This window comes from Lactiplantibacillus daowaiensis (assembly GCF_005405085.1).
Classification (GTDB): domain Bacteria; phylum Bacillota; class Bacilli; order Lactobacillales; family Lactobacillaceae; genus Lactiplantibacillus; species Lactiplantibacillus daowaiensis.
Genome location: NZ_BJDJ01000005.1, coordinates 57,672 through 115,342 on the forward strand (window position 1 = coordinate 57,672; position 57,671 = coordinate 115,342).

At 44.4% G+C, this 57,671-nt stretch carries 55 protein-coding genes (2 of these 55 cut by a window edge); 35 read left to right on the forward strand and 20 right to left on the reverse strand.

From position 1 onward, the window contains the following. Positions 1–623: the 3' portion of a C40 family peptidase gene (locus FFM75_RS04625; RefSeq protein WP_137628026.1), read on the forward strand. It extends 535 nt beyond the left edge of the window; only the last 623 of its 1,158 coding nucleotides appear in the window; its start codon lies off the left edge, out of view; the stop codon is at positions 621–623. Between the two features lie 44 nt (positions 624–667). On the opposite strand, the gene FFM75_RS04630 is transcribed toward FFM75_RS04625, so the two are convergent. Together FFM75_RS04630 and FFM75_RS04635 are read right to left on the reverse strand one after the other, a co-directional pair. After that, positions 668–859, reverse strand: coding sequence for an LBP_cg2779 family protein (locus tag FFM75_RS04630; RefSeq protein ID WP_137628027.1), 192 nt, complete (start codon positions 857–859; stop codon positions 668–670). A 103-nt stretch (positions 860–962) separates the two neighbouring features. Beyond that, positions 963–2,615 carry a phosphoenolpyruvate carboxykinase (ATP) gene (locus FFM75_RS04635; RefSeq protein WP_137628028.1) on the reverse strand — a complete coding sequence of 551 codons (1,653 nt, stop codon included), beginning with the start codon at positions 2,613–2,615 and terminating at the stop codon, positions 963–965. Between the two features lie 415 nt (positions 2,616–3,030). Between FFM75_RS04635 and FFM75_RS04640 the strand changes: the two genes are divergently transcribed. Together FFM75_RS04640 and FFM75_RS04645 are read left to right on the forward strand one after the other, a co-directional pair. Then, positions 3,031–3,669 carry a TetR/AcrR family transcriptional regulator gene (locus FFM75_RS04640; RefSeq protein WP_171001424.1) on the forward strand — a complete coding sequence of 213 codons (639 nt, stop codon included), beginning with the start codon at positions 3,031–3,033 and terminating at the stop codon, positions 3,667–3,669. Positions 3,670–3,831: 162 nt separating this feature from the next. Continuing rightward, positions 3,832–4,329, forward strand: a complete 498-nt coding sequence (locus FFM75_RS04645; protein ID WP_137628030.1) for a MarR family winged helix-turn-helix transcriptional regulator — start codon at positions 3,832–3,834, stop codon at positions 4,327–4,329. A gap of 70 nt (positions 4,330–4,399) precedes the next feature. On the opposite strand, the gene FFM75_RS04650 is transcribed toward FFM75_RS04645, so the two are convergent. Further along, the gene (locus FFM75_RS04650) at positions 4,400–5,374 is read right to left on the reverse strand and encodes a DUF1002 domain-containing protein (protein WP_137628031.1); all 975 of its coding nucleotides are present in this window, start codon (positions 5,372–5,374) and stop codon (positions 4,400–4,402) included. Between the two features lie 179 nt (positions 5,375–5,553). Here FFM75_RS04650 and FFM75_RS04655 point away from each other — a divergent pair, with 179 nt between their 5' ends. The 4 genes from FFM75_RS04655 (at position 5,554) to FFM75_RS04670 (ending at position 7,944) form a co-directional block, all read left to right on the forward strand. Then, positions 5,554–5,877 (forward strand): hypothetical protein, encoded by a 324-nt coding sequence (locus tag FFM75_RS04655; protein WP_137628032.1) that lies wholly within the window; start codon positions 5,554–5,556, stop codon positions 5,875–5,877. An 11-nt stretch (positions 5,878–5,888) separates the two neighbouring features. After that, on the forward strand, positions 5,889–6,470 hold the full coding sequence (locus FFM75_RS04660; protein ID WP_223876608.1) for a TetR/AcrR family transcriptional regulator: 582 nt from the start codon (positions 5,889–5,891) through the stop codon (positions 6,468–6,470). A gap of 3 nt (positions 6,471–6,473) precedes the next feature. After that, positions 6,474–6,992 (forward strand): O-acetyl-ADP-ribose deacetylase, encoded by a 519-nt coding sequence (locus tag FFM75_RS04665; protein ID WP_137628033.1) that lies wholly within the window; start codon positions 6,474–6,476, stop codon positions 6,990–6,992. Positions 6,993–7,116: 124 nt separating this feature from the next. Continuing rightward, positions 7,117–7,944, forward strand: coding sequence for an undecaprenyl-diphosphate phosphatase (locus FFM75_RS04670; protein ID WP_137628034.1), 828 nt, complete (start codon positions 7,117–7,119; stop codon positions 7,942–7,944). 32 nt (positions 7,945–7,976) lie between these two features. On the opposite strand, the gene FFM75_RS04675 is transcribed toward FFM75_RS04670, so the two are convergent. Continuing rightward, positions 7,977–8,441, reverse strand: coding sequence for a threonine/serine exporter family protein (locus FFM75_RS04675; protein WP_137628035.1), 465 nt, complete (start codon positions 8,439–8,441; stop codon positions 7,977–7,979). Positions 8,442–8,454: 13 nt separating this feature from the next. After that, positions 8,455–9,186 carry a threonine/serine exporter family protein gene (locus FFM75_RS04680; RefSeq protein ID WP_137628036.1) on the reverse strand — a complete coding sequence of 244 codons (732 nt, stop codon included), beginning with the start codon at positions 9,184–9,186 and terminating at the stop codon, positions 8,455–8,457. Between the two features lie 166 nt (positions 9,187–9,352). On the opposite strand from FFM75_RS04680, the gene FFM75_RS04685 reads away from it, so the two are divergent. Further along, entirely contained in the window at positions 9,353–10,213 is an 861-nt protein-coding gene (locus FFM75_RS04685; protein ID WP_137628037.1) for an aldo/keto reductase, read from the forward strand. Positions 10,214–10,406: 193 nt separating this feature from the next. On the opposite strand, the gene FFM75_RS04690 is transcribed toward FFM75_RS04685, so the two are convergent. Beyond that, on the reverse strand, positions 10,407–11,957 hold the full coding sequence (locus FFM75_RS04690) for a bifunctional metallophosphatase/5'-nucleotidase (RefSeq protein WP_137628038.1): 1,551 nt from the start codon (positions 11,955–11,957) through the stop codon (positions 10,407–10,409). A gap of 286 nt (positions 11,958–12,243) precedes the next feature. Between FFM75_RS04690 and FFM75_RS04695 the strand changes: the two genes are divergently transcribed. Together FFM75_RS04695 and FFM75_RS04700 are read left to right on the forward strand one after the other, a co-directional pair. Continuing rightward, complete coding sequence (locus FFM75_RS04695) at positions 12,244–14,424, forward strand: GW dipeptide domain-containing protein (protein ID WP_171001419.1); 2,181 nt, start codon at positions 12,244–12,246, stop codon at positions 14,422–14,424. A gap of 124 nt (positions 14,425–14,548) precedes the next feature. Then, positions 14,549–15,424: a hypothetical protein gene (locus FFM75_RS04700; RefSeq protein ID WP_137628040.1), complete on the forward strand. Its 876-nt coding sequence runs from the start codon at positions 14,549–14,551 to the stop codon at positions 15,422–15,424. Between the two features lie 72 nt (positions 15,425–15,496). On the opposite strand, the gene FFM75_RS04705 is transcribed toward FFM75_RS04700, so the two are convergent. Further along, positions 15,497–15,970, reverse strand: a complete 474-nt coding sequence (locus FFM75_RS04705) for a nucleoside 2-deoxyribosyltransferase (RefSeq protein WP_137628041.1) — start codon at positions 15,968–15,970, stop codon at positions 15,497–15,499. Between the two features lie 202 nt (positions 15,971–16,172). Between FFM75_RS04705 and FFM75_RS04710 the strand changes: the two genes are divergently transcribed. After that, on the forward strand, positions 16,173–16,625 hold the full coding sequence (locus tag FFM75_RS04710; protein WP_137628042.1) for a DUF1836 domain-containing protein: 453 nt from the start codon (positions 16,173–16,175) through the stop codon (positions 16,623–16,625). Positions 16,626–16,652: 27 nt separating this feature from the next. After that, positions 16,653–17,591, forward strand: a complete 939-nt coding sequence (locus tag FFM75_RS04715) for an alpha/beta hydrolase (protein ID WP_137628043.1) — start codon at positions 16,653–16,655, stop codon at positions 17,589–17,591. 24 nt (positions 17,592–17,615) lie between these two features. On the opposite strand, the gene FFM75_RS04720 is transcribed toward FFM75_RS04715, so the two are convergent. Further along, positions 17,616–18,311 (reverse strand): ATP-binding cassette domain-containing protein, encoded by a 696-nt coding sequence (locus FFM75_RS04720; protein ID WP_171001420.1) that lies wholly within the window; start codon positions 18,309–18,311, stop codon positions 17,616–17,618. 129 nt (positions 18,312–18,440) lie between these two features. Then, entirely contained in the window at positions 18,441–19,658 is a 1,218-nt protein-coding gene (locus tag FFM75_RS04725; RefSeq protein ID WP_137628045.1) for an MFS transporter, read from the reverse strand. A gap of 191 nt (positions 19,659–19,849) precedes the next feature. Here FFM75_RS04725 and FFM75_RS04730 point away from each other — a divergent pair, with 191 nt between their 5' ends. Beyond that, positions 19,850–21,223 (forward strand): cytosine permease, encoded by a 1,374-nt coding sequence (locus FFM75_RS04730; protein ID WP_137628046.1) that lies wholly within the window; start codon positions 19,850–19,852, stop codon positions 21,221–21,223. Positions 21,224–21,268: 45 nt separating this feature from the next. Next, positions 21,269–21,655, forward strand: a complete 387-nt coding sequence (locus FFM75_RS04735; RefSeq protein ID WP_223876609.1) for a DUF1398 family protein — start codon at positions 21,269–21,271, stop codon at positions 21,653–21,655. A gap of 39 nt (positions 21,656–21,694) precedes the next feature. Here FFM75_RS04735 and FFM75_RS04740 read toward each other — a convergent pair whose 3' ends face one another. The 4 genes from FFM75_RS04740 to FFM75_RS04755 all read right to left on the reverse strand — a co-directional run bounded on the left by FFM75_RS04740 (position 21,695) and on the right by FFM75_RS04755 (position 24,274). After that, positions 21,695–21,988, reverse strand: coding sequence for a hypothetical protein (locus FFM75_RS04740; protein WP_137628047.1), 294 nt, complete (start codon positions 21,986–21,988; stop codon positions 21,695–21,697). A gap of 12 nt (positions 21,989–22,000) precedes the next feature. Next, a complete protein-coding gene (locus FFM75_RS04745) occupies positions 22,001–22,195 on the reverse strand; it encodes a hypothetical protein (protein WP_137628048.1) in 195 nt (64 codons plus the stop codon). 120 nt (positions 22,196–22,315) lie between these two features. Further along, positions 22,316–23,743, reverse strand: coding sequence for a DHA2 family efflux MFS transporter permease subunit (locus tag FFM75_RS04750; protein ID WP_137628049.1), 1,428 nt, complete (start codon positions 23,741–23,743; stop codon positions 22,316–22,318). Between the two features lie 114 nt (positions 23,744–23,857). After that, on the reverse strand, positions 23,858–24,274 hold the full coding sequence (locus FFM75_RS04755; protein WP_137628050.1) for a Zn-Finger Containing protein: 417 nt from the start codon (positions 24,272–24,274) through the stop codon (positions 23,858–23,860). 152 nt (positions 24,275–24,426) lie between these two features. On the opposite strand from FFM75_RS04755, the gene FFM75_RS04760 reads away from it, so the two are divergent. The 4 genes from FFM75_RS04760 to FFM75_RS04775 all read left to right on the forward strand — a co-directional run bounded on the left by FFM75_RS04760 (position 24,427) and on the right by FFM75_RS04775 (position 34,573). Further along, positions 24,427–24,708, forward strand: a complete 282-nt coding sequence (locus tag FFM75_RS04760; protein WP_137628051.1) for a hypothetical protein — start codon at positions 24,427–24,429, stop codon at positions 24,706–24,708. Between the two features lie 463 nt (positions 24,709–25,171). Next, complete coding sequence (locus tag FFM75_RS04765) at positions 25,172–26,008, forward strand: hypothetical protein (protein ID WP_137628052.1); 837 nt, start codon at positions 25,172–25,174, stop codon at positions 26,006–26,008. A gap of 599 nt (positions 26,009–26,607) precedes the next feature. Then, positions 26,608–31,287: a BspA family leucine-rich repeat surface protein gene (locus FFM75_RS04770; RefSeq protein WP_137628053.1), complete on the forward strand. Its 4,680-nt coding sequence runs from the start codon at positions 26,608–26,610 to the stop codon at positions 31,285–31,287. Positions 31,288–31,534: 247 nt separating this feature from the next. Then, positions 31,535–34,573 (forward strand): mucin-binding protein, encoded by a 3,039-nt coding sequence (locus tag FFM75_RS04775; RefSeq protein WP_137628054.1) that lies wholly within the window; start codon positions 31,535–31,537, stop codon positions 34,571–34,573. 79 nt (positions 34,574–34,652) lie between these two features. Here FFM75_RS04775 and FFM75_RS04780 read toward each other — a convergent pair whose 3' ends face one another. After that, the gene (locus FFM75_RS04780) at positions 34,653–35,783 is read right to left on the reverse strand and encodes a GGDEF domain-containing protein (protein ID WP_137628055.1); all 1,131 of its coding nucleotides are present in this window, start codon (positions 35,781–35,783) and stop codon (positions 34,653–34,655) included. A 36-nt stretch (positions 35,784–35,819) separates the two neighbouring features. Continuing rightward, a complete protein-coding gene (locus FFM75_RS04785; protein WP_137628056.1) occupies positions 35,820–36,473 on the reverse strand; it encodes an EAL domain-containing protein in 654 nt (217 codons plus the stop codon). A 276-nt stretch (positions 36,474–36,749) separates the two neighbouring features. Here FFM75_RS04785 and FFM75_RS04790 point away from each other — a divergent pair, with 276 nt between their 5' ends. The 6 genes from FFM75_RS04790 (at position 36,750) to FFM75_RS04815 (ending at position 43,187) form a co-directional block, all read left to right on the forward strand. Continuing rightward, the gene (locus tag FFM75_RS04790) at positions 36,750–37,181 is read left to right on the forward strand and encodes a CopY/TcrY family copper transport repressor (RefSeq protein WP_137628057.1); all 432 of its coding nucleotides are present in this window, start codon (positions 36,750–36,752) and stop codon (positions 37,179–37,181) included. Between the two features lie 207 nt (positions 37,182–37,388). Continuing rightward, a complete protein-coding gene (locus tag FFM75_RS04795; protein WP_137628097.1) occupies positions 37,389–39,422 on the forward strand; it encodes a heavy metal translocating P-type ATPase in 2,034 nt (677 codons plus the stop codon). Between the two features lie 101 nt (positions 39,423–39,523). Continuing rightward, positions 39,524–40,510 carry a choloylglycine hydrolase family protein gene (locus FFM75_RS04800; protein ID WP_137628058.1) on the forward strand — a complete coding sequence of 329 codons (987 nt, stop codon included), beginning with the start codon at positions 39,524–39,526 and terminating at the stop codon, positions 40,508–40,510. A 220-nt stretch (positions 40,511–40,730) separates the two neighbouring features. Continuing rightward, positions 40,731–41,408: a VIT1/CCC1 transporter family protein gene (locus FFM75_RS04805; RefSeq protein WP_137628059.1), complete on the forward strand. Its 678-nt coding sequence runs from the start codon at positions 40,731–40,733 to the stop codon at positions 41,406–41,408. A 24-nt stretch (positions 41,409–41,432) separates the two neighbouring features. Next, complete coding sequence (locus FFM75_RS04810; RefSeq protein WP_379832292.1) at positions 41,433–42,125, forward strand: VIT1/CCC1 transporter family protein; 693 nt, start codon at positions 41,433–41,435, stop codon at positions 42,123–42,125. 171 nt (positions 42,126–42,296) lie between these two features. Further along, positions 42,297–43,187, forward strand: a complete 891-nt coding sequence (locus FFM75_RS04815) for a DMT family transporter (protein WP_137628098.1) — start codon at positions 42,297–42,299, stop codon at positions 43,185–43,187. Positions 43,188–43,231: 44 nt separating this feature from the next. On the opposite strand, the gene FFM75_RS04820 is transcribed toward FFM75_RS04815, so the two are convergent. Next, on the reverse strand, positions 43,232–44,353 hold the full coding sequence (locus tag FFM75_RS04820) for an NAD(P)-dependent alcohol dehydrogenase (RefSeq protein WP_137628061.1): 1,122 nt from the start codon (positions 44,351–44,353) through the stop codon (positions 43,232–43,234). A gap of 246 nt (positions 44,354–44,599) precedes the next feature. Here FFM75_RS04820 and FFM75_RS04825 point away from each other — a divergent pair, with 246 nt between their 5' ends. Then, positions 44,600–45,226, forward strand: coding sequence for a uracil-DNA glycosylase (locus FFM75_RS04825; protein ID WP_137628062.1), 627 nt, complete (start codon positions 44,600–44,602; stop codon positions 45,224–45,226). 17 nt (positions 45,227–45,243) lie between these two features. Here the strand turns inward: FFM75_RS04825 and FFM75_RS04830 are convergent, their stop codons facing one another. Together FFM75_RS04830 and FFM75_RS04835 are read right to left on the reverse strand one after the other, a co-directional pair. Further along, positions 45,244–45,696, reverse strand: a complete 453-nt coding sequence (locus tag FFM75_RS04830; RefSeq protein WP_137628063.1) for a GNAT family N-acetyltransferase — start codon at positions 45,694–45,696, stop codon at positions 45,244–45,246. Between the two features lie 215 nt (positions 45,697–45,911). After that, complete coding sequence (locus FFM75_RS04835) at positions 45,912–46,550, reverse strand: SDR family oxidoreductase (RefSeq protein ID WP_137628064.1); 639 nt, start codon at positions 46,548–46,550, stop codon at positions 45,912–45,914. A gap of 165 nt (positions 46,551–46,715) precedes the next feature. On the opposite strand from FFM75_RS04835, the gene FFM75_RS13920 reads away from it, so the two are divergent. The 7 genes from FFM75_RS13920 (at position 46,716) to mutY (ending at position 51,446) form a co-directional block, all read left to right on the forward strand. After that, positions 46,716–46,859 carry a hypothetical protein gene (locus FFM75_RS13920; protein WP_003639947.1) on the forward strand — a complete coding sequence of 48 codons (144 nt, stop codon included), beginning with the start codon at positions 46,716–46,718 and terminating at the stop codon, positions 46,857–46,859. Between the two features lie 125 nt (positions 46,860–46,984). After that, positions 46,985–47,323, forward strand: coding sequence for a hypothetical protein (locus tag FFM75_RS04840; protein WP_223876610.1), 339 nt, complete (start codon positions 46,985–46,987; stop codon positions 47,321–47,323). 72 nt (positions 47,324–47,395) lie between these two features. Further along, positions 47,396–47,848, forward strand: coding sequence for an Hsp20/alpha crystallin family protein (locus FFM75_RS04845; RefSeq protein WP_137628065.1), 453 nt, complete (start codon positions 47,396–47,398; stop codon positions 47,846–47,848). 123 nt (positions 47,849–47,971) lie between these two features. Continuing rightward, entirely contained in the window at positions 47,972–49,378 is a 1,407-nt protein-coding gene (locus FFM75_RS04850; protein WP_223876611.1) for an MFS transporter, read from the forward strand. Next, positions 49,378–49,884 (forward strand): putative immunity protein, encoded by a 507-nt coding sequence (locus tag FFM75_RS04855; protein WP_137628067.1) that lies wholly within the window; start codon positions 49,378–49,380, stop codon positions 49,882–49,884. Before FFM75_RS04850 ends, FFM75_RS04855 begins: the two co-directional genes overlap by 1 nt. A 31-nt stretch (positions 49,885–49,915) precedes the next feature. After that, positions 49,916–50,284 carry a hypothetical protein gene (locus FFM75_RS04860; protein WP_137628068.1) on the forward strand — a complete coding sequence of 123 codons (369 nt, stop codon included), beginning with the start codon at positions 49,916–49,918 and terminating at the stop codon, positions 50,282–50,284. A 64-nt stretch (positions 50,285–50,348) separates the two neighbouring features. After that, on the forward strand, positions 50,349–51,446 hold the full coding sequence (gene mutY / locus FFM75_RS04865; RefSeq protein ID WP_137628069.1) for an A/G-specific adenine glycosylase: 1,098 nt from the start codon (positions 50,349–50,351) through the stop codon (positions 51,444–51,446). A gap of 289 nt (positions 51,447–51,735) precedes the next feature. On the opposite strand, the gene FFM75_RS04870 is transcribed toward mutY, so the two are convergent. After that, on the reverse strand, positions 51,736–53,052 hold the full coding sequence (locus tag FFM75_RS04870; RefSeq protein ID WP_137628070.1) for a serine hydrolase domain-containing protein: 1,317 nt from the start codon (positions 53,050–53,052) through the stop codon (positions 51,736–51,738). 303 nt (positions 53,053–53,355) lie between these two features. Between FFM75_RS04870 and FFM75_RS04875 the strand changes: the two genes are divergently transcribed. After that, entirely contained in the window at positions 53,356–53,676 is a 321-nt protein-coding gene (locus tag FFM75_RS04875; RefSeq protein ID WP_137628071.1) for a hypothetical protein, read from the forward strand. An 86-nt stretch (positions 53,677–53,762) separates the two neighbouring features. On the opposite strand, the gene FFM75_RS04880 is transcribed toward FFM75_RS04875, so the two are convergent. Beyond that, positions 53,763–54,719, reverse strand: a complete 957-nt coding sequence (locus FFM75_RS04880) for a LysR family transcriptional regulator (protein WP_137628072.1) — start codon at positions 54,717–54,719, stop codon at positions 53,763–53,765. Positions 54,720–54,911: 192 nt separating this feature from the next. Between FFM75_RS04880 and FFM75_RS04885 the strand changes: the two genes are divergently transcribed. Together FFM75_RS04885 and FFM75_RS04890 are read left to right on the forward strand one after the other, a co-directional pair. After that, positions 54,912–55,529 carry an NADPH-dependent FMN reductase gene (locus FFM75_RS04885; protein ID WP_137628073.1) on the forward strand — a complete coding sequence of 206 codons (618 nt, stop codon included), beginning with the start codon at positions 54,912–54,914 and terminating at the stop codon, positions 55,527–55,529. 2 nt (positions 55,530–55,531) lie between these two features. After that, positions 55,532–57,671, forward strand: partial view of a flavocytochrome c gene (locus FFM75_RS04890; protein ID WP_137628074.1) — the 5' portion only. Its footprint extends 299 nt past the window's final position; 2,140 of the gene's 2,439 nt are visible here — the first part of the coding sequence; it begins with the start codon at positions 55,532–55,534; its stop codon lies beyond the right edge, outside the window.

The following is a 57,671-nucleotide window of genomic DNA, read 5'->3' on the forward strand; positions in this document are numbered from 1 at the left end:
CAACCAGCGCTGCAAGTACGAGTGCCGCTAGTTCAACGGCCAGTCAAGCGAGTCAAAGTAGCAATAGCGCTGCAATTCGCTCACATGTAACGACGCAATCCGCTAGTCAGCCAACATCAACAGCGGCAGCGAGCCAAAGCACTAGCAGTGCGGCGACGAGTGCAACAACTAGTACTGCACAAAGCAGCAGTAGTGCCGCTAGCTCAACGGCGACGACGAGTTCGTCAACGACCAGCACCGCTAGTTCATCAACTAGCAGTTCATCAACAACGACGACGTCAACTGGGAGTGTTAGTTCTAGTGCGATCGTCGCCGCAGCTTATTCATATTTAGGCACCCCATATGAAGAAATGGACTGTTCAGCCTTTACCCAAGCAGCCTATGCAAAAGCCGGCATTACGATCGGTCGGACCACGTATGCGCAAGCGACCGCTGGCACGCATATCCAGTTTAGTAAGGCCCAAGTTGGGGACTTGATTTTCTGGGGTTCTGACACGGCGCCTTATCACGTTGGGATTTACTTAGGTAATGGGAAGTATATTGCTTCACCAGATTATGGTGAAACGGTCTCTGTTAAAAGTACCGCTTACTTTACCCCTAGTTTTGCTATCCACATCCGTTAATCAAAAAGTAAAAAAAGACGCCTTTACGGCGTCTTTTTTTGTGGTTAAGCTTTACTATTCATAAACTTCTTTAACAGTTGTAGTTCTTCTTGGGTTGGCGTTGCTTCACCAGACTTGATGTTGTGAATGCGCTCAACTGATAGTTGACTGCCAAAGGCTAAATCATTGTCGGTTAAATGGTGATCCCGTTCAAAAGCAATGATTTTTTCAGATAACTGACTTAATGGTAGTTCCATGCTCCTCACCCCGATTATAAGATTCGTAAAAGCTCAGTGCTTGTAACTGATACTTTTATTATAACCTTAATTCGAAAAAAACGGGGCTGGAATGAATGCTAACTTATTTCGTGGTCAATTGTTTCTGTAATTTAACGAGTGCTTCGGTCGTTTCTTCTGGTAAGCGATCATTGTGGGTGTGTTGATAATGATCAATAAAGTTCGACCGAATATTCAACCGTGTCGCGACTAGATCCCGATATTTTTGATTATCATAATCAACTGGGAAGTCAGCTAACTTCAAATTTTGCATATGGTCTAAGCCCGCAAATGATTCCCATTCAGTGGTGTTATTCACTATGGCTTCTAAGGCGCCTAACGTAATTTCTTTAGGGATCTTCTTGTCACCAAAGTAGCCCGTATTAAGCAGGTAACAATCCAAATGGCGTTCTTCAAACAGCGCTTTAAAGTCATGGTAATCTTCGGACAATGGATAAACTCTAAATGGGTTGGCAAATGGTTCGATGACTAAGGCATTACGGTCAACGTTACCAATGATATTTTCAGCGGAACTCCGTTTAGTTGCTAAGGTCGCGCCAAAAGTGGCCGCTAAAATCGGGTCATCAACCTTAATAACGGGTGGTAGGCTATCATCTTTCATGATCCAGAAGATTGCGTTGATTGGGGCATTTTCCTTATCAACCCGGTTCGTTGAGGCATACCGTGACTTGATCGTCCGGCCGTTCCCATTGCGTAAGTCTTCCGTAACTAGCACTTTGCGTCCCTGATCATCAAGCGTGACCCCAACGTTTTGAATCGTCATGAAATATTTCGGTTCCGTTGAGCTCATTGGATAGTCGTTAGTCTTATCAAAGTACGATGGCTCCAATGCGACGGAGCTGCCGTTATCCCGGTTAATCACAAACGCATCATCATGTAACACCGTAATGTCATATTTATAGCCGTGCTTAGCATGCGTTAAGGTTGATTTACCAGAGCCAGACAAGCCAAACATTGCAAAGACTTGATCACTCTTGTCCTTAAAATGAAAGGCTTTTAGGCCACCATGACAAGCGACGTAGCCATGCCGATGTGCAATTGACCAAGCTAGTGTTAAGGTTGATTTTTTCAGTTCGCCAAAGTAAGGCATCCCCAGAATGGCCGCCGCGTTATGTTTAGGATCAAAGATCGCTAACCCATCGGGATAGTCAGGGTCGTGATAGGTCGGGTCAGCATAGATGTAAATGTCGCCTTCGGGATATGCCACGGAGTTATCAAACATGTCTTGATAGTGTTCGGTAATAGGCTGGAAGTTTAACATATACGAGAGTAGGTTGTTGGCATAATTATCTTGAATGGCTAAATGGGCGCGGACAATAAAGTCTTCATCTAAGCCAACGACAACGTCAGTTTTAATGAAATGTTCGTTTTGTGCTTTATAGATGGCGTCACGTAGACGGCCAGCCATATCAGCTTCGTCGACACCCGCGTCGCCGAGGATCCGCCGCGCTTGCGCCGTCCGACCAACGACTTTACCGGTGTTTTCGACTAACATCTTGGCATCGGCTGGTAAGCCTAAGTCAGTGGGCCGATAAATTGGTAAATCAGTCTTTACGGTACCAGGGCCTTGAACGGCTAGTTCATAAGCGGTGGCGACGTTAGGCACTTGCGTCATGTTATTGGCATAAAAGGCCGTTTCAACGGTCGACCGAATTTGTGAAAAGATTGGGTTGTTGCGACCGATGTCGGCTAATTGATATGCATTCTTAGTACTCATGTTGAAAGCCTCCCTATCACATTTGTTAGTCTAAGTTTACCACAAAAAGCGCTAATGAAAGCACTTACTTTGCTGTGACGACAACTATTACCGCTACTTAGGGGCTGGCGAATTGATTCGATTTGAAGAATATAAAACGGCTGGCTATATTGGCGAGTGACAACTAAAATTTATTGATAATAAATGAGCATGATTGTTAAGTAACTGTTAAAATCAGCTTTTTTTAGTAGAAGCTGGAATTAGAGGGTTGCATTGAAAACTATATTAGTATAGCTTAGGAAGTAACAATTAATGATTTTGACCGGCTAAAACTGATTAATGTGCTAGAATAGTTTAGCCGGTTAATTTTAGTTAATCGACCAAAAGTTGTAGAGGGGTGAAAGTAGTGCCACGTAAACGTAATACGCAGCGACGAATGGAGATCGTCAATACCGCGTTTCGTTTGTTTGCCGAGAATGGTTATGACCAAGTGCAGATGAAAGACATCGCGGAAGCTTGCGATATCAGCAAGTCGCTGCTGCAACACTATTTTCCAAAGAAAATCGTTTTATTGAGTACGATGTTAAATGAGCTGATGTTAAGTGCGTTTATTTATAGTAATGAACAATTAACGCTACTGTCGGCGGAACAACGAACTATGATTCAAATGAGCTTTTTATTACGGACGTTAGATGAGAATCCGAAGATGGAAAACTTCATTAAAGACATCTTTGAAAATCCAGAACTAACGACCGAATTAGTGTTAGTATCATTGGATTGGTTGGAATCAATCGGAGTGGCTGGTGAAACTTCAGTGATTCGATATGCCATCAACTTCGCGGTTTCTGGGGGGATGGCCGTCTTTTTCAAGCGTAAGTTACTGCGAGTGAGTGTCGAACATATTGCTGAAAATATTGACCAAGCCTTTTATTTGTTACTTGGGGCTGACCGTCAAAAAATCGATCAAGTTTACTTAAGTACTGCTAAATACAATACCGATCGTTACTTCCAACAATTTATTACTTATTTACATGCGCACGCGACGATTGATTTGAGCGCTGAAATAAAAATTTAATATAAAAGATAACCTAAAATCCTTGTATTTCGTAAAATATACTAGTACACTTTAAATCGGGGAAATGATAAAAGACGCTTACTAATTTTAAAATAACTTTGGAGCGAATTATGAAGACTGACTGACTAATTCGACTTTTAGATTGAAAGGGAGATTTTTAATATGAATGAAGATATGGAGTTTTTTAACCGGTTCAGCCATATGTATTTACACGGCTTCAAGAACCTTGCTGACATGTTTGCGGAACCAGCCACGGAGCACGGGATTACGCTAGACGAATTTTACATTCTTTATGACATTGCTGAAGCTAAAGGTAAGATTCGTTTAATGGATATCGCGGAAACTCATGGTGTAACCCGTTCAGCTATTTCACGATTAATCGGTCGTTTATTACGTAAAGATTACTTATATCAAGAAGCAGAAGACCATGATCGTCGGAACAAAGTTTTGAAATTAACGCCAGAAGGTGCGCGCGTTGAACACGTGGTCTTCACGGAATTATTACAACGGAACCGCGCTTGGGCCCAATCCTTTAACTTAGCTAAGCAATATCAAACTTTAGATTTAGTTGAAGAATTTATGGACAAATTTGTTAACGAAAATGCCGGTAAGCAAGCAGAAAAGGCCAGTTATGCCGATCTCAAGCGTGCCGAAGCCTAACCATAATAAAGTTAAGCCATTAAAAAGAGACCGTTCACCAGTTTTTTACCGGTGGACGGTCTCTTTTGGTTTAGCCGAAGATTGATTTGAAGATTGAACTAAAGAAATTCGTGATGCTTGACCAAACTTGTTGGAGTGCATTTTGATTTTCTGTCGTATTCAATTTACTAAAAATCCCTTTGGCATTGGACTGGATATTTTTCATTAAAGAACTGGCTTGCGTTTTAAAACTTGAAGAATTAAGCGCCCCAGAATCGCGAATCTTAACGAGTAAATTAATGATTTGCGTCTTTTGATTATTGGTGATGACATTAGTTAAGTTATTGTTAGTAATTTGGTTATTCACGATAGTTGTGATTTCGTTTTTAGTGACGCTGCTACCTTTTTGAGCCATTTCTTTCTTGGCCCCGGCAACCGCATTGTTTAATTGTGCATCGGTATAGCCATCTTTACCTTTATTGGCTTTGGTAATACCGCTTAAGGTGCTCAATTCATTTTGGGCCGCACTAACTTGCTTACTATTTAAGCTATTGCCGGACTTGGCGTAAGCCGCGTAGATTCCAGCTAGGGCACCGGAACCATCGATAGGGGTTGCTGAAGTAATATAAATATTGGCATCGGCAATCCCAGCGGTCAAGGCCGCGTTTTTATATTGGTTGGCAGTAATGGTAGTGATATTATTACTACCATTATAATCGAGGATCTTAACGTTGATCCCAGAACCAGAGCTGGTCTTTTCAATCATGGCACTTGACCAAACGCCAGAGCTACTTGTAAAGCTTTCGCCGGCTGGATTGAGGTATTTGACTAACGTATCACCATTGACCGTTAACGTTGAGTAGTTACTACTGTCACTTAAACTCGCGGTCAACGTCTGAATGGTCCCTTGTTTTTGACTACTTGTTAAGCTTGACCCCAACGTGACGATTGGGGTGCTGTCAGAACTGTCATCAGCATGTGAGGTGAGCTGCCACCCACCTAAGCTAATCAGTAGGGCGGCTAAAATGACGCCCCATTTAAATTTAAAATTGCGTTTACTGCGCATGATAATTCCCTCCGCATCTTAACTAATGCACCTTGAATTATAGCAGACTCCATTGACGCGACGACCTGTTAGGACCAAATTTGGGAGATTGCTAAACAAATTTAACGGTTCTTTAGGATTTGCCGCTGCGGGCAAGATTCGCTATACTCGGGGTAACTAAACGGTAGAGGGGTTACAATATGCCTAAAAATCGCGTGATCAATAGTTTAAGCTATTTGAGTATTTTGTTCTTACCAGTCTTGTTTCCATTAATTGTTTGGGCCTTAACGGGTCACAATCCAGACGCGCATCGTACCGCTGGGCGCGCTTTTTGGCTCCATCTGTTACCAACGCTTTTAGGGGTCACGAGTCTAGTGATCCTGGGCGTATCTGGTTTAATGATGGATAACGTCGCGCATAGTGGTTGGTTAGCGGTCGTATTATTGGCCATTTTGGTCATTGCAGCTATTGCCAGTTATTTATGGTCAATTATTCGTGGGATTCAACTTTTAATCGCTGATTAGGGGGTTTTAGGATGGTCGCAACACAGAAATTAACGCCCGCCCAAGTGACGGACCAATTTATGCGTCAATTTTGGCAGTATGGGGTAGCACAAACCACTGTCGATGACTTAGTGACGGTTGGGCAACTATCACGGTCACAATTTTATCGCCGGTATCACAGTAAATCAGTGGCATTGCGGCAAAGTCTACAAGCGTATCAGCAGGTTTTGGATCAACAGTTAACACAACTGATTCAGCGTGATCGCGATATGGGGACGCCATTGCCAGCTTTATTAGCGGATTGTTTGTTGATGCCGTTTCAAAGTGAACGTTGGCCAGCTGGGTGCTTGATGGTGAACTTAATGGCTGAAATGGGGCATCGCGATGCGTTAGTGGCTGACCAAACCCAGGCCATTTATATGGCGTTACAAACGCGATTCGTCGGTTTGTTAAGTGATTATGCCAACGACTTACCCGATTCAGTCGCTAACGTCGCGGCGAGTTTGATGCAAGTCCGGACCGGGCTACAGATTTTGGCCAAACAACAACCAAGTGCGCCGCAACTAAAGCAACAAGCCTTGGCGAGCGTGATGCTAATTGTTAGGGAGGCGTGAGTGATGGCTTTAATTCAAGTTTTACAAGGTGATATTACAACCGTTGCAACGGATGCGATCGTTAATGCGGCTAATCCGACCTTACTAGGTGGTGGCGGGGTTGACGGCGCCATTCATCGGGCTGCTGGGCCGGCGTTATTGGCGGCTTGTCGACCATTACATGGTTGCGCCGTTGGTGAAGCTAAGATTACGGCGGGGTTTCAATTGCCCGCTAAGTTTGTGGTGCATACGCCAGGACCAATCTGGCAAGGTGGCACGCATCAAGAGTTGACGCTACTAGCGAATAGTTATCGTAACAGCTTGAATCTAGCCGCTGCTAATGGGTGTCAGACCATTGCTTTTCCTTCAATCAGTACGGGGGTCTATCACTTTCCAGTGGCACTAGCCGCCGCAATCGCGTTGCAGACGCTACAAGATACGGCAGCGACCACGGCATCGACGATCCGGGTTATCCAAATGATTTGTTTTGATGCACAGACTAAAGCGGTTTATACGGCGGCCTTACAAGCTTTAACGGCCTAATCTTTACGTAATCTTGACTTAATTGTGCTATTCAGTCACGAAGGGGATTGCTATAATAAAGGAGTTTGTGACTATCAACTTGTGATGACGACGGTTATCACAGCAAAAGAAAGGAATCCAACTTGTGTTAGATATTATTAAAGCAGTGATCTTGGGGATTGTTGAAGGAATCACTGAATTCTTACCAATCAGTTCGACTGGTCATTTGGTCTTAGTGGACCAATTCATTAAGATGCAACAGTCGAGTCAATTTACCGATATGTTCAACGTCGTGATTCAACTGGGAGCAATTATGGCGGTCGTTGTGATTTACTTCCATAAATTGAATCCATTGTCGCCCCGCAAGACTAGTGTTGAGAAAAAAGATACTTGGGTCTTGTGGAGTAAGGTGATTTTAGCGGTGATTCCATCGGTCATTATTGGGTTACCATTGAATGACTGGATGGATGCCCATTTGATGAATTGGGCGGTCGTTTCAGCGACCTTGATCATCTATGGGATCTTGTTCATTGTGATTGAAAACCATAATAAGGCGTTAACGCCAAAATTTGGTGAATTGAAGACATTGCCTTATACGACGGCACTCTTTATCGGGCTGTTCCAATTATTGTCATTAATTCCTGGGACCTCCCGTTCAGGGGCTACGATTTTAGGGGCGATTTTAATCGGGACTTCCCGGTACGTGGCCACTGAATTCTCCTTCTTCATGGCGATTCCAACCATGTTTGGGGCATCGTTATTGAAATTATATAAGTACTTCGACCATGGTAACTCATTAGCTGGGTTACAAGGGGCAGTCTTAGCTGTTGGGGTCATCGTGTCCTTTGTGGTGGCCTACTTGTCAATTCGGTTCTTGTTAGATTACATCAAGAAAAACGACTTCAAAGCGTTTGGTTGGTACCGAATTGTTTTAGGGGCCTTAGTCATCGGCTACTTTACCATTTTCCATTAACCCAAAAAGACATCCATGGCGGATGTCTTTTTTTAATGGCTAAAATGCCATAATAAGCGGTTGATGAATTCGGCAATTAAGAAGCCTAAAGCAATGACGCCAGCGATGATGACGACTTGTGCTAAGTATTGGTTCGCGACTTGCGGTTGACCAGTGACCAGATTGCGGACGACGCGATAGGATTGACCACCGGGGACGAGCGGCACCAGACTGGGAATATTAAAAATAATCATCGGCATTTGTTTGTAGCGGGCCGCTAAGCCGCTGGCGACGCCGATGACAACGGCGGCCACGAGATTACCAATCGCTAATTTAACATCGATGGCGAGTGGCAACACTTGATAGAGCACTTCATAAGTTAACCAGCCGGCGGCACCGACCCAGCCGCTCAAATTCACGGCGCGCCGCGGGATATTCAAGAGCACCCCAAAGCCGGATGTAGCCAAGTAAGCTAAAATCGTTTGCAATAACCCAACTGTAAAAAGCCAATGCCACATGAATGGTGCCCCCTTAATAAAAGATTGATGTCAGTGCGATACCTAGCCCAATGGCCGCGGCTGACAAAATCGCTTCAATCGCGCGCGCTGGTCCGCTCAATAAGTTGCCGGTCATCGTATCACGCACCGCGTTCGTAATTGCAACGCCAGGCACCAGTGGCATGACTGCCCCGATAATAATGGCATCCGGATGGTAGCCGGTGGGCGTGAGATAAAACCCAATCAACGTCACCAGGCCAATTAAAAACGCGCCGATAAATTCACTTAAAAAGCGAATTTGACCAAAATGATTGATCCAATAAAAAGCTGCAAAACCAAGGACACCTGCTAAAGCACAAGTTATGAGGTCAGCTGGGGTGGCATGCCCGGTAAAAGCGACCATTAAGGTGACGCTAACAACCAAGGCGGCCAACAGGAGCCAACTGAATGGAAAGGTCGGGACTGCTTGATTGACATGTTTGAGGGCAGTCGCGAATTCTGGTAAATCAATTCGATGGGTCGCAAATTCCCGCGACAATGTATTGACCTGGTCGACTTTTTCTAAGTCCATCCCGCGCCGATGAATGGCCCGGACTTGGCTGGCAGCGGCATCTGGTAAAGCGACGGTGATGCCGGTCAATAAAACAAAGATTTGCGCATTGGGATAGCCGGCATTGGTAGTGATACGTTGCATGGTATCTTCGACCCGGGCAATTTCGGCGCCGTTTTCGAGCAAAATCGCCCCAGCAAGTAGGGTAGTTTGCATGACTAAGTTTTCCCTTTCCACGTGATTCACTCCCTTATCTGTTTGATGATTAGGTCTATTTTCTCATGAAACTTAAAAATCGTCACTGGCTTGGAACAGTTTGCTTGTGATTCGTTGGAATGAACCGGTAGAATTAAGCTGTAACTAAAAATAGGAGGCCGTTTAGATGGCAAACTTAACAAAGCTCACGGATACGTATACGTTAAATAATGGGACGACGATTCCAATCGTTGGTTTTGGTACTTGGCAAACACCCGATGGTCAAGTGGCTTATGACTCAGTTTTAGCTGCTTTAAAGGCGGGCTATCGGCATATTGATACGGCCGCAGCATATGGTAATGAAGAAAGTGTCGGCAAAGCGATTGCGGATAGTGGTGTGGCGCGCGAAGACTTATTTGTGACCACCAAATTATGGAATGCCGATCATGGTTACGAAACGGCTAAAGCTGCGCTAGACACATCATTAGCGAAGTTAGGGTTAGACTATGTGGATCTTTACTTGATCCATTGGCCTAATCCAGCCGCGATGCGTGACAATTGGGAACAATTGAATGCCGATACTTGGCGGGCCATGGAAGAAGCTTATGCCGATCGTAAGGCCCGGGCCATTGGGGTCTCAAACTTCCGGCCTAAGCATTTAGACGCTTTATTAAAGACAGCTAAAGTGGTCCCTGCTGTCAATCAAATCTTCTTAAATCCAAGTGATATGGAACCAGAAGTTGTGGCCTACAACGAGGCGCATGATATTTTATCTGAAGCATACAGTCCATTAGGTACCGGTAAGATTTTTGGTATCGACGATTTAACGACAATGGCCCAAAAATATGACAAGAGTGTCGCTCAAGTCGTCTTACGCTGGTCCTTACAACATGGGTTCTTACCATTACCTAAGTCAGTCCATGCGGATCGGATTGCCCAAAATACGGATATCTTTGATTTTGAACTTAGCGCTGATGACATGGCAACTATTGATGGGTTGCGTGGTGTTGCTGGATTAGCTAATGATCCCGATACGGTTAATTTTTAAATAAATAAAAACTCGAATTAAAAAGTCGTCGTCACTATGTTTTGACGTGGCGACGATTTTTTAGTCGTGTCTTAAAATTAATGTTTGTATGAGTCATTTAGCGCAAAGAATGCTCTTGCCGTCTCCGGTGACCGATGATTTCAGTTGAGGTGAGGACCGGAAGCGACAAAATCAATCTGTTAGTTTTAAACCACTAATAGTGCACCTTAAAATTAGTAGGTTGTGTCGCAGTGACGACTGGATGTTTGGCGAAATAATCGGCGATTAAGACAGTCATATCGGTTGGTAATTGGTGTTGAATCTTAGCGGTTTGATACATTGGGTAATTGCCTCCGCCGCCAGCACGGTAATGGTTCAAAGTGACGGTCAATGCTTGCGCTGGTTGCACCGGTTGACCATGGTAGTCTAACTGCACGACGCGGTGGCCGATTGGTTGTGTCAGATCAAAGGTATAATCGATGCCACTGTAAATGTCATAAATATAATGCCGTAGTTTAGGGTTTAAAAACTCAGGATTAACGATGACATGACCATCTTGCAATAAGAAGTAACTGGCACACCGTTCTAGCGCCCGTTTTAAGTCGGCGCCAGTAATTGTTTCGACGGCTAGTTTATTAGGATAGACATAGCTATTCATGACTTCGCGCATCGTGACGTGTTGTTTTAAGCCTGGGACATCATCGTTGAACAACGCAGTCGCGGCGATATCCGTCCCGGTGGCGGCCATTTCGACTTGATTGATGAAGTTGATGTAAGGGTGATTGTGCAAACGGGCATCCAGATGATCTTGAACGAGCATACTACCGTTGATCGTGCCTAATGGTGTATCTAGCCAGTCTTCCATTTGGGTATTGACGGTGTGAATCAGTTGCATCGTCGTGGCATCTGGGGCAGCATCTTTCACACTGAAGGTTTCGGCTTTGGTGGTCGTGACTTGATGCATGGCGTTTAAATCTAACGTAATCATCCCAACGTTTTGGCCTTTCATCCCGGGTTGTGTTACGGGGATACCTTGGACTTTAACGGCCAGTCGCCGATGCTGGTGACCCGTGATCATCGCATCGATACCGGGGACTTCGTTCAATAGGGCAGAGCCACGATTTTCACCGTTTAACCGTTCGGTCGGTTGATTGGTCTGGGGGTCGCGTTCCAGACCGCCGTGGTAGGCAACGACCACAACGTCAGCTAATTCGCGTAGTTTCGGCACGAAATGTTTAGCCGTTTCAACAACATCATGGAACTTTAAGCCATCGAGATGGGCGGGGAGTTCCCAGCGGCCAACAAATTGCGTCGTCAGGCCAAGAATTGCCACCTTAACGCCGGCCCGTTCCAAAATGGTATATGGCTTGGCAAACAAGGTTCGCTGTTGTTGGTCTTCGATGTTGGCAGCCAGCATGGGGTAATGGCGCGCTGATTCACAGAGGTCTAAAAAGTCGAGGCCGTAGTTGAATTCGTGGTTACCAAAAATACCAGCTTGAACGTGATTCCGATTGGCCAGTCTTGAATAGAGTGGCGCGGCTTCTTGGTGTTGCCGCGCAATAAAGTAGGTCAGCGGTGAGCCTTGCACAAAATCGCCGTTATCAATGACAATGGGCCAAACGGTGTCATCGTCAGTTTGGGTCAATTGTTGAATCAAGGTCGCCGCCCGACTGAGGCCAAACGGTGCCACGTGGTCCCGACTACTATAATCGGTGGGCGCTAGGTAGCCGTGGACATCACTAGTTGAAATTAATTTGATTTGCATGTAGCCCACTCCTTCAGAATTGAATTAATAGGTCAATTATAACAATGTTCGCACCAATTACGTTAATCATGGCAACAAACTATTTAATATTTTGTACATTTAGTCGGTGAACTGACTATGATAAGAGCGTTTAAGAGGCCAAATTGAGACTAGCTTTAAGATATCAGGTATAAATTTTTGTATATGTCGATTGTTTTACAAAAGTGTGTTAGTGGTTTATCCGCTTTCAATTCATGATAAACTGAGACTAACCAGGAAAAAAAGGGTTATGGGGAGGAAATTTATAATGAATCATAGTTTACACCGGCGTCGTCACTTGATTGCCGGCCTTGGATTAGTGACCATGGGCGTTTTATTGACCGCGGGTGGTACCACTTTGGTACAACCAAACTTAACGGCGGCCGCTGCGACCAGTAGTACCGTCACGGTCAATGCCAAAGATGCGGGGTTAGTTGGTAACAACGCTGCCGTTGATAACGTTAAAAATTTACAAGATATTATTGATGCGCATACGAATGCGCCATTAGTGATTACTGTACCAAAGGGTGACTATCATTTTGGTAGTGATACGGGTACTGAAGTGGTCAAGCTACATTCTAATATCACGTTTAAGTTTGAAGACGGGGCCAACTTCATCGTCGACAATGCACGTCGGGTCAACTTTGTCTACCCTAGCCCAAATGCCGGCTATGATGGTGGGATTTCAAACATCACCTGGCAAAATGCCACTTTTAAAGGTAGCCAAACCGCTGCTGGTCAATCGATCTTTACCCAAAGTGTCCATCATGCCTCAAACGTCACGTTTGACGGTTGTACCTTTGATAATGCTGAATCACCAACTGGGCATTATATCGATTTAGATGGTAGTCATGATATCACCGTTAAAAACTCAACTTTTACTGGGTTTAACGGAACTGATAAGCAATATAAAGAAGCCATTCAAATTGACTATTCAAATCTTAAAGCAATGTCTTATAAGAACCCCGGTGATCAATACGATAACTTACCAACGTATGATGTCCATGTCACCAACAACAAGTTCTTGCCAGTGCAAAAGACGAACGGCTACGTGCAAAGTTTTGCACCGAACCCAATCGGTCAACACGCGTTATATGACCATGGTAAAGCCGGCATTATCCATGATGTCTACTTTGAAGATAACTATGTACAAGATGTCCGGCCATTATTGACGGAAGATGATGCCAATATTCATTTCCGCGATGTCTCGAACTTGTACATTCAAAATAACCAATTCGTCAATAAATACGCGTTAGGTTCTGGTAACTATATTCGGTTATATAACACCGAAAAGACGATTACGATGGATAACTTAAATATTAAGAACAACACGTTCTCAAACTTAAGTCCTGATAACCGTTACGTCTACTTGGATGCTAAGACTGGCACGAAGATGACGAATATCACGATTACTGGCAATACCATTCAAACGTCTAAGAGTAGTGTGCCATTTGTGACGGCTAACTTTGACACGACGGATGCGACGATCAGCAATAACAAGTCAACGGGCTTACCAACGACTCAAGTTGAAGAAGTGCCTAACGGGACTCAAATCGAAGATTCTGGTCAGTTGACGATTTCGATGCCAACTAAGAAGCGTAAGGCGACGAATAAGGTTGAAGATTACTATCATGGAACGCAGGTGCAAACGGGTAAAGTTAGCGCGGCGGCCACTAGTAAAAAGTATGCCTTATATAACCACGTTAAGGGCCATAAGAACTGGAACTACGTGGTCCCAACTTGGAAGAAGTTAGGGTCAACCATCTATGTTGATAAGTATGCCAAGACGAGTACGGGCCAGTGGTACCGGATTGCCTTTAGCAACTCGAGCAAGGCAACCCATTACTGGATTCGCAAGGGCGGCGTCAGCTTATCAAGTAAGAAAGCCAAAAACTTACAAGCTTTGAGTAGCTGGAGTACGAAGAAAAACGCGCAGACTAATGAGACCCAAACGTATCGGTCAGGGTTAAATACCCAACATGCTGAATTAGCAACGAACTTACAAGCTAAGAACTTCGCATTGTACAACCATATCAAAGGTGCGGCTAACTGGAAGACCACTAAGGTTGACTGGACGAAACTTGGTTACACCCGGGCTTATATCGATATGAAAGCCGATGCTGATTCAGGGACTTGGTATCGGATTCGGTTTACCACCGCGAATGATGCTCAAAAATTCTGGATTCGTAAGAGTGGCTTAGTCTTTGATAAGATTACTTATGAAGATTACAGCAAGACCTTGAACTTGATCAAACGTTACCCAGTCTATGACAAAGTCTTTGATTCAGAAGACTTGGCTAAAGACAAAGGGACGACTGGTGATGTCAGTCAATTGAATGTTAAGATTATTCAACGGGCGCGCCGGACAGATTCTAAAGGGGCAACGACCACTTACTATCAAATGGAAAATGGTAACTGGACGCGAGCTTCAGCGTTTGACTTAAACTAAATTAGCTTTAAAAAGCGATCGCTAATGACTATTAGCGGTCGTTTTTTCGTGGCTTAATCTGTGTTAGGTAGGTTAGCGAACGCGTGTTAAACTAGCCGTAGTAGGATAAAAGGGGGACATCATCATGCGTAAAAGTTGGCTAGGGGTAGCAACGTTGTTAGTTGGATTCGGATTGGGTGCCGTTAATGGACACGCTGATTCAACGCAAATGACCAATCAATATTCGGCGAAGCGGTCGCAAAATGTACGTCTAGTTTGGCGGCGATCGATGGGACGCCATGCGTACAGGAATGATCAATTAGGGGGGCGCTATTCGAAACATCTGGGGATGCGCTATAGTGTTAATACGATGACTGGTCATATAACATGGTATACGGATGCCCATGAAAAGTTGTACGACAAAACGAAAAAGAAAGCTGCGATTTATTATCACGTTAAAAATGCGGATAATTCAAAGAGTGGTTGGATTTGGCGGGGCTATTTAACGCCGACAGTTGGGTCCAATGATCCTGATAAGTTAGCGTTGCGGCTGATCGATGAACTCGGGGGCTTAGAGGATGCTCATGCCGATGCGACGACGATGGCCCAGGCCAAAGTCGTGGTTAAGCAAATGATGAGTTCGACGTATCATTTTGTGAATAACAAAGGGGAAAATTACGATAATTTTGTTGAAAGTACCCCGGCCAAATCTGTTAAAACCGACGCTAATAACCGGCAATATCAACAACTCTTAAAAAAGAATCAGTTGGTTTATGGTTATGGCATGAAGAAAGCAATCTGTGTCGCAGCGATTGGGACCAAAGCCCAGTTGACCAGTGATTTGCATGATAATTTTGAGGTCGATGAAAACTGGGGGATTCCAGAAGATACTTTTTATAGTAAGGCCAAGATTGGGATTGCGACTTTACCGGTTGCTAATGCCAAGTATGGGCGTTATGCAATGTTTGTTATCGTACGCCTACCAGCCGATTATGAGAGTCAAATCTTTGTCGATGAATAAGATCAAGAAAAAAACAGTGGCCTGATGAAAGTCAAACTTTCATCAGGCCACTGTTTTAGTGTTAGATACGGCCTAAAAGACGGGCCGCTTAGCAGGTTTTGATTTTAAATCGTCACAGTTGTAAGTGGCTAATTCGTGCAAGCCATCTTGGCTAGCGTCGAAGTAGGCGGTTAAGCCTTGGGCAATCATTAAGTTCAACTGTTTGTCGGCATCGAATTGAACGACCAAAACGGGTGTCTTTTCGGCCACAGCGGCGCCAATTTCAAACATCGTCCCAGAATCAGGTTCATTAGTGGCACTAGTCATGTCGTAGTCTAATAAGGCGACGACTAAGTCAGCACGATGGACTTGACGCATATCGGAAGCATAAACATATTGTTGCCAAGCGCGACTCCCAAAGGGTTCATCTTCAAATTGGTGTTCTTGTGGTAAGAAGATACCTTCGGAATTGATCGTGGGGTTAGCCATTAAAGCGGCTTTAACTTGTTCGATGCGGGCTTTTTGCGCGTCATCGAAAAATGGTGCAGCTAAATAGACGTTATTCATCAGAATTTCCTTTCTTGCGGTGCCGTTAATTAGTAACCTATTCATTTTAGCGGAAAGCGGGTTAAGGATTCAAGTATGGATATGAGGTTTGATTATTATATAGATGATAATTCTACATAACCTAATTTATAATATCAGTTGTAGTTGAAATTGATCCTAGATTACGGTAAATTAAACAAGCAAGTTAGTTAGGGGGAAAAAGATGACGACAACTTTAGCGGAGTTTAAGTTACCCACATGGGACACGTTACCGGTGGTGCCAATCTATATGGAACAATTATTACAATTAGTTAACCTGACGTTGGCACCCTTAGAGCTGCCAGCTGTCACGAAGACGATGGTCAATAGCTATGTGAAGCAACACTTTTTTAGTCGGCCAACTGGACGGCAATATACGCGTAACCATCTAGTAGCGGTATTGGTCGTCACATTACTTAAAACTGATTTTAGTTTAACGACGATCAGTCAGGCGATTTTAAAGATTCGTGATTCGCGGCAAATCGAAGCCCGTTATCAAGAATTCACCATCGCGTTGATGCAAGGGTTACGGCAACAACCCGTCACCATTAGTGCGACGGATACAACGAGCCAAGCGATTCAATTCGCCGCGCAAACCGTCGCGTCACATTTATTAACGCAACAAGCCTTGGCATAAGGCAGTGGCAGTAGAGAGGAATTGAACATGACGAAACGAAAAAAGTGGCTATTGGCCTTAGTTACGCTCGTAATTGTACTCGGTATCGGCATTACCGGGGGGAGTTTTTATCTGTATCACTTTGCGTTTGAACCGACACCTAAAGTGTTGAATCATAGTTCGCAAAAAAGTAAGACGCGGTTAGCAAAAAATCAACAATGGCTCAAAAACGTAAAAAAACAAACGTGGCACGAAACATCGGCGACGGATCACTTGAAGTTAGTGGCTGACTTTGTCCCAGCGGCGCACAAAACGAATCGAACGATCGTGGTTGCCCATGGTTATATGGGTAATAAGGAACAAATGGCGAGTTATATTCGATTATGGCATCGTCAAGGTTACAATGTCTTAGCGCCCGATGATCGTGGTAACGGTCAAAGTCAAGGTGATTACTATGGCTTTGGTTGGCCGGATCGACTCGACTATGTTAAGTGGACCAAACAAGTGATTCGGCGGGAAGGCCAACATAGTCGAATCGGCCTGTTTGGCGTCTCAATGGGTGGTGCGACTGTGATGATGATGAGTGGCGAAAAGCTGCCGTCGCAAGTCAAAGCTATCATTGAAGACTGCGGTTATACGAGTGTCGGTGATGAGTTGACTTATGAACTCAAAAATCTCTATCATTTGCCAAAGTTCCCATTGATTTATACCGCTAGTTGGGTGGCGCAAGCCAAGGCCCACTTTAATTTCTTAACGGCTAGTTCGGTGACGCAATTGCACCAAAATAAATTACCGATATTCTTTATTCATGGCGCCAAAGATACCTTTGTGCCGACAAAAATGGTTTATCAAAATTATCGGGCCACGACCGTCAGCCATAAGAAATTATGGGTGGTACCTGGGGCGGGGCATGCCGAATCCTATACGATGCAGCCGAAGTTATATACGAAAAAAGTGACACAATTTATGGCGCAATATTTAAAGTAGTTGAAATGAAGCTCGTTATGATGGCTAATTGGCCGTGATGACGAGCTTTTTTGCGATACCAGCTTGCTGTAAGTGGCCTTGGCGTAATTGGACGGCGTAATCGGCCACCTGCATGGCGACTTGATCACTAGTCGTGACGATGATGGTGGTGACCGCTAGTTGTCGGGCAAGCGTGGTCAGTGTTTGGCGCAAGTGTTGGGCAAGTGCAAGGTTGCCAAGACTCAAGACTTCATTAAAGATGAGTACGGCTGGTTGGGTTGCTAGGACGCGGGCTAGCGCCAGGTGTTGTTTTTGAATTGGACTCAACTCACCGGGATAACTGTTTTGATGATCTTGGAGATCGAGTAAATTCAAATAGCGATTGACCCGTTGTTTGACAACTAATGGTGGTAATTGGTTCCACAATGGAAAGGCGATGTTTTCGCGAACAGTCATATGCGGCCAAAAGGCAAAGTCATGGCAAAGCATGGCGACTCGACGCTCGGTTGGTTGTAGACTGAATTGGTGTTGACTGTTGAATACTAATTGCTGGTCAAAGTAAATCTGACCAGCATCAGGTGTTTGATAACCAGCAATTAGATTTAGTAAAGTTGATTTACCTGCACCAGTTGGTCCGGTGATTGCGGTGATTTGATGATTAGGTAAGATTAGAGCCGGCAGATTTAGAATCTGTTGATTTAAGTAGTTTTTTCGCAGGTGCTTTAAGGTGATAGTTGGCACAATGGACCTCCTTGCAAAACTGAAGTTAAGTTTAGTTTAACGGTCCAAATTTGTTAATCGGTAAAGTCAATGTATTGGTTACATAAAGTTATTGTAAAGGCAGCAAAAAAACGTCTGGTGACCCAGACGTTAGGCTTTTTTCTGAAATGGATGACGTAATTCTGGAATGAAAAAAAGGACCAGGATGAAATTTAACAACAAGGATAAGGCTGTGAAGATGAAGACCCCGCGATAGTTAAACCAATTTGAGACTGCCCCACCAGCAAGTGAACCTAACATGCTACCTAAAGCTTGAAACGATTGATTCCAACTAAAAATCGTGCCAGTTAAGTGGCGCGGCGTGTTTTTAGAGAGCAATGTTTGGACAGTCGGGAAGAGTGCGCCGTCTGAAATACCAATCATAAAACGAAGACCACCGAGTGCCCAGATACTTGAAACGAACCCTTGGGGAAAATACATTAAAATGGCAAAGATGAACCCAAAAACTAGAATCCGGCCAGTCCCTCGCGTATCACCTAACCGGCCTAACCGTGGCGCTGATAATAAGGTTGAAATCCCGGGTAGGGCTGCAATCACGCCAGCAACGACTGTAATCGGGCCAACGTTATGCATCAATTGTTTGACGTACAAGCTAATGATGGGGGTAATCGAGTTGTTGCCCATTTGAATAATCATTGTTGACACTAATAAGACGATGATCAAAGTGGGATTCTTGAATTGACTTAAAAGTGGCTCAGCTTGTTTTTGTTGTGTCTGAGGGGTTGGTTGGTAGTTTTCGTGGACCAAGAACAAACTCAAAAAGAAGACGATCAACAATAAGCAACCGGTAATCACAAACGTCAACCGAATCGAGAAGACTTGGGCTAACACGCCGCCGAGGATTGGGCCAATCAAGTTACCGGAAACATAACCGGTCGTTAAGATGCCAATGGCCGTGCCGCTGCTTTCTTTGGGCGTTTCCGTGGCGACTAGGGCACTGGCGTTGGGGATGTAGCCCGCGCACAAGCCTTGCAAGAAGCGTAAGAATATCAACATCCAAATATTGTGGACAAAGCCCATTAGACCGATAACAATGGCCATCCCTAGAGATGAGCGCAGTAGCATGATCTTGCGGCCACGCCGGTCAGCAAGCTTGCCCCATAACGGTGAGACCACCGCCACTACGAAAAATGTGACCGCATATGTTACACCGCTGTACATCGTTAATTGGCCATGCGAGAAGTTTCCTAGTTCACTCACATATAAGGATAAAAATGGCATGACTTCTGAGAATCCCATGCCAGCAATAAAAGTTCCTAACCATAAGACGGCCAAATTACGCCGCCAACCTATTAAGGCACCTTTCACATCCAATCACTTCCTAATTTTTTTATACTGTTTAAACAATGAAAAACGTGTTGATACCGTTACAGTTATCAACTTAGGTTAATCTTACGGCTAAAATTTAGTGACTGCAATGTGAGAAAGTCGTCAAATCTGCTTGACCCTAGGACCTTTAAAAACCTACAATGGATAACATTGCAGAAAGGGTGAACAACTTGAAACAGGAACCAAAATATCAGATTGAAGTGATTCCCACTAAGCATCGCCATATGTCGAATTGGGATATGTTTGCGACTTGGATTGGTGCTAATGCCAACAACGGGACATGGTATGTTGGTGGGGTCTTAGCCGCTTGCGGACTATTGACCGCTTTAAAGGTTATTATCGCTTCTTCAACCCTTTCATATTTATGTTTATCGTTAGTCGGGTTTATGGGTTACCGAACGGGAGCGGCAACGATGAGTTTAATTCGGGGATCATTTGGCATTCGGGGGAGTTACGTGCCATCGTTTGTGAACTTAACACAATATATTGGTTGGACGGCGGTCAATACATTTATTGCCGCTACTTCAGTGAGTTATTTATTACATGATATCGTCGGTTGGCCGGTGTATGGCAAGCCGGGTGGGGCCAAAGGCTTGATCTTAGGTATCGTGGTCATGAGTATCTTGCATTTATTAAGTGTTTCAGTTGGCCAAAAGTCAGTGCAAATGATTGAACGCTTGGGGATTATTTTAGTGATTTTGTTTGTCCTTTGGGAAACGGTCGTGGTCTTTAAGACTGTTTCGTTTTCAGAATTATTGTCGTGGCATGCACCAGCTAAGTTACATATGACGGCGGGAGCGGGGATGGATACCTTAGCGGCCTTTAACTTGTCATGGGTTACCGCGGGTGCTGACTTTACTCGCTTTACTAAGAAGCGTTCTGGTGCGACCGGTATGCCATTTTTAGGGGCTTTTACTGGCTTGTTCTGGTTTGCTTTTATTGGGCTAGCTGCGACGATCAGTATTGCAATTACATCGGGGACCTATGATCCCAATAATTCAGATCCTAGTACGATTGCGAGTCGTTTAGGTTTAGGGGTCTTGGCGTTACTGGTTATTGTGTTGACGAGTATGACGGCCAATGCGGTTAATCTGTTAGCCGCGGGCTCGGCGTTATCGAATATCTTTCCAAAGATTCGGTTGCGGCCAGCGCTATGGGCGGTAACGATTATCGCAACGTTGGTGACTTTGATTCCATTAGTGATGGGGAGCTTCTTAACGGCCTTTACCGCTTTCTTGGATTATATTGGGATGGTTTTAGGACCGATGATCAGCGTGATGTTGGTCGATTATTACTGGCGTCATCATCAACACTACGATGTGGACGAACTTGCCAACTCAAATGGCCAATATTGGTATACCCATGGGGTCAATTGGATTGCATTATTGTGTTGGGTCTTAGGGGTCGGCATCTTCTTAATGCTCAAGTACGTGACGTTGATTGCCAATGTGTTTGGGGCCACCTTTATTGATATGATTTTAATTGCCCTGATTTATATGGGATTAATGCGGATTTTCTATCCTTTAAAAACCAAAGCGGCTTAATTTGGATTACAATGGAGAGGTAAACTAAATTAAGGGAGACTACTTATGATGTTTAAATTAGCAGCAATTGATGACTTATTAACGAACTTGGGCGACCATGTTGATTTTGCGACCATCGCTAAAAAAGAAGCCGACTTAGGTGTGCAACATTTCGAATACAATGTTGATGCGGGATCGACGACATATTTCGGTGAGAACGGGTATCTCGTTGAACGTTTAAGCAATGGCTTGGGGACACCGGTGGCTAAAGAATTAGACCCAGCGCAAGTCAAGTCGTTAGGAACTGACTATATCGCCGGTAAATTAAGCTTGGCGGAAGCCGTTAAGGATTTAGCTGCGGCTGGCTGTGAAGCTTGGACCGCCAACTTGAAGCGCAATATCATTGATTTTGCTGGTCCTGAAGGTAAGATCATCGTTGCCATTGAATTCTAGTCATTAAAAAAGTTCGACCATCAAAGTGGTCGAACTTTTTTAATACCCAGCACTTTTGTATTGGCGACTGAGCTTACGTTCAATGGCAAATAATGATAACGGATTGAGCTTGCGCAACTCGCTAGAATCATAGCGCATGACCAATTGCTCCGGGCTGTTAACGGTTACTTGGTGGACGCCATTTAACCCTTGTAAGGCTTGTAAAATCGCTTGTTGCAAGTCGGGATGTTGTGGCCACACCGGCGAGGTCAACATGACGAGGCCGTGTTCTGGATGTTGCAACGTAATCTGATACTTGTTGAGGTATTTATTGAATAATTCGGCTGGATTCATAGTACGTTCCCCCTAGAGGCTGGTCCAAAGTGGGATCATCGCCCAAATAAAGAATCCGGCTAAACCGGTAAAAAGTAAGCCAGCAATCAGCCAGATCCAGGCCATTAACGTCTGGTGACCATGCCGAAAGCTGACCACGGTTTGCCAAAAACAAATGAGGGCAAGTAACCCGCTAGTCCCAATAATAAAATTCACTGTAATCTCCATAACTAAACTCCTTGCTCGTACCCTCTCATTGTGGCGGAAATCGACCTAAAGTGCAATTAGAAAAACGCTAGTTATCAAAAATTCAATTAGAATTTTTGATAACTAGCGTTTTAATTAACTTTAATGTTCGGTTGCAGGATGCTTTTCAGCTAATGGATCAACTGATTTTTCGGGTTGATTGCTGACCATGAAGGATAGGCAGAAGCCTAAGACGGCTAAAGCCAAAGTGAACCAGAACCCGTAATGAACGCCATGGACAAAGGCCGTTGCCCCAGTACTATGGCTAGCACTTTGACCGATACCTAATAAACTGGTGGCAATCGCGGTGGCCAGGGCACCAAGGATTTGCTGTAAGGTGTTTAAAATCGTACTACCATCCGCAGCTACGGGACCACGTAAGGCGTTTAACCCATAAGTTTGGGCTGGCGACATCGCTAATGGTGCTCCAATCATAATGATCACATGGGCTAAGACGACATACCAATAACTACTGTGCGTCGTGGTGAAAATCAACATGAAGGCGCCAATAAAGCTTAAACCAAAGCCGATGCGTGTTAGATATTTGGCCCCATAGTTATCAAACAAACGCCCAGAAGTCGCTGAGACGACCGCATTGATGACACCACCAGGTAACATTAAAACCCCAGTTAACGCCACCGGAACAACTAAGCCTTTTTGCCAATACATCGGTAATAAGTACATGGATGACATGATAATCCCAAAGTCAATCATCACTAAGACGGTCCCCACGCTGAATTCTTGAAAGCTAAAGGCGCGTAAGTTCAAAATTGGTGTCTCTAGGTGTAATTGACGGTGGCAATAGAAGTATAACGCGATGATCCCAATAACGAGGGCGCCTAAAACTAACGGATTACCCCAACCACGGTCACCGGCTAAACTAGCGCCGACAACTAAGCCGCCGAATCCCAGTGAAGATAAGACGATCGATAGAGCATCGATTTTTGGTTTCGTCACTTCAGCCACATTTTGCATGAAGATCACGGTAATAATCAAAGCGATGGCTAAAAGCGGGACGAATAACCAGAAAATCCAGTGCCAAGATAAGGCGCCTAAAATTAAACCAGCCAAAGTTGGCCCAACGGCAGGGGCAAACATGATGACTAATCCAACGAGCCCCATCGCAGCGCCCCGCTTTTGTGGGGGATAAACCGCTAGTAAGACGATGAAGATCAAGGGCAAAATCAAGCCGGTCGCAATCCCTTGGATCATTCGGCCAATTAATAAAATAGCAAAATCAGTCGCCAGTGCGGAAATAACCGCGCCGACCATAAAATCCGCCAACGCAAAAATAATGAGTTGACGGGTCGTAAAGTGTTTGGTGAGCATGCTGGATAATGGTAAGACGATGCCGACCATTAATAAGTAACCAGTAACGAGCCATTGAATCGTCCCGGTGTTCACGTTTAACTGTTGTTCCAGTTGTGGTAGGGCAATGTTTAGCGCCGTTTCACTGAACATGCCCACAAAACCACCTAATAACAACCCAATCATAATCAAGGTTGGGTTCGTGTGTGACTTAGTTTCCATCCAAAAATCTCTCCTTTGTCCGTACAGTGTGCACAATAGGTCACTGTAGCAGAAAAAAGCGTGCTTCGTAAGTGATTTCTGGAAAATAGTTGGCCTTTTCAGTTATTTAGGCGATTAAGTCCGGGCTTCAAACCGGTTGCCGCACTTTGGACAGGTGATACGAACCCGACCGTGATGGCGTGGAATCCGAATGCGCTGGTGGCACTGACTACAATGGAAGAAACGGAATTGCCAATGCTGTTTGAGTTGGTAGCTTGTCCAAGTAATGGGCTTAACGAGGCGGTACCAGCCGGCTTGAAACCCCCGATTGATGGCAACTTGTTGATAGATCTTTTTGGAGAATAAACGCCAGTAACTGATGGCTAATAATAGTAGGGCAATTAGTGTTAACCAGTTGATCCGGCTAAAAATACTGATGACTAATAAAAGCAACGCGGTGTTTGTTAAGACCCGGTTCAAGGTGTCATTTTGCCCGTAACGTCCGCGCATGAATTGTTGCATACGATAGAGAAATTTTCCGGATGGCTTCATTAATAGATGGACCCCCAAATAAGTTGGTTTAGTAATAACATACCCTAACATATTTGTTAAACGCTCGCAATTTGAAAACTTTCAACTGGCGACTGATGGCAATTTAAGTGTATACTAATTGCTATCCTATTAAAAAGGTGGGGGCGATGCACATGACAATCAAACAAACTACAACCCAAGCGATGGTCCTTGATGCGCTGAGTCGAGCAGCGTTAACGCTCGACCGCACCGATGCAACCCAACTTGGCTTACAGCAATTATTAAATGAATTTCGTCGGACGTTGTTACAAACCAACGGTCAACAGTCGACATCGGTTTTATATCAAGGCCGGATCATGAGTTATTTGTTACAACATCCAGCAACTTACCCAGCAACGGTTGATACCTTAACAGCGGTATTGGCTCAGTTCGTTAAACAACCAGCGGGTAATTAATTAAATGTTTTAGGCTGTTAATTAGGTGTTAGCCAGTTAGGTTAACGCTTTTTTGAACATCATGACCCAATCCATTCCAAAAGTGTACTGACTACTATTTTGGCGCTTGCTGAACATTTGATAAGCGAAAATCAATGATTGGTATACGTCAATATACTTTTAAGGAATAGCGTAATGCTAGGAAAAACCTAATCTTTTAGGCGCTTTCAAAAAGTCCGCTGACGAATCGGTATATTAAGAATTTGTTATTGATTTATACTAATAAAGTGTGTTATTGTATAAATGCAGAAAGGGTTTATTTATTTACGAGATGGATTAAATTAAATAATAGCCCTGAAAATGAAAAGATTGATTTATCAATGATTAAACGGGATATTGATTTTTCAATATAAATATATGTTATAGCAAGGTCGAGATGGAGTCGCCAAAAAGCGGTTTTTGACAGAATCTGGGGGTATCAAAGATGCGTCGATTAATGAATTTAGAAAAATTACAACAACAAAGTCGGATCTGGTTAATGGCCGGGGTGGCATTAGCAACATTAAGTTTTGGCACCGTTTTAGCAAACGCCGATGATACCACTGCAACAACTGGCAGTGAAACGACCGTGACGGCGACTACTGATAGTCAAGCAACGACTGACAGTAGTGATAGTAGTGTTGCCGATGATCAAAGCGATGCCACAACGGATACAACTAGTGATAGTGATGATACTGCTGACACCACATACGATGCAAACGTCAAGGTTACCGAAAAAGATGGCACCAAGACGACATCTTATGAAGATGGTACGACAACTGAAGAAATTACCGATAAGATTAATCTGACCCCACGGCCACAAAGTCAAACCAAGACGACTAAGTCTACGACCACAGCAACTAAGGCGACGACAACTAAGACGGCAAGTGCTACAACGGCTGCTAAATCAGTTATCGCAACGCCTGCGACGACGGCTACAACCAAGTCAGCGACGACTACTAAAGCGACGGTTACTGCAACGCCAGCAACTAAAACGACTGCGGTTAAAACCACAACGACAACTGCTAAAGTCGTCCCAGTTAGTGCCGTTAAGTCGGCTGCAACTTTGAAGCCGGCTACTACTAAGACTGCCCAAGTTAAGACATTAGCTAGCACTGTTAATAAGCCAGTTAGTGCTAAGCTAGTTTCAGCCGTCTCCTTTAGCTTACCAAGTAAAGATACGACGAATAACCAAACGACTTCTATTGCAGGGGGCTTATTATTAGCGTTGACTGCTTTGACAGGGGCAGCTGGTTTGAGTCGCAAGGTTCGCCAAGCCTAAATTTTAAAAAATAAACGTTATCAAGCGATGCCAGTCCATTTGGCATCGCTTTTTTGTTGTCGCAAGAATTGGTTGGGTTGTTGAATGTCAATAATCACGAATAATTTACTAGGTTAAGCACCTTGGCGGTCATAAGACAAACTAACACTCCTGTGAAATGATGGATACTATTCATAACGATAATGTTTTGCTAATATAAATAACTAGATTTGAAGTTATGATAAGAAAACTTATACAACTCACTGCATAGCCTAGATATGATGAATGACTATACCTTTGAAATACGAGATAAGCTTGTTAACAAAGGATTTCTAGGACTTTAATGACAAGTAGTGACGTTAAGCGGCAAATAATCAATATATAAAGAATTATATTGATTTGAGTTGACTTATTGTGCTATATTATAAACGTAAAAGGTGTTTATCTATTAATGGCAGTAATTATTATTGTTAATTATAGTAATTTTAAATTGGTTGATAAATCAGCCTTATTTGGGAGTTTCTAAAAAGGACTATTAATAAATGTAATCAAGTTACAAGCTAGTACCCCAAGAAGTGGTGCGTTAAGGCTTGAACACAGCATAGAAATGGGGAATTAACATGCGGGCGCTTCAAAATGAAAAGTTAATTTACAAGATGTATAAAAAGGGTCGTTTCTGGGTCTTTGCGGGGATTACAGTTGCTACTTTGAATGTTAATTTGTTAAATGGACAAGCAGCTACCACCGATCAAAGTACCAGCAGCAGTAGCAATGCGGACACTGAGAGCAGTACTGTTGCTAGTACCGCTAGTGAATTGAGTGACTCATCAGTGACACTAAGTGGTTCAACGTCAAGTACGACTAATAGTACCAATGAGTCGACGCCAGGAACAACGGACACAGCAACATCCAAAGCGGATACCACCACGAGCGAAAGTACAAATGGTAGCGATTCCACAACAACTGAGTCGACCGACACGACAAAGCAAACAACTGATACGAGTAGCAGTCAGACAAGTGATAAGCAAGCAACAGAAGCTGATCAAACGACTGGTAACGATGCCAAGACGAGTACTGAATCAAGTCAAAGCACAACGACTGATAAGCAGACAACGTCAGGTCATGTGACTGATTCCACAACAACTGGTGCCACCACAAGTTCTGATGTTAAGGATACAACGACCACGGATACGTCTAATAACGTGACCGCATCAACTGATACGACGCCGGTCACTGATAGTACACCAACGCCAGCAACTAATTCGACCTCAGTAGCTGATGACACGACGACTGTCGGTGATATGACTGCGGCCAACAATGTCACAACCGCAACTGTTGATGATTTGCCCACAACTGACACGACGGCCGATGCGACTGCTAGTGCAACGTTAACGAATGCATTGCAGGCCGCTAGTGTTCAAGGGACGTTGTCTAAAAAATTAATGATGCGGGCTGCTGCCGTGACGGCAGCAACGATTGTTGCGAGTGGTGACTTCAGTAAAGAAGTCACTGGTGGGAGTACTTGGACGTTGGACAGCAATGGCCTGTTGACAATTTCAGCCGGTGCTTGGGGTGCGACGACTGGTTCAAATTCTTGGTACAGCAAAAGAACTTTAGTCAAGAGTATTGTGATTGAAGGACCGGTTACGGTGCCAAGCGATATTTCTTGGACGTTCTTTGGTGAAAGTAATTTAACATCGATATCTGGATTAGCATATATTGATACTAGTAATGTGACTAACATGGACCGATTGTTTTCCGGGACAGCTGTTAGTGATTTTTCAGGAGTAGCGAACTGGGATACAAGTAATGTTACGGATATGAATATGATGTTTGCTAGCACAAAGATCACGACGGTTGCGACTATTCCTGTTGAAAGTTGGAACGTCAGCAAAGTGACAAACTTTACCGGTATGTTTAGTTCAACGACCTTGGAAAGCATTGATTTAAGCGGTTGGACGTTAAATGCAACTGCTAATATTTCTATTGCGTCATTATTTAGTGCGGCTGCAAACTTAGTTAGTGTTAATTTGAGTGGTTGGCAAGTTGGCAATGTGACTTCGGCACAACAGCTATTTAGTGGCGATACTAGTTTGGTGACGGCTGACCTTACTGGTTGGACATTAACCAATACGACCAGCATGAACAGTATGTTCAAAGGCACTGAAAATTTAAAATCGGTGGATATCAGTGGTTGGGATACGAGCAAAGTGACCGATATGAGCTTCATATTCAGTGACACTGCCGTTTTACCTAATATTGATTTGTCTAAGCTTAATACGAGCAATGTTACGAACATGCAGGACATGTTTTCAGGTAGTGACTTAACTGGTGCTGATATCACGTCATTTGATACGAGCAAGGTCACGACGACGAAGGAAATGTTCAAAGATGCAACTTTGGCCGGAATTGACTTAACGAATTTAAAAACGCAAAATGTCGTCGATATGACGTCGATGTTTGAAGGTACTGATTTAACCGGAATTGATTTAACGAATTTAAATACAAGCGCGACTAAACTGATGTCTAAGATGTTTGCTTCAACAACTAATACGACCTTAGACTTAAGTAGTTTTGATACTAGTAACGTCAAAGATATGTCATATATGTTTACTGGGGCCGCAGTAACTAGCCTTGATCTTACTAAGTTCGATACAAGTAAAGTGACAACCATGTATGCGATGTTTGAAGATACTAAGATGACTCAGATTGATTTGTCTGGCTTTAATACCAGCTCGTTAACGGTCATGAAGGAAATGTTTACCAGAAGTGCCTTTACTAGTTTAGATTTATCCAACTTTGATTGGTCTAATATTACTAGTGTCGAATTCATGTTTACGGATGCTAGCAAGTTAAGTACGCTGAAACTAAATCCAGCCGCCTATTTAAAAACAACAATAACTAATATGTTTGGTACGGTTTATAGTTCGGATGCCGACTTGCCGGATGTGCCAACGACTGACAATTATACGGGATTATGGGTTGATGATAACGGTCAAACTTATACCAGTGCGCAATTAATGGCCGCTTACTCGAATACGGAAGCCAATGACTTCACAACACCACTAACTTACACGTGGCAAATTGTAACTTCAAATTCTAGCCTAACCGCCCAAGACAGCACGATTATTGCTGGTCCAACGGCAACTTGGAATGCTAAAGATAATGTGGCTGAATTAAAGGATGTTGATGGCAATGTTGTTGACCTAACCACGTTGGATACAGATGCGATTGCCGTTACTGGCGATACTGTCGATCCAACCAAGACTGGCAGTTATCACGTGACATTAAGCTATACCGACAGTAAGGGCATTGTTCGTGAAGCAACGGCAACAGTAACGGTCGTTGCTAGCCAATCGGTCTTAGTTGGTAAAGATATTTCTATTAATCAAGGTGCAACTTGGCAAGCCGGTGATAGTGTTGATACGACTAACACGTTAAATGCGGCTGGTAATCAATTAAGTGCAACTGAACTGGCAACAATCACGGGCTCTAATCTGGACACTAGCAAGACTGGCGTTCAAACTGTAACCTTAAGCTATACGGATGCGGCAGGCAATGTACGGACAACAACGGCGACGGTTAATGTGGTTGCTAGCCAAGCGACCTTGGTGACTAAAGATATTAATATCGTTAAGGGTGCCAATGCCACTTGGAACTTACTGGATAATGTGGTTAGTGCGACTGATTTCAAGGGTGATACAGTCGATAATTTGAGCAGCTTAAAGATTACGGCGGATACGACACCAGATTTAACTAAAGCGGGTAACTATCCAGTGACATTGACGTATACCGATAGCGAAGGTAACCAACACACTTACACGGTTAATGTGACCGTAACGGCTAGTCAAGCTAGTTTAGTTGGTCAAGACACGACCATCGTGATGGGGCCAAATGCCAGCTGGCAACTTACGGATAACCTTGCTAGTGCAACTGATATCGATGGGAATGCGTTAACGGCTGAAGCCTTAGCTAAGGTGACTGCAAGTGCGACGCCAGATTTAACTAAAGCTGGTGATACGTTAATCACGTTGACGTATACCGATGCAGCGGGTAATCAAGTCACCACGACGGCGACGGTTCATGTCGTTGCTTCGGCGGCACAAGTCAATGTTCATGATGCGACCATCGTCATGGGCCCAAATGCCACTTGGAATGCCAAAGATAATTTAGACTCAGTGATCCAAGCCAATGGGGATACGATTGCTGCCAGTGATGTCGTCCTAGAAAACAACGTCAAGATGGTTAATTCACGCGTCATGTCGATTATGTATAGTTACTTACGCGCAGATGGCACGACGGTGACCGTTGCTGGTCAAGTTGACTTGACTAAAGTGGGCGACAATACAATCACTTACACGTATACCGATAGTCAAGGCAATACGACGACGGCTACTGCGACAGTCCATGTGGTTACCAGCCAAGCCGGCATTACTGCCAATGATAGTACGTTGATTGCGGGTCCAAATACAACTTGGTCAGCTAAGGATAACTTAACGGCGGTACAAGATGAAAATGGTCAAACCATTGACTTGAGCAAGGTTACGACAACTGGCACCGTCAATCCAGCAGTGCCTGGCACTTACCAGGTCACTTATCACTATACGGATAGTCAAGGCAACCAAATCAGTAAGACAATCACCGTGACGGTTGCGGCAACCAAAGCCAGTCTAAACGTAAAAAATAGTACGTTAAATTTAGGGGCGACTTGGAACGCCAGTGATAACATTGTCAGTTTAACGGATGCCACTGGTCAGGCGGTTGATATTAACCAGGTGACGATTACGGGCAATGTTGATACGATGACGGCTGGTACCTATACCGTTACTTATCAATATACGGATGCAGCCGGCAATGTTTATACGGCCACAGCAACGGTCACAATCACTGACCCGACTAATGGTAACAATGGTAATGGCGATACCATCGATCCTGATGAGAATCAAAAACCCACTAAACCAACTGATGGTGGCACTACTTCAACTGGTGGGGGCACTACCGGAACCACAACTGAGCAACAACCGGGTAAAGCTGGAACCACTACTAACCAGGGTGCGACAATTAACAGTCAAGCAGCACAGATTCGACCAACTAATTTGGTCACGGCTGCCCAACCTAAGGCAGCGTCGACTGACTTAACTACGACGTCGACTAGCAAGGGAACGGTTAAAGCAACTGACAACTTGCCCCAAACCGATGAAGCAACGACGCAAAATGCTTCCGCGTTAGGAATGGCATTATTAGCGTTAACCGGTGTGGTTAGCTGGTTAGGCTTAGGCCGTAAACGGCGACATGATTAAAAAATAATGATTTAAAATACCCCTCACTAAATTCTTAGCGAGGGGTATTTTTTAATCGAAAATTAGTTAACTAGGTACATAATAAATAAATAATGCATACTAGAAGTATAAATTTGAGATAAAAGGGTTTACACAAATAAATTATACTATATAATAATTAAAGAGGTATAACGTATACGACTATTAATAATGAAATAATTTATGACGGTATAACACGACATGACTAGCTGAAACTGGGGGTATAAAAATGACCAAATTTGCACCAACTTTGAATGACCCGAAACACCGTAATGGCTGGCTATACGCTGGTGTAGCAACCTTAGCTTTTTCGAGTTCAATCTTAGTCACGACCAAAGCGCAAGCGGCGACAACTGAGACCACCCCGGCAACGACTGCCGAACAGACAACGGATACTAGTAGCAACACGACCGCGTCTCAAGTGACGCTCAAGACGACGGCGACGACCAGTACCACTGACACGACTGAAGCAACATCGACAAGTGCCACCAGTACTGAAACGACCGCCACGGCTACTAGTGATAGCGATGCTGCGACAACTGGCCAAACTGATGATAGTAGTCAAGATAAGGCGACAAACACCTCAAATGCGACGACTACGCAGCCAGTCGCAACCGCAGATACGGATACCACGACTAAGACCACGACTGAAACCGACAGTAGTAAGACAAGCGAGTCAGACACATCAACACAAGCGACTGATGATAAAACAGATCAAGTGGATACCGCAGATGGTTCCACGGATGAAAAGACAACCACTGAAAGTCAAACCACAACGACTAGTGCTGTAGCGGAAAGTGCACCGGTCACTAAAACGGATAATAGCAGTCAAAGCAGTACTAAGACCACGACTGCTAAAGCAACTAAGGCTGGTTTAGCTAAAGCAGCAACGACCACAGCTTATGATCCAGATGCCGATGACACGCAAGTGATCACCATGGCTGATGCAAACATGTTAGCGGCGGTCAAAAAAGGCTTATCACTGGCTAGTACTGCTGACTTAACGGTCGGGGCACTGCGTAATTACAAGGGTAATACGATAACGATTATCGATGAGACCAATGATATCACGTCGTTAGCGGGCCTAGAAACGTTACAATATTTACCGCAGAGCGTACGAATTAATTTGAACATTAATATTCTGGCTGCCACGGTCGAAAATGGCACCCCAGTTAGTACCAATTTTGATTTGACGCCGCTCGAGAATCTCCATTTTAATCAGCTTACTTTGTCGACACCATATTTTAGTCTGGTTGATTTATCACCACTGACGAAGATTGAAACGTCAACGATGACCTGGGTTTACTTACAATCGCCAACTACTTATAGTAAATATGGGATGACCAATAGTCAACTGGCTGGAATCGCAAGTTGGCTGACTGACTTTTTAAACAATGGTTATGGTGGTGACAAAAACTTTCGGACAGTTGGCCTGTCTGGTAATCAGCTGAGTGACTTTTCATCACTTAGTGGGATTATTCCGGAACGTAACGTCTGGGTCTATGCGCCAGGCCAATTAATTACCAATGATAATCCAATCAACATTGTGACGGGTCAACCGGTTACCTTTACGATTGATGAACAAACTGGGATTAATGGTGAAACCCTGCAAAATGGCTATGCTTGGTCTTTTAACACGGACGATTCTAAAAAATATAAGCCAATCACAAGTTTAGGCAATGGCGAGTATCAAATTGATACGCCAGTAGCGGTGACGGCTGATGGTGCCTTGATTTATGGACAATGGGGCTATTTGAATGGGGCTAGTAATTCGGCTAATTTTTATCGGGAGTTTTATGGGTCAAACGGCGCTGATGGCCTAACCTTAATTACGGATGCGCGGATTTATCGGGCCGCTAATTGGCAAGATAATCCAAGTATTACGGTAAACTATATCGATAAAGACACCGGTGAGGCGATTCAAGATCCTGAAACTTTGGGGACGGATAAAAAAATTGGTGAAACCGTTGATTTAACTGATAAGACGAGTCTATCGGGCTACGAGTATGACAGTACCGATGCGGATTCATTGACGTTGACGTACAGTGCCGACCCACAAACGGTTAACCTGTACTTCACGAAAAAGCAAGTGGCCGCTGGTGACGTCACGATTAAGTATGTCGATACAGACGGCAACGTCTTGGCAACTGGTACTGCGACTTATCCGGATGGTCAATGGGTCGGTAAGACGTATACGACGAGTACCAAAGCCATCGATGGCTATAGTTTTGACCATGTTGATAGTAATGGGTTAGCTGCCAATGGGACGTTAACGGCAACTGGTGGGACCGTCACGTATGTTTATACGAAGAATGTTGCAGACCAAGGTCAAGCTAAGGTCGTCTACATGGATGATACGACTGGCAAGACGTTAGAAACGAAAACGTTGACTGGAGACGTTGGCACGACTAGTGATTATCAAACGAGTGCGACCATTAAGACTTATACTGACCGTGGCTATCAGTTAGTAATGGATGAATATCCAGCTGATGGTGTGATTTTTGATGACCAGACGCCAACTTACATTGTGCACTTAAAGCATCAAACTGTTGCGGTTACGGATAGTAAAACAGTCACTGAAACCATTCATTATGTTTACGCTGATGGGACGACCGCTGCGGCTGACTACCAAGCGAAACTAACCTTTAATCGGACTGGTGAACGTGATTTGGTCACTTGGGAAACGACTTGGGGGGATTGGCAGGCTGATAGTACCAGCTTTGCCGCCCAAACTTCACCCGTGATTGCTGGTTACCAAGCTGATCAAACGACGGTTGCGGCAATCGATAATGTGACGGCGACGACTGATGATGTTGATTTGACTGTGACGTATACGGCGGTCGATCCAACTAATCCAGAAACACCGGGCACCACTGACCCTGAAACACCTGATGTGACGAATCCAGAAACACCAGGTACGACTGATCCAACCACGCCAGACACGACGACGCCTGATACAGGTGGTGAGATCTCTGAAAGTGCTGGTGATACGATCAATCCTGGGACATCAACAAAGGAAAAGACCTTAACTAAGAGTGATGCCAATACGGTTAACCCTGGTAAAACGACCGGTACGACGGTTGCCGGGATACCAACTAATCCTAAAACGGCTTTGAAATCGAGCCAACAATTAGCTGGGGATACCTCGCGGCCGGAACAGGCAACGAGCTTACCACAAACTAATGAGTCTAAGACGACACCATGGACGTTAGCTGGGGCCACGCTATTAGTGGGCTTAGGCTTACTCGGTTATCGTCGGAAACACTAGTCACTAACGATGATTGCAAAAAAAACAGGTCTTAACCAATCTCATTTGGTTAAGACCTGTTTTGTGTCCGATTAGCACTTTATTTAGCCGTGATTTGGTCACGGCCGTTGTTTTTCGAATGATATAAGTAACCATCCGCACGTTTATATAAGTGGGTACTGTCTTCATCGTCAGGATGTTGCATCGTCATCCCAATTGAAATACTTAAGTGAATTTGTTGATCATCATATTGGAAGGTAGCGTCGCGAATCATGTCGGCAATCTTTTGGGCATGGGCGTTAGCGGTCGCGAGTTCATAACCTGGAAAGAGGATCGTGAACTCTTCACCACCGGTTCGATATAAAATCAAGTTTTGGTCAATGGCATGTAAGTATTTTTCAATCATCAGTGCCAGGTGTTCAAGCACGTAATCACCGGCTAGGTGGCCATACGTGTCGTTGATCGCTTTAAAGTGATCAATATCAAACAACATGATGGTAAATGGTAAGCGATGATCACGACTGCGCGTAAAGGCTTGGCCATATTTTGTTCGAAAGGCAAAGAAGTTTTTCGCATGCGTGAGCTCATCAAAGTTCGTGTTATAAGTCAGTTGGGCTAGCGTTGCGGCATCATGGTATAGCCCGTTGACATAAAAGTAGACGATGACAAGCATAATGAACATGAATAAGAGTTCTGGCCAAATCAAGGTGGCCATTAGATGCAGTCGAATGGCTACGATTTGCCACAAGGCGGCGGGAAACCCCATCGCGATGATCAGGTATTTCACAAAGTCCCAGTGGTCGTAATGCCGATGTTGTTTGAGCCATTTCATGACAAAAAACATACTGACAAATACGATGGTGTAGAGCCAGGACAAGGTTTGCGAGATCGTCCCATTAATCAACATAAAGAGGACCGCCGTGACGGCCCACTGCCAAACTTTAATCCCTAACAGTAGGAAGTAACTGACAAACACGACGGCGAAAATTTGAAAATTAATAAAGACCCAAGTGGTCGTCGTGTGACTAACGACGACTTGCAGACTTAAGACTAAAATGACTAGGTAGACTAGCCCTACAACGGTGCGGACTTGTTCTTGATCATATTGTTTTCCCCGGCGGTCAAAGTATTGGATCGCCCGATCAGCTAAAGTCCAATACAATGTGATAATCCCTAATAAGAAGAAAATACTAGTAACTAAGGCGGGCACATACCAATGTGTTAAGGTCATGTTGCTGAGCCCCCATCTTGAAGTGCGAAGTATGTGTTAAGCAACGGGCATTTCTGGTTTACCATACAGATAGCCTTGGTTGATTTTGATACCGAATTTTTCAGCTAAAGCTTGGTCGGTGTGGTTTTCAACGCCTTCTAGGACCATTTCTAGTCGATATTCACGGGCAATATCGGTCCAAAAGGCAAGCTTAGCTGGAATTTTGTCAGCTTGACCGCTCATGCGCAAGTTTTGCATCGCAAACTTGATTTGATCAACATAAGGTAATAGTGGCTTAATGTTATCAAACGTATTGCTACCAGTGCCGACATCGTCAATCACGAGCTTCATGCCATATTGATGAAGTAAGACGCTGTAATGTTGTACTTCATCTAAAGTCGGCGCTTCCGTAAATTCAATCGTTAAAGCGGCTGGATTGATGCGTTTCTTTAAGGCAATCATCGTCCCGATGGTTAAAGGATTATCGATCTGATCACGATTGAGATTAAACGCAATCACTTTGTTGGTCAATGACGTTTGTAAGACGGTCGCGGTTTGTTCAAGTAATTCAGATTGTTTGTCGAGTGAGATCTCAGAGAAGTCATTAGGCAACGTCCAAGTGTCTTTTTGGCGTTTGCGTAGGAGGACTTCGTAGCCGTACAATGAATGATCTTGTTCATTAACTTGTGGTTGGACAAAGAATCGATAGATGATTATCGCCTCCTTAATGTTATAGATTAGTTGATTCAGTTAATGAACCAATTTAGGTTCATTCTAGTCTACATTGCGCAGGTTATCAATTTACCGGATTAGATTCGTTACCGAAATATAAACTTATTGATGGCTAAGTAATCGTGGTAAACTGGAATAGTCGAGTTGTGGCGGCTGGCCGCCACTCGAGTGAAATGCTTGCAATTTAAAGTTTACGACTGTAAACTATATAAAAATCAACAAACGTTACACCAGTACGAAAGGTGGCTAATTAAAGTGGAAGCACAAACTAAGATTGAAATCAGTGATGCCGAATGGGAAGTCATGCGGGTCACATGGACGCTTGGTAGCGTCACTAGTAGTCAAATGGCGGAAATTATGGCCGAAAAGATGGGCTGGAAAACCGCAACCGTTAAAACGTTACTCGGTCGGTTGATCAAAAAAGGCGCTTTACGTGCTGAAAAGCATGGTCGGGCCTTTACGTATTACCCGACGGTCTCGGAACAACCTTCCATGGATGAAGCGGTTGAAACGTTGTTTGGTCATCTCTGTCAGATGCGCGTCGGGCAAACGTTAACGGATTTAGTTGGTAAGCTAACTTTAAGCCAGCAAGATGTGGCAAATTTGCAAGCGGCTCTAGCGCAAAAGGCTGAAACTGCACCGGAAATGGTCGACTGTGACTGTTTACCTGGAGATGAACATTGTTAATAAATTGATTGATATTGAACATCGCTGGCATGAGTTAGCGATGTTTTTATTTTTTCTGAGTCAATACCTTGACTTTTGACGTTTACGACTGTAAACTTTAGCCATAAATTACAAATGTAAACGACATAAGGGATGCTTTTTAGGAGGGTGACGGTTATGAAAAAAATGACAATGGATAAGATGGCAATGCCGCATGATGATCAAGCCATGAGTCATGACCATCAAGATATGAGCAAGATGGATATGCATGATATGGACATGGATATGGGTGGTGGCCAAATGATGCATATGGGCAACTTGAAGCGTAAGTTTTGGGTCTCCCTTGTTTTAACGTTACCAATCATCTTAATGAGCCCAATGATGGGGATGCAATTACCGTTTCAAGTGATTTTTCACCCGTGGTCAGACTACTTAGTAGCGGTGTTAGGCACTGTTACCTTTATCTATGGTGGCCAGCCATTCTTCAGTGGGGCCAAAGCAGAACTTGCCAATCGTAAGCCAGCCATGATGACCTTGATTGCCATGGGGATTGGCGTTGCCTTTGTTTATAGTATTTATGCGGTGATTGCCAATAACGTGTTACATGTGACGCCACAAGTGACGGATTTCTTCTGGGAACTGGCAACTTTGATTGACATCATGTTGTTAGGGCACTGGATCGAAATGGACACCGTGATGAATGCGGGTTCCGCAGTCGATAACTTAGCGAAGTTATTACCAAGCACGGCCCATAAAGTTGTTAATGGTGAAACGAAAGACGTGGCCATCTCAGCTTTAACCGCTGATGATCACGTTCAAGTTCGGGCTGGTGAAAAGATTCCGGCTGATGGTGTGATTGTTAGTGGGGCCACCAGTGTTAATGAAGCGATGGTTACTGGTGAAGCCCGATTGGTGGAAAAACAAGTCGATGCCAAAGTCGTCGGTGGTTCCGTCAATGGCGAAGGTACATTTGAAATGCGGATTACCGGGACTGGTGAAGATGGCTATTTGGCCCAAGTCATGAAGTTAGTTTCTGATGCGCAAGCAGCGAAGTCCGAACAAGAAAATATGGCTGATCGCGTGGCCGGGTTATTGTTCTATGCGGCCTTGACAGTAGCGATTGTAGCCTTCATCGTTTGGCTTCTCATTGGCAACTTAGCACTAGCAATGTCGATTGCGGTCACCGTCTTGGTCATCGCCTGCCCACATGCTTTAGGCTTGGCGGTACCGTTAGTCGTTGCCCGTAGTACTGGGTTAGCAGCTAGCCACGGTTTGTTGATTCGTAATCGGGATGCGATGGAACAAGTAAAAAAATTAAATTACGCCTTAATGGATAAGACTGGGACCTTAACCGCTGGTAACTTCAAGGTCGCGGAATACCAAAGCTTAGATCCACAATATACGGCTGATCAAGTATTAAGTATTATGGCGGGACTAGAAAATGGGTCCAGTCACCCCTTAGCTGTTGGTATTTTAAAGGCAGCTAAAGACCAACAATTAACCACGGTTGACCCCGTTGATGTGCATCAAATTACTGGGGCCGGCCTGAGTGGGACGGTTGATGGCTTGGCCTATCAAGTGGTTTCGGCGGCTTACTTGGATCGACAACACTTGGCCTATGATCAAGCGACTTTTGACCGCTTGGCTTCGGCTGGAAATTCCGTGAGCTTCCTGGTTCAAGATCAACAAGTGTTGGGCTATGCGGCACAAGGTGATCAAATCAAGCCAGAATCGAAGCATTTAATTGATAGTCTAAAAGCACAACACATTACCCCCGTCATGTTGACCGGTGATAATGCGCAAAGCGCGCAAGTTGTGGCCCAACAATTAGGGATTACTGAAGTGCATGCGAGTCTGTTACCAGAAGACAAGGCTAAGTTAGTGAAACAGTATCAAGCCGATGGTAGTCATGTCATGATGATCGGTGATGGTGTCAATGATGCCCCGAGCTTAGCGAGTGCAGAAATTGGCGTGGCAATTGGTTCTGGGACCGATGTGGCGATTGATTCGGCCGATGTGGTTTTAGTTAAGAGTAACCCCAATGATGTGGTCAACTTCTTGGAACTAGCTCGTAATACGACGCGGAAGATGACCCAGAACCTCTGGTGGGGCGCTGGCTACAATGTTATTACGATTCCACTGGCAGCCGGTATTTTAGCGCCATGGGGCTTCTTATTAAACCCCATGGTTGGTGCGGTGGTCATGGCTTTAAGTACGATCATTGTCGCAATCAATGCGATGACGTTACGACTCAAGCATTAAGTGCAAATAAACTGATTGGCGTAAATTAATTGTTGCAAATGCGTGTCGCGGGGCCTTCCTGGTGCTAAAATAGGAGTATTAAAATCAAGGAAGTGAGTCCCATGTGTACAAGTTTAACGTTTCAAACCACTGGTGGTGACCAATTTTTAGCTCGGACGATGGATTTTGGGTTCGAGTTAGGTGGTCGCCCAGTGGTGATGCCACGGCAACAACATTTTAGTAGTGTAACGACTGCGGCGGAGTTCGATACCCCATATAGCTTTGTCGGTACCGGCCGGAATTTAAACGGGTATATATTCGTTGACGGGGTCAACGAATATGGCGTCAGTGCCGCCGCGTTATATTTTTCTGGTCAAGCGCATTATCCCACTGAACCAGTCGCCGGTAAGCTGAACTTAGCCCCCCACGAAGTGTTGATGTGGTTATTAGGAAATGTTAAAAGTGCCCAAGAACTTGGGGACCGCTTAAACGAAATTGCGATCGTCGAAGCCGCGGCACCGTTGTTAAACATCGTGGTGCCATTGCACTGGATCATCAGTGATCGCAGTGGTGCCACTTATGTGTTGGAACAAGAAGCCGATGGCATGCACTACATGGTCAATCCGGTCGGGGTGATGACTAATACGCCTGACTTTAACTGGCATTTAAAGAACTTGAGTAATTACTTGCAACTACAACCTGGTCCTCACGTTGATCGTCAATATGGTGATTTAACGGTGAAGCCATTTGGTCCCGGTACCGGAGCCATGGGCATGCCTGGTGATTACACGTCACCATCACGGTTTGTCCGCACCGTATTTATGCGGCAATATACGGATGCCGTAGCCACCGATGCTGAAGCCGTCAATGCGTTATCGCATTTACTGAATTCAGTTGAGATTCCCAAAGGGGTTAAACTTCAAGCTGATGGGTCTTCTGATTATACGCAGTATCGGGCTTACATGAGTATGCATGAACCGGCCTTTTATATTCAACCATACGCCGACCAAACCATTACCCGGGTGGGCTTAACGCCAGAATTAATGGTTGCTAGTCAACCAACGGAGTTTCCTTTAGCTCCAGCACAACAATTTAATCGCGTTAATTAGGTGATAATAGTACAAAAGCGTTCAACAAATTAAAGTTGGACGCTTTTTTTGTTGTATTTATGCAACGGTAACTCCAAATTTATGCTACACTAGATTGGAATTTAGGGAAACATAACTTTAGTTGGCGGCTGCCACTTAATTATCACTTGCATTTTTAATCCAAAAGGAATAACATGTATTACATAATAATGATTATAAAGTAGTTAATGGGGGTCGTCGTATGAAGAAAAAGATGACATTAGCGCAACGGGTCAATATCTTACGTGCCAGTGTGATGGGGGCCAATGATGGTATCTTGTCAGTTGCTGGGATCGTTGTGGGGGTCGCGGGGGCGACCACGAATAGTTTTTCCATTTTGATTTCTGGGTTAGCGGGGATGCTAGCTGGGACGATCTCAATGGCGATGGGTGAATATGTTTCAGTGAACACCCAAAAGGATGCCCAAAAGATGGCCATCACGCATCAAAAGGCAGCGTTAGAACAAGATTATGATCGCGAAGCGGCAATGGTCAAGCAAAAGTATGTTGACCAAGGGATCAGTGAACCGTTAGCGGCCCAAGCAACTAAGGAAATGATGGCGGACGATGCGTTAGTCACGACCGTCCGTGAACGGTACGGGTTTAATCCAAGTGAATTCATTAGTCCTTATGCAGCTGGGATCGCCTCAATGATTTCATTTCCAACTGGGTCGATTTTGCCGTTAGTTTCGATTACTTTCTTTCCACCAAAAATCAAAGTTTTAGCGACAGTCATCGCCGTAGCGCTGGCGCTGGCGATTACGGGTTATACGGCGGCGATTTTAGGCAATGCTGATCGCCGGCATGGGATGTTACGAAACGTGGTTTCAGGCTTATTGACGATGGTCGTCACTTACTTTATCGGCCATTTGTTTGCATAGTAAAAGGGGAGTGACAAGATGATCATGTCAAAAGCGAAGCCAAAGAAGACTAAACAAACGATGGATGAAAAGCTCAATACCTTGCGAGCCGGGGTGTTGGGTTCTAATGATGGGATTTTAACGGTTGTCGGGGTGCTATTTAGTGTGGCGGCCGCTACTACAAACCAATTTACAATTTTCATTGCCGGCTTGTCCGACTTACTAGCGTGTGCTTTTTCGATGGCTTCTGGTGAATATGCCTCAGTCAGCACGCAAAAGGATACTGAAAAAGCAGTCGTCGAAAAAGAGCGGCGGCTACTTGAAACCAACTTTGATGATGAAGTTGCAGCCGTCAAACGGCACTATATGACTTTAGGGGTGACAGAAGCAACTGCGGTCGCCATTGCGAAGGACTTGTTGGCTAAGCAACCGCTTGAAACGGTGGTTAGCATCAAATATGACATTAAGCTTGGCCATTATATGAATCCCTGGGATGCGGCGTTTTCATCACTATTTTCAGCCGCTGCTGGTGGGGTCTTCCCATTAATTGCGATGACCTTTTTACCAGATGCGATGAAATGGCCAGGCACGATCCTAGCCGTTTCCTTATCTGTGGCGTTAACCGGGTACTTATCTGCGGTACTAGGTAAAGGTAACGTTAAGACTGCAGTTATTCGGAATATCTTGGTTGGGATTATTACGATGTTTATTCACTACTATATCGGGACGTTATTCTAAGCTTAATTGCAATTTATATTAATAACGAGGACGACAAAAATGGTTGTTCTCGTTATTTTTTTGTGGAAAAATTTGACGTCATTTTCAGGAAACTTTAATCAAGGGCCGGTATAATATTGCCATCAATTAAATTGAGGTAATGAAAAATTGAAAACACCAACTAATCGTTATATGAAAGGTATTATGTGGGCGATGCTGGCGTCGACGCTTTGGGGAATCTCCGGAACCGTCATGCAGTTTGTCTCACAAAACCAAGCGATTCCCGCTGACTGGTTTTTATCCGTGCGAACCTTGTCAGCTGGGATTATCTTGTTAATCATTGGCTTTATTCAACAAGGCACTGGTATTTTTAAAGTTTGGCGGTCTTGGAAATCGGTCGGTCAACTCGTGGCCTATGCGGTCTTTGGACTGATGGCCAACATGTATACGTTCTATATTAGTATTGAACGTGGTACGGCGGCGGCCGCCACGATTCTCCAATATTTAAGTCCGTTGTTTATTGTCTTAGGGACCTTGGCCTTTAAACGTGAATGGCCGTTACGAACTGATATGTTGGCGTTTGGGGTCTCTTTACTAGGGGTTTTTCTAGCCATTACGCGCGGAAATATTCATGAACTAGCGATTCCGACGGATGCCTTGATTTGGGGCATCTTGTCTGGGGTCACAGCGGCTTTATATGTGGTCTTACCACGTAAAATCGTGGCTGAAAACTCACCCATCGTCATTTTAGGTTGGGGAACGTTGATTGCCGGGATCTTGTTTAACAGCTACCATCCATTATGGGTTGGTGCACCGACGATTACCCCACAACTGGTCGTTTCGATTGGGGCAATTGTACTGATTGGGACGATTGGGGCCTTTTCAGCCTTATTGCATAGTTTGCAATTTGCACCGTCCGCGGTTGTCAGTATCGTTGATGCCGTGCAACCCGTGGTGACGTTTATTTTAAGTATCATTTTCTTGAACTTAAAAGTCAGTGCGATTGAAATTATTGGCTCCGTGCTCGTGGTGTTTGCCATTTATATCTTGCAACATTATCGTAGCGAACCAGATTTAGAGTAAAAAAAGGTGTGATCCTCATTAGGGTCACACCTTTTTGGTGACAATTAAGCTTCTGGTTGATAATCTTCGTCAATGATTAAGACTGGTTTAATGGTCTTACCACTAGCTGAGTCAGCATTGGCTTGATTGATATCTTCAAACTTATAGAATTTTTCGGTCTTTTCAAATGGGAACATCCCGTGCTTGTAGAAGTCGATCAAACGAGGGACGTCGACTTGTGGAATCGCATCACCCATGTTGACACCAATCACCTTTTTATCGTCAACACAGAGATCATTCCAAGAACTGATCGTGATGTTTTTAGCTGTTACGGCAATCAAAGCGGCGGTCCCACCTTGAGCTAAGGCGTGGATTGCGGAAACCATGACTGGTTCAACCCCGGTCGTATCAACGGCAAAGTCAACCCCATAGCCGTTTGTTAATTTCTTGATGGCGGCAACTGGATCTTCAGTTTTACTGTTGATGGCATGAGTAGCGCCGAGTTCTTTAGCAAGTGCCAACCGTGAGTCCACGATATCGACGGCGATGACTTCAGTACAGCCAGAAATCTTGCCGGCCATCATGGCAGCAAGCCCAACCGCACCAGTCCCAAAGACCGCAATCGTTTGGCCAGGACGGGGTTGTAAGCTGTTCAAAACGGTTCCGCTACCAGTCACATAGCCACAGCCCAAAGGTCCTAAGCGCCGTAAGTCGAGATCTTTGTCGACTTTAACGGCATTACGTTGGTCGATGACAGTATGGGTGGTAAATGAAGATTGGTCAAACATGTCACTAACATGATGGCCATCTTCTTGGAAATGGTCACTACCATCGGGACGCGTCCCACTAAGATTGTAGTCCGCGTAATTCCGACATTTAGTTGGCATGCCTTTCAAGCAATTGTCACAAGTGCCATCGGCGTAAAAGGACATGACGATATGATCGCCAACTTTAAAGTTTTTAACTTGGGGACCGACTTTTTCAATAATGCCAGAACCTTCATGGCCCAAAATAACGGGATAACCTAAAGAGGCGTCACCTTTACGAATGGCTTCATCGGAATGGCAAATCCCACTGGCAACTAACTTCACTTGTAAATCAGTTGGCCCCATTTCGGCTAATTCGATATCATCTTTAATCACGAATGGATCATTCATTTTATCAACAACGGCTGCTTTAATTTTCATAATGACGAGTACCTCACTTTAGTGTTTAATTAGTATGTAAACCGCTTACAATTTGTATTGTTACACATGTCACAAATTGATTCAAGTGAGGTCTTAAAGTTAAATGTTAGCTATAGATGCTGGTATAATTGGGTTTATATGAATTCGACCTGTGAATCTGATACTAAAGTCCTGTAGATTTGATGATGGTTTTAGGTGCGCAAGTCTAATCTTGAACGTTTAGGTTTAATGAAGGGGGAACTTGTAATGGCAACTTTATTAACGGCAGCGCAACAAGTGGCTGGTCGCGAGTTATGTACGACATTTCCACAATTAGAGGGGTTTGTCCCTGGTGAAGGGTCGTTGACACCAACTTTGGTGATGGTATCAGAAGCACCGGGCAAAGTCGAAGCGCAAGTTGGGCATCCGTTTCAAGGACCAGCTGGTAAAGAATTGGATCGGTGGTTAACGGTATTGGGATTGACCCGAACAGAAATTTATTTGACAGGGGCGGTGCGGTCACGACCTTATCAACTCGGTCCAACTGGCCTAAAACGCGACCGTAAGCCCACGCCAGTCGAAATTGCGGCTAGCGCGCCGTTACTTGATGCCGAATTAAGTCAATTGGCCGATTGCTTGTTGGTACCCTTGGGCAATACGGGCTTGCAGCGGCTACTAGGACCGAAAGTTAAGATTAGTGCGGTGCATGGCCAAATTTTGACGCAACCGATTCGCCAATGGTCAAAAGCTAAGCAACAGTTCGTTTTGACTGATCGAGATTATCGTATTTTTCCGTTGTACCATCCCTCATATAGTCGCCGATTCAAAAAAATACTGCCAACCGTTGCGGCCGACTTAGCACAGCTAAAGGCCTACTTGGATTCGCAGTATTGATAAAGGTTAAAGTTAAGTTAGACGAGGACGAGCGCACGCGCGGGGGCCTTCATCTTGATGACTTCGGCGCCGAGATCCATAAAGGGTTCGCCGTTAGTGGTTAAGCCAAATTTTTCGTAAAATTTCTGGACTTGCGTTTGGGCATCGATTTCAATCGTGGCGGTCGCATAATGGACTTTTAAGATTGCCATGACGTGATTCATCAATTGTTTGCCTAAGCCAGTGCCCCGATAAGTACTGTCGGTTGTGATGCGGCCAAAGGTAACCACGCCGTCATGTTCATAAATGCGCGCGTAGGCGACAAGCTGGTCACCATCATAAGCAAAGATGTGGCGGGCATCAAAATCAACGTTATCTGGATCTTGATAAGTGCGGGCTTGTTCTTGAACAAAGGTCTTGGCCCGAAGTTGATAAATGTCATGCAGTTGGGTGGTCGTTAGACCGGTGAACTTTTTAACGTACCATTTCACTGTAAATACCTCCTTGAAAACTGCGGCCAAATTCCGCGGTTATTTTCAAATTGAGACTATAATTTAACACCCGCAGTTTGTCGCGTCAACTCGAAAGGTCTTAAGTTTCAAAAGCCTGATTTGACGGGCGCAAAAATGATAAAGACATTAAAAAGGCAACGCTGACTCATGAGTTGTCAGCGTTGCTTTTTAGGCTTTAAAGTTAAGTTAAATGATTAATACCAGGCTGGCTTGTCACCGTCTGTATTAGGCTTATTCACACCTAATGAATCACGAACGGCTTCAGTTGGATGCGTGGCTAACTTAACGACTAACGCCGCGATACTCTTCCGTGAGACTTCCGTCCCTTTAAAAGCATCATGACGGCTCGTGGTTTCATAAGCTACTTCGTCTTTGTTGGTTAACCAAGCTGGCCGGATAATCGTGTAGTCCAAGTCGGAGTTTTCAAGGACTTCGGCGGCACTGTAGTAACGGGTGAGGTAACTGCCTAAAGTGGCGTTGTTCCATTCGCCGAACTTACCCGGAACTTCGTCGTAAATGCCTAACGTCGAAATCCAGATCAACCGCTTAACGTTCGTGGCATGCATTGCCTTTAAAACCGTCTGGGCTTGAGCCTTGATGTTTTGACCGGCTAAGTTGGCGTAGACCACGTCTTGACCTTGCATTGCTGCCGTTAACTTGGCTTCATCCGTTGTATCACCGTCAATGATGGTGACCCGATCAGACTTTAAGTCACTAACCCGTTGCGCATGACGTAAGTAAAGTGTGAGATCTACCGTTGTATCAGCTAGAAATTGTTGTTCGGCTAACCGGGCGATTTGGCCTGAAGCGCCGAGAATAAGTACTTTTGTCATAATATCCCCTCCTGAACATCTTAACTGTAAATCTTATAATTACAGAATGCAAGTTAGAAGTTTTAAAACTTTTTGAAGTTAGTTGCGCCACTTTTTCGATTTAGCACTATAATGGACCTGTAACGAACGATAGGGTTCGTTTCCAATATAAAAGAGGCGAGTATCATGGCACAAAAGCTTAGCAAGGAACAAAAGAAAGCTATGATTCAAAAAGCTGAAGAAGAACGTGCAAAGCATCCAAAGAAGAAGAGCGGGGTTTCCGGTTTTGAAACCATCGACGAAGATGCTAAGAAATTATCTAATAGCTAATTTCTAGCCGTTTTGAGAGTGTTTAGGTATTGATGCCTAAGCACTTTTTTGTTGGGCTAGTTTTTTAAATGGTGATGGTGATGAAAGCGTTGTATAATATGAGCAAACTGATGGGGGTGGTCACAATGACTGATACCTTTACGCTTTTTATACAACAGCTTGATCAAACACTCGCCCAAGAGTCACAGCCGATTGATGGTGTGTTAGTCCCGGTGACGTTTAGCTTGCGGCAGCAGCATTTACAAGTAGCGCTACCGACGTTACAGACGTCATTTAATCAGGGGGCCAATGACTTTGGTGTGCCGGATATTTTAGACCGAATTCGGCAATTAGTTGGTGTCGAATTGGCGGATCAACCGGTGACGCAATGGCCACGGCAGGCGACGACTAAGAATATCACGGTGACACCACATAAAGTGGTGCGGGTGATTCCAGTAGATATGCAAGCGTATCGCGTTGATTAATTGGTGTGCTTGCAATACCGGGTAAAATGGTTAGGATAATAAGTGTTAACAAGTTGAAAGGGTGATTTTAAAATGGCTAATGATATGATGAACTGGCATAAAGATCTATTTGATCATTTGAATCCGTTAGATTTAAATGCGATGAACACGTTATTTAATGATTTTGGACAATCGTTGGATCATGTAACGGGACATACTGGCGCGTTGTTGAAGACCGATATCCAAGAAACTGATGAACAGTACACCATGCAAATCGATGTGCCGGGAATCAATAAAGCCGATATTGCCTTAAAGTATCGTGACGGCCGCTTATCCATCGGGGTGAAACGGGACAGCTTCAGTGATGACAGTGATGCGGCTGGCAATATGATTACCAGTGAACGGCAAACGGGGCGTTTCGGTCGTCAATATCCGTTACCAGATGTTGACGCCACCAAGATTGAAGCGCATTATGATAACGGGGTCTTAAAATTGACCTTACCAAAAAAGGCAGCAGCCGATACGCAACATATTGAAATTCAATAATTAAATGTGATAGACGGTGGTCCGAGTCAGGTTAGACTTGGGGTGCAGTCTATTTTTTTGTGCTAATTAGGTTAGACGATGTGTATTTGTTGGCTGACTGCAATCAGAAAGGATTTAATACGAGTGACACCAACACCAGAACAACCAATTGCGAAGCAGACGCTATACAGTATTTTAGCGGCTGGCTTACTCAGCTTCATGGGGATTTTAGTTGAGACCTCGATGAACGTGACTTTTCCCACTTTAATGAAGACGATGCATGTGAATTTGACGACCATTCAATGGATTACAACGGGCTATTTGTTAGTCGTGACGATGATGATGATTTCGTCAGCGCACTTATTAAAACGCTACCCAGCTAAAAATTTATTTTTATTTGCCATTAGTTGCTTTACACTGGGGTCGATCATCGCAGCATGTGCCACGAGTTTTCCAATGTTGATGGGGGCGCGCGTGATTCAGGCCCTCTCAACTGGGATCTCAACGCCGCTGTTATTTCATATTATCTTGACCCAAATTCCGCGGACTAAGATTGGCACTTATAATGGGATGGCAGCGATGATTATTTCACTGGCACCGGCGTTAGGCCCGACTTATGGCGGTTTATTGACAGCCAGCTTTACTTGGCGGGAAATCTTTTGGTGGTTGATGCCGTTAATTGTGATCGTCTTTTTAATCGGTGTGACTCATTTAGAGCTGCCAGCTAGTGATCCGCAAGATCGCTTTGACGGGTGGGGCTTTGTGTTATTTGCCGCTTTTTTGATGGTAGTTGATTTTGCGTTTGACCAAGCTGGCAAGCACGGTTTCACTAGTCTGATCTTTTGGGGCTACTTGCTAGTGGGCGCGATTTTGGCTGGCGTTTTAGTCAGTTATAACCGTCACAGCAAGGTGCATTTATTAGATTTGAAAATTTTCCGAAATTTAATCGTTGATTGGCACTTATTGGCTTATTTTCTGTTACAATTCATTAATATCGGTAGTTCGTTTGTCCTCCCGAACGTCGCCCAATTAGTTTTGGGTCATAACGCCTTTGTTGCTGGGTTAATGCTTTTACCTGGGGCATTACTCGGCGCCTGTTTGGCACCGGTGGCGGGACGTTTGATGGATCGGGTCGGCGCTTATCGACCGATATTAAGTGGTGTGACAGCGATGGTTGTCGGTTGCTTGGCATTTGTAATCAGTCACTCGTGGTTGACCGTCACCTTAATTGGTGGCTTTTATATCGTGACGCGGGTGGGGTTTGCCTTTGCGTTTGGCAATACGATTACCAATGCCAGCAAGCAAGTGACGATGCGTCAAAAGGCCGATATCAATGCGGCGTTTAATATGTCGCAACAATATGCCGGTTCACTAGGAACTGGGGTGTTGGCAGCAATTATTGGTGCCTTTCAATTGCAACCTGGCACGACCGCGGTCACAACTGCGCGGGGCGCGCAAGTCGATTATTGGGTTTTACTGATTTTCGCTGTAGTTGCGCTCTTGAGTATTTTGAATAGTCGTAGGATTAGTAAGGAAAGTAGGAATGCGTGATGACGGAAGGTTTTAGACCGAGTCACCCTAAAATATCGATTGACGATGACCCTGGAATACGGCGCCAAATCGAAAGTTTAACCGGTGATCTCTCACAACAACAACTCGCCAAGTGGGCGTTAATTATTGCGAAAAAAGCGATGCATTATGTTGATGATAATCAACAGTACGATCGTCGCTTGCGATTGGCGATCGATGCCAACGAATTATGGCAAGTTAACTTAGTTAATGTTGATCAAGTGCGTCAAGCCAGTGCCAAAGTTGAGGCGATGAGTGCGGATAGTACGAGTTCAATTGGGGCGGCTGCCTTAGAATGTGTGAGCTGGGCGATTGCTTCAGCTTATGTTGATGATAATGCATTACGAGCAGCGGACCAAGCGATTAAATTAGTCAACTTAACACAACCAAATGATGCCGCTGCCGTAACCGCTGAGCGGGAATGGCAGTATCAACAATTGGCGGATTTAGTCCAGAACATTAATTTAGGGTTGCGCCATATGCTATAATGCCTACAGAACATAGTTAGGTGGGGATAGTATGGCGGCCGAAGTACATGCCGAAGCAAAAGCCGAGTTGTTGCGTCAATATCAAGAAGTGGTTTCTAAATATATGAGTAATATTTATGAAACGGTCGATGCTGACGCGCATTTCCAACTGAAGAATCAGTTGGGCTTTAATTATTTTGTCGATTATTTGTTTTTAGCCAACGTTTGCTATCAAGCAAGCCTGGATATTTTAAACAATGAAGATCAGAAGTATCCGGAAAGTAATGACCGCTTAGCGGAAGTTATTGTTAAATATCCAGAATATTTAACGTTAGCGGTTTTTAACGCTGATTTTCAGGATGAAAGTGTCACTGATCACTATGAAAAAACGTTAGTTGATCTAGCTAGTACGCTAGATTAAATCAAAAACGACCACGGGTTGCCGCTACCGGTAAGCCGTGGTTTTGTGTCTTGGAGGGATAGCAATGATTGAATGGTCATCAGCGACGATCAAGGATTTTCAAACGACACTGTTAACCTGGTTTGATCAAGAAGGGCGCGACTTGCCATGGCGGCGTGATCACGAGCCGTATCATATCTGGGTTTCTGAAATCATGTTACAGCAAACCCAAGTTCAAACCGTGATCCCATATTATGAGCGATTTATGGCCTGGTTTCCAACGGTCACGGACTTAGCCCAGGCGCCAGAAGAAAAGCTGTTAAAAGCGTGGGAAGGGTTAGGGTATTATTCCCGGGTCCGTAATATGCAACGCTGTGCGCGGCAATTATTGACTGATTATGACGGTCAGTGGCCACAGACCGCCGCTGAATTGACTGAGCTTATCGGAATCGGTCCGTACACAGCGGGAGCCATCGCCAGTATTGCGTTTAACGAACCCGTGCCGGCTGTTGACGGCAATGCGTTTCGGGTGTTTAGTCGGTTACTCGAAATCGATGATGATATTGCCAAGCCGCAAACACGCCAAGTCTTCGAACGGGCCATTGCAAAAATCATCTCGCAGGATCGTCCCGGCGACTTTAATCAGGCGATTATGGATTTAGGGTCTAGTTATATGACGGCGCGCCAACCAGATTCGGCCCATTCGCCGGTCAAACGCTTTAACCAGGCTTATTTAGATGGCAAAGAATTGGCGTATCCAGTGAAGACGAAAAAGCCGCGACCGGTGCCAGTTGACTATGTGGCTGTGATGGCGCAAGTCGACGACCAGTGGTTGATGATGCAACGCCCTAGTAACGGCATGTTAGCTAATTTATGGACGGTCCCATTTATCAAAGTGGCGGATTTAGCGCTAGATGAGTCCTATACGGATGCTGAGTTAACTGCGGCAGTGAATGCCTACTTTAAGCAAGAGTATCAATTGACATTAACGAGTCAATGTCTACCGGTCAAACCAGTAACGCACACGTTCACCCATCAAAAGTGGACCTTGCGTTTACTGGCCGGTCAAGTGACCACGCCAGACTTGGCCTTTTTCCCTGGTCGGTTAGTGACTACTGATGATTTGGCACAGTTGCCGACGCCAAAAGTTCAGGATAAAGTTTGGCAACGTTATCGGCAGTAATTAAATGTGTCGTTTGAATGAGACCTGACCAGTTAGCTTGTAAAAAAGCGAGTTTGAGACAAACGTTTTTGAAGGTTGTCCTCCAGCAAGTTAACGTGTTTCCAAGATGTAATGACACTTATTATTAAAAAAACGACCAAGGAGCCACCACTAGCAAATAGTGGTGGCTCCTTGGTCGTGTCTGAATGATTCATTTAGCTGGAACTATTGCTGACCGGAAGCGGCAACTGATCAGTAGCCAAAAATTTTGTCTCAAACTTGCTAAATTTAATGTCGAATTTTTGCAATGTTACATGTAGTACTTAACTAAGTTGTAAAGGGTCTTTTCTGTTAAGTCTGCGGTGCTTGTGCCAGTTCCTTTTTGGTTAGAGAAGAAAATCACACCGGTTTTATTGCCTTCAGATAAGTACATGTGGGTTGTGATCCCAGTATTTCGTAAACTACCGGAACTGTACTTCATATGACTACTCTTGATGTGCCACATCCCGCCATCATATGAATATTTATAGTTATTAGAGAGGTAGTAGTAGTCACTCTTACTTAAGATCTTGCCATTGCGTAAGCCTTTTTGAACCGTATAGTAATCTTGAGGAGACATGTACATGTTACCAGCCCCTGTTAGTGAGGACAAAAGGTTCGTCGTTAATGGGTAATATTGATAATTATTGCCGTTGACGTATTTGTAACTCACGGCCGGTGTCACGCTGCTTGGAATCGTATTGTAGAAGTAAGTGTGTTTTAAGCCCAGTTTGTCGATGATACGGGTTTGCACATTGTCTTCCAGCGACTTGCCGGTTAACTGGCGAATAATTCCCGCGAGTAAGATGTAATTGGCATTGGTATAGTGGTGATTACCAGCGCCAGTGGCATTTAATTGGCCAATCGCATATTGAATCGATTGCGCTTCGGTTAAGTATTTGCCAGGATCGATTTCTTCGTTTGTTTCTTCTAGTCCAGAGTTGTGGTCCATTAGTTGTCGAATCGTGATATCGGCACTTGTTTTAACGCTTGGATAGAATTTACTGAGGCGGGTATACTGTGTCAATTTATGTTCATTGACGAGTTGCACGATGATTGCCGCCGTGATGACTTTTTGCAAGGATGCCGTTGGATAGACCGTGTCACTAGTATTGACTTTGCGGCCACCATAATAAGCATAGCCGGTTGAAGCAGTGACGCTGTTGCTGGCATAGTTTTTGATCAGCATGGCAGTGCCACGATAATTGTACTTATTGATTAAAGCCGCCGCATTTTGTTTAACGGTGAATGGTTCGATTGCGCTTTTTTTGACCCAGCCAATGACTTTGCCGTAATAACTAAATTTGACCCACGTGCCACTAGCCGTCGTAGCCTCTTGGGTCACTTTGATAAAGCTATGTTCCCAGTTTTTACCGTTTAAATCAGGTGTGGCGGTTGATGCACTGGTATTGTAGACGCCGTATTTGTAAATGCCATCATTATTTTTAGCCTGATTGACAAAACGGGCCGTATAATTTTGATTCGTTTGCTTGGTAATTGTATCGTATGCGTGCGCCGTGGTGGGGGCAGCAAAAGCCACCGCCGCCAACGTGCCCGCGATCCCCAAAATAGTTCCCAATTTCTTCATTTGTGATAACTCCTAACCCGTAATCGTCTTAGTAATTAAATCATACCTTCATTAGACAGGTTAAACAAGCTAATTCGCCTAGTGTACATAAACTTAAACCTAACAACCACGGGGCTTGAGACCCTTTGTGTCAAATACGTTAAATTTCAATCAAATCAGTTGGTTAAGTTGGCCGCCCTTATGAAGGAGTTGCTATGTGATTCTTACTCACCAATAAGTAGATTGTGGTAAACTAGTGAAAACTAGTTTTATCAGGCGGTGACGGTCGGTCTGCGCCCCAGATAATGTCATGGAGGAACCAGTATGCTGAATGTGTTTGACATCGTTAAATTAACCCAAATTGATCATAAAGAAATCGATAGTAACCAAGTTGTCGTTACAGACGGCAACGGTAAGCCTAACGCAGTGTTAACTGAATTATTAAATGATGTTATCGGTAATATGCGGATTTTCATTGATATGAGTCAAATCTATTCGGTCACTGATCTAACCGAAGCTTTAGCGACGCACACGCCGTTACCCGATGATGTGTTAGAAGAATATGAAAAGGTTTTGCGGGAACCAATCTTCAATATTAACTTCGTCCCCAAACGTGGACAAGTTGAATTAGTCGTCGGTGAATAGTTGACGGCGTCAAAAATGTTAAGCACGAAACCTGAATAAAAGCGTCTAGGACTAGCATATCAATGCTGATTCTAGACGCTTTTTTGCTAGTTAGGGGAGAGCGATGCGATTTCAGCCAGACTGGCTTCTAAGTTAGTTAAAAAGATCGTAATTAAATCGTGTTCACTGGGGCTGAGTGGTGGGCGATTGGTACGCACGGCAATAAAGTAGTTGAGTGATAACAGACTAGCGGGCAGTGGGTAAAGATTATAACGGTCGCCAGCTGGCTTCATCACGATACTGTCGGGTAAAAAGGTGACGCCTAAACCCTTTTCAGCGAGTTTCGCAATTGTAAATGTATTCGCACTTTCAACCACCACTTCGGGTTCAACGTCGTACTTCTGTAATAAATAGTCGACTTGACGCCGAATCGAAGAGCCACGCGGTGATAGGATCAGTGGCTCATGTAGTAAGGCATTAATATCAATGCTCCCAGGATTGATAAAATCTTGATTGGGCTGATAAAACGCGGAAGTACTTGGAATAATGGCGTAGTAACCGTCCCGCCCCCGATCATAAATCTCTAAACCTGGGGCAATCGTTTCGGGATTTTGACCAAGTAAAAAATCAAGTTCGCCGTGCAGTAAACGTTGTTCGTTACGCTCGGAAATGGCTTCGGTCAGTTCGATTTTGATCTCCGGATGGACTTGTAAAAAGTCGGGTAAAACTAATGGCAGTAAATAATAGCCCAAGCTGGGTAAGACCCCCAGACGGATAACAGGATGATCAGGGGCCGTGTATTGACTGATCTTCTTGTGAAATAGATCTTTTTGATTTTCTAAATTGGTGAGATATTGATAATAGACGCGGCCTGCTGGTGTTAATGCGAGTGGTGAGATTTCTCGATTGATGATTTGAATACCGAGTTCTTTTTCAGCATTCTTAATCGTTTGTGTGAGATAGGGCTGTGAGATGTATAAATCCTTGGCGGCCCGGGTAAAGTTACCGTGTTTAAGTAACACGTCGAGAAACCGCAGCATATTAGTCGAATCCGTTTTTGGCATCAGTAATTCCCCCAATTTCGTGATAGCTTTTTTGCTATGACATGATAGTTAAATAAATATTTCACAAACGATTTCGCTTACAATACACTGGAATTAAGCAAATGAGTAGACCGATTACTCATATTATGCACGTAAACTGGGCATAATAACAATTTAATTATGACAATATGGCATTAGAAAGGGCGTTTGACGATGAAATTAGTAGGACTTGTTGGTACGAACGCAACAACATCGACCAATCGACAACTATTACAATATATGCAACAACACTTTGCCGCAACGGCTCAGATTGAAATTGCTGAAATCGCTGACTTACCAGCGTTTAATGAACCAGAAAGTCATGTGGCACCTGACAGCATCCAAGCCTTGTCCGATCAAATCAAGGCCGCTGATGGGGTGATCGTGGCAACACCAGAATATGATCATTCGATTCCCGCCGCTTTGAAGAGCGCCATTGAATGGTTATCATACACGACACGACCATTGATTAATAAGCCAGTCATGATCGTGGGGGCTTCCAACGGCGCATTAGGCACGTCACGGGCGCAAGCGCATCTACGCCAAATATTAGAAGCGCCAGAATTAAAAGCACTGGTGATGCCGAATGTTGAATATTTACTAGGCCATTCTTTGCAAGCCTTTGATGATCAAGGCAACTTAACGGATACTGACAAGGCGACGGAATTAGCAAACGATATGACGGCGTTCTTAGATTTTGTGACCTTAACGAAAAAAATCACACCGGAAAATAAATTTATGGAAAAGAATCAGCAATTTTCATGGCGTCAAATCACTGACGGGAGGGACTAAGGATGAAATTAATTGGAATTGTTGGCACGAATGCGAAGCAGTCATATAACCGTGAGTTATTAACTTATATGCAACGTCATTTTAAAGCGCAAGCTGAATTGGAGATTTTAGAACTAACGGACGTCCCCTTATTTAACGAAACGGCTGATCAAGCAAAGTATCCGATTATCCAAACGTTTAACGATAAAATTGCGGCCGCCGATGGGGTCGTGATTGCGACACCAGAACATAATCACTCAGTCCCTTCAGCGTTAAAGAGCATCATTGAATGGTTGTCCTTTAACTTGCACCCATTTGACGGCAAACCAATTATGCTTGTCGGGGCATCATACAGTGTCCAAGGCTCATCGCGAGCACAACTACATTTGCGGCAGATCTTAGATGCCCCTGGTGTGAATGCTAGCGTTATGCCTGGATCAGAATTTTTACTTGGTCGGGCGCAGACGACTTTTGATGATCATGGCGACTTAAAGTCGGCGGGTACCGTTGCCTTTTTAGACAGTTGTTTTGCGAAGTTTATGAAATTCGTCACCTTAGTGCAAGCCATGGCGGTGCCAGATGCGGTGAGCTATCAACCCGGGACGTATGACGTAACGGCGGTCGGTCATAACGGCAACTTGCCAATGTCGGTCACCTTATCTAAAAATCGGATTGAAGATATCCAAATCGATACCTCTACTGAAACAAAAGGCATCGCTGAAGTCGCCTTTCAACGGATTCCGAAAGCCATCATCGATGGGCAAACGTTAGCGGTCGATGCAATTTCAGGGGCTTCCATGACAAGTCATGGTGTGATTGATGGGGTTGCCGAAGCAATTAAGGCTGCGGGTGCCAATCCAGATGACTTAAAGAAACGCCAAGCTAAAACGAATGCAGCCCCACAAAATATCACTGATATTACCACGGATGTCGTGGTTGTTGGTGCGGGCGGTGCGGGCCTAACTGCCGCTGCCAAAGTGTTACAAAGTGGCCGCAATGTGCTGGTCGTTGAAAAATTCCCAGCCGTGGGTGGCAACACCGTGCGGGCAGGTGGGCCAATGAATGCCGCTGATCCGGATTGGCAACATCAATTCGATGCCATCCCAGGTGAGAAGCATACGTTAACTGAAATTACCCAAATTGATGAAGCCACGATTGCACCTGAGTACTTAGCTGACTTTCGGGCGTTGAAGACACAAATCAAGGCTTATCTAAAAGAAAATACGGATCAACGGGGCTATCTATTTGATTCCACATTACTCCATCGGATTCAAACGTATTTAGGTGGTAAGCGGACTGACCTACAAGGTCACGAAATCTATGGGCAATATGACTTGGTCAAAGTCTTAACAGATCATGCCTTAGAATCAGTTAAATGGTTAGAGAAAATCGGCGTTGAATTTGATAAGACCCAAGTGACGATGCCAGTTGGGGCGATTTGGCGGCGTGGTCATAAACCAATGGGTGACCAAGGTTTTGCGTACATCAAAGCGTTACAAAAATTCGTCACGGCCCATGGTGGTCGGATCTTAACTGAAACCCCGGTGCAGTCGTTAACGACCACCGATGGTCAAGTCGACGGCTTGATTGCCAAAGGGCCTAACGATACCAAAGTGATCGTGCATGCCAAAGCCGTTATCCTGGCATCAGGTGGGTTCGCCGCTAACACGAAGATGTTGCAACAATATAACACTTATTGGACAGCGATTGATGATGATATCAAAACCACGAATTCGCCAGCAATGACTGGTGATGGCATCCGACTAGGAACCAGTGTCGGCGCTGACTTAGTTGGGATGGGCTTTTCACAAATGATGCCGGTTTCTGATCCGGAGACGGGTGAACTCTTCAGTGGTCTCCAAGTGCCACCACAGAACTTCGTGATGGTCAATCAAGCGGGGAAACGATTCGTTAATGAATATGGCAGTCGCGATGAATTGACTCAAGCCGCCATTGATAATGGCAGTTTGTTCTATTTAATTGCTGACGACGAGATTAAGAAGACGGCTTATAACACGACGCAAGCGAAGCTGGATGCCCAAGTTGCTGCCGGAACGTTATATCGGGCGGATACGTTGGTTGACTTAGCCAAACAATTACAACTGGATCCAGCGGTGTTGACTAAAACGATTGCCGATTATAACAGCTATGTCGATGCTGGTG

Coding starts and splice junctions, on each gene's coding strand:
- FFM75_RS04630 (WP_137628027.1), bottom strand. CDS start 859: ATGGAACTACCATTAAGTCAGTTATCTGAAAAAATCATTGCTTTTGAA.
- FFM75_RS04635 (WP_137628028.1), bottom strand. CDS start 2,615: ATGAGTACTAAGAATGCATATCAATTAGCCGACATCGGTCGCAACAAC.
- FFM75_RS04640 (WP_171001424.1), top strand. CDS start 3,031: ATGGAGATCGTCAATACCGCGTTTCGTTTGTTTGCCGAGAATGGTTAT.
- FFM75_RS04645 (WP_137628030.1), top strand. CDS start 3,832: ATGAATGAAGATATGGAGTTTTTTAACCGGTTCAGCCATATGTATTTA.
- FFM75_RS04650 (WP_137628031.1), bottom strand. CDS start 5,374: ATGCGCAGTAAACGCAATTTTAAATTTAAATGGGGCGTCATTTTAGCC.
- FFM75_RS04655 (WP_137628032.1), top strand. CDS start 5,554: ATGCCTAAAAATCGCGTGATCAATAGTTTAAGCTATTTGAGTATTTTG.
- FFM75_RS04660 (WP_223876608.1), top strand. CDS start 5,889: ATGGTCGCAACACAGAAATTAACGCCCGCCCAAGTGACGGACCAATTT.
- FFM75_RS04665 (WP_137628033.1), top strand. CDS start 6,474: ATGGCTTTAATTCAAGTTTTACAAGGTGATATTACAACCGTTGCAACG.
- FFM75_RS04675 (WP_137628035.1), bottom strand. CDS start 8,441: ATGTGGCATTGGCTTTTTACAGTTGGGTTATTGCAAACGATTTTAGCT.
- FFM75_RS04680 (WP_137628036.1), bottom strand. CDS start 9,186: ATGCAAACTACCCTACTTGCTGGGGCGATTTTGCTCGAAAACGGCGCC.
- FFM75_RS04685 (WP_137628037.1), top strand. CDS start 9,353: ATGGCAAACTTAACAAAGCTCACGGATACGTATACGTTAAATAATGGG.
- FFM75_RS04690 (WP_137628038.1), bottom strand. CDS start 11,957: ATGCAAATCAAATTAATTTCAACTAGTGATGTCCACGGCTACCTAGCG.
- FFM75_RS04695 (WP_171001419.1), top strand. CDS start 12,244: ATGAATCATAGTTTACACCGGCGTCGTCACTTGATTGCCGGCCTTGGA.
- FFM75_RS04700 (WP_137628040.1), top strand. CDS start 14,549: ATGCGTAAAAGTTGGCTAGGGGTAGCAACGTTGTTAGTTGGATTCGGA.
- FFM75_RS04705 (WP_137628041.1), bottom strand. CDS start 15,970: ATGAATAACGTCTATTTAGCTGCACCATTTTTCGATGACGCGCAAAAA.
- FFM75_RS04710 (WP_137628042.1), top strand. CDS start 16,173: ATGACGACAACTTTAGCGGAGTTTAAGTTACCCACATGGGACACGTTA.
- FFM75_RS04715 (WP_137628043.1), top strand. CDS start 16,653: ATGACGAAACGAAAAAAGTGGCTATTGGCCTTAGTTACGCTCGTAATT.
- FFM75_RS04735 (WP_223876609.1), top strand. CDS start 21,269: ATGATGTTTAAATTAGCAGCAATTGATGACTTATTAACGAACTTGGGC.
- FFM75_RS04740 (WP_137628047.1), bottom strand. CDS start 21,988: ATGAATCCAGCCGAATTATTCAATAAATACCTCAACAAGTATCAGATT.
- FFM75_RS04745 (WP_137628048.1), bottom strand. CDS start 22,195: ATGGAGATTACAGTGAATTTTATTATTGGGACTAGCGGGTTACTTGCC.
- FFM75_RS04750 (WP_137628049.1), bottom strand. CDS start 23,743: ATGGAAACTAAGTCACACACGAACCCAACCTTGATTATGATTGGGTTG.
- FFM75_RS04755 (WP_137628050.1), bottom strand. CDS start 24,274: ATGAAGCCATCCGGAAAATTTCTCTATCGTATGCAACAATTCATGCGC.
- FFM75_RS04760 (WP_137628051.1), top strand. CDS start 24,427: ATGACAATCAAACAAACTACAACCCAAGCGATGGTCCTTGATGCGCTG.
- FFM75_RS04765 (WP_137628052.1), top strand. CDS start 25,172: ATGCGTCGATTAATGAATTTAGAAAAATTACAACAACAAAGTCGGATC.
- FFM75_RS04770 (WP_137628053.1), top strand. CDS start 26,608: ATGCGGGCGCTTCAAAATGAAAAGTTAATTTACAAGATGTATAAAAAG.
- FFM75_RS04775 (WP_137628054.1), top strand. CDS start 31,535: ATGACCAAATTTGCACCAACTTTGAATGACCCGAAACACCGTAATGGC.
- FFM75_RS04780 (WP_137628055.1), bottom strand. CDS start 35,783: ATGACCTTAACACATTGGTATGTGCCCGCCTTAGTTACTAGTATTTTC.
- FFM75_RS04795 (WP_137628097.1), top strand. CDS start 37,389: ATGAGTCATGACCATCAAGATATGAGCAAGATGGATATGCATGATATG.
- FFM75_RS04800 (WP_137628058.1), top strand. CDS start 39,524: ATGTGTACAAGTTTAACGTTTCAAACCACTGGTGGTGACCAATTTTTA.
- FFM75_RS04805 (WP_137628059.1), top strand. CDS start 40,731: ATGAAGAAAAAGATGACATTAGCGCAACGGGTCAATATCTTACGTGCC.
- FFM75_RS04810 (WP_379832292.1), top strand. CDS start 41,433: ATGTCAAAAGCGAAGCCAAAGAAGACTAAACAAACGATGGATGAAAAG.
- FFM75_RS04815 (WP_137628098.1), top strand. CDS start 42,297: ATGAAAGGTATTATGTGGGCGATGCTGGCGTCGACGCTTTGGGGAATC.
- FFM75_RS04820 (WP_137628061.1), bottom strand. CDS start 44,353: ATGAAAATTAAAGCAGCCGTTGTTGATAAAATGAATGATCCATTCGTG.
- FFM75_RS04825 (WP_137628062.1), top strand. CDS start 44,600: ATGGCAACTTTATTAACGGCAGCGCAACAAGTGGCTGGTCGCGAGTTA.
- FFM75_RS04835 (WP_137628064.1), bottom strand. CDS start 46,550: ATGACAAAAGTACTTATTCTCGGCGCTTCAGGCCAAATCGCCCGGTTA.
- FFM75_RS13920 (WP_003639947.1), top strand. CDS start 46,716: ATGGCACAAAAGCTTAGCAAGGAACAAAAGAAAGCTATGATTCAAAAA.
- FFM75_RS04840 (WP_223876610.1), top strand. CDS start 46,985: ATGACTGATACCTTTACGCTTTTTATACAACAGCTTGATCAAACACTC.
- FFM75_RS04845 (WP_137628065.1), top strand. CDS start 47,396: ATGGCTAATGATATGATGAACTGGCATAAAGATCTATTTGATCATTTG.
- FFM75_RS04855 (WP_137628067.1), top strand. CDS start 49,378: ATGACGGAAGGTTTTAGACCGAGTCACCCTAAAATATCGATTGACGAT.
- FFM75_RS04860 (WP_137628068.1), top strand. CDS start 49,916: ATGGCGGCCGAAGTACATGCCGAAGCAAAAGCCGAGTTGTTGCGTCAA.
- mutY (WP_137628069.1), top strand. CDS start 50,349: ATGATTGAATGGTCATCAGCGACGATCAAGGATTTTCAAACGACACTG.
- FFM75_RS04870 (WP_137628070.1), bottom strand. CDS start 53,052: ATGAAGAAATTGGGAACTATTTTGGGGATCGCGGGCACGTTGGCGGCG.
- FFM75_RS04875 (WP_137628071.1), top strand. CDS start 53,356: ATGCTGAATGTGTTTGACATCGTTAAATTAACCCAAATTGATCATAAA.
- FFM75_RS04880 (WP_137628072.1), bottom strand. CDS start 54,719: ATGCCAAAAACGGATTCGACTAATATGCTGCGGTTTCTCGACGTGTTA.
- FFM75_RS04885 (WP_137628073.1), top strand. CDS start 54,912: ATGAAATTAGTAGGACTTGTTGGTACGAACGCAACAACATCGACCAAT.